The sequence below is a fragment of the Enterobacter sp. Y17 genome, from assembly GCF_019730495.1.
GTDB lineage: Bacteria > Pseudomonadota > Gammaproteobacteria > Enterobacterales > Enterobacteriaceae > Enterobacter > Enterobacter asburiae_B.
The window spans coordinates 1-57,671 of sequence record NZ_JAASKP010000002.1 but is presented as its reverse complement, the minus strand read 5'-3'; the positions used below and the strand labels follow the sequence as shown (position 1 = coordinate 57,671).

Sequence of the window (57,671 nt, the reverse complement as noted above, 5' to 3'; positions counted from 1 at the left end):
CGCCGCATTGAAAAACGTCTCCAGGACGATAAAGAGTTCTACGTTTGTAGCCTCTCTAACCTGGTGAACATCTATAAGGGTCTGTGTATGCCGGCTGACCTGCCGCGCTTCTACCTGGACCTGGCGGACCTGCGTCTGGAATCGGCCATTTGCCTGTTCCACCAGCGCTTCTCCACCAACACCGTTCCACGCTGGCCGCTGGCTCAGCCGTTCCGCTACCTGGCGCACAACGGCGAGATCAACACCATCACCGGTAACCGCCAGTGGGCCCGCGCCCGTACCTATAAGTTCCAGACGCCGCTGATCCCCGATCTGCACGATGCCGCGCCGTTCGTGAACGAAACCGGCTCTGACTCCAGCTCCATGGATAACATGCTGGAACTGCTGCTGGCGGGCGGGATGGACATCGTGCGCGCCATGCGTCTGCTCGTGCCACCGGCCTGGCAGAACAACCCGGATATGGACCCTGAGCTGCGCGCGTTCTTCGACTTTAACTCCATGCACATGGAGCCGTGGGACGGCCCGGCGGGCATCGTCATGTCCGACGGCCGCTTCGCCGCCTGTAACCTGGACCGTAACGGTCTGCGTCCGGCGCGCTACGTTATCACCAAAGACAAGCTCATCACCTGCGCCTCTGAAGTCGGTATCTGGGATTACCAGCCTGACGAAGTGGTCGAGAAAGGCCGCGTCGGCCCGGGCGAGCTGATGGTGATCGACACCCGCGGCGGGCGCATTCTGCACTCTGCCGAAACCGATCACGACCTGAAAAGCCGCCATCCGTACAAAGAGTGGATGGAGAAAAACGTCCGTCGCCTCGTGCCGTTCGAAGATTTATCGGATGAAGAAGTGGGTCGCCGCGAACTGGACGACGATACGCTTGCAAGCTTCCAGAAACAGTTTAACTACAGCGCGGAAGAGCTGGACTCTGTTATTCGTGTACTGGGTGAAAACGGCCAGGAAGCGGTCGGCTCTATGGGGGACGATACCCCGTTTGCCGTGCTCTCCAGCCAGCCGCGCATCATTTACGATTACTTCCGTCAGCAGTTCGCGCAGGTGACCAACCCGCCGATCGACCCGCTGCGCGAAGCGCATGTGATGTCGCTGGCCACCAGCATCGGTCGCGAGATGAATGTCTTCTGCGAGGCCGAAGGCCAGGCGCACCGTCTGACCTTTAAATCACCGATCCTGCTGTACTCCGATTTCAAACAGCTCACCACCATGAAAGAGGAGCACTACCGCGCCGACACGCTCGATATTACCTTCGACGTGACCGAAGCGAGCCTCGAAGAGACGGTGAATGCGCTGTGTGACAAAGCCGAACAGATGGTGCGTAACGGTACCGTTCTGCTGGTGCTGTCCGACCGCAATATTGCGAAAAACCGTCTGCCGGTGCCTGCCCCGATGGCGGTTGGCGCTATCCAGACGCGTCTGGTCGACAAGAGCCTGCGCTGCGACGCCAACATCATTGTTGAAACCGCCAGCGCCCGCGACCCGCACCACTTTGCCGTGCTGTTAGGCTTCGGCGCGACGGCGATCTACCCGTATCTGGCCTACGAAACGCTGGCACGCCTGGTGGATACCCGCGCGATCGACAAAGATTACCGCGCGGTGATGCTGAACTACCGTAACGGCATCAACAAAGGCCTGTACAAGATCATGTCCAAAATGGGCATCTCGACCATTGCCTCCTACCGCTGTTCGAAGCTGTTTGAAGCGGTCGGCCTGCATGACGAGGTCGCCAACCTCTGCTTCCAGGGCGTGGTCAGCCGCATCGGCGGTGCCGGTTTTGCTGACTTCCAGCAGGATCTGGTGAACCTGTCCAAACGCGCCTGGCTGGCACGTAAGCCGCTGGATCAGGGCGGTCTGCTGAAATACGTTCATGGCGGCGAGTATCATGCCTATAACCCGGACGTGGTGCGCACGCTGCAGCAGGCGGTTCAGAGCGGTGAATACAGCGATTACCAGCAGTACGCTGAGCTGGTAAACAACCGTCCGGCGGCAACGCTGCGCGACCTCATTGCCCTCAATCCGGGCGATGAAGCGGTCAGCATTGACGACGTTGAGCCTGCATCGGAACTGTTCAAACGCTTCGATACCGCAGCGATGTCCATCGGCGCGCTGAGCCCGGAAGCCCACGAAGCGCTGGCGGAAGCCATGAACAGCATCGGCGGTAACTCCAACTCCGGCGAAGGCGGTGAAGATCCGGCGCGTTACGGCACCAACAAAGTGTCCCGTATCAAGCAGGTGGCATCCGGTCGCTTTGGCGTGACGCCTGCGTACCTGGTCAACGCCGACGTGATCCAGATTAAAGTCGCTCAGGGTGCTAAACCGGGCGAAGGCGGCCAGCTGCCGGGTGATAAAGTTACTCCGTACATCGCCAAACTGCGCTATTCCGTGCCGGGCGTGACGCTGATCTCCCCGCCGCCGCACCACGATATCTACTCTATCGAGGACCTGGCGCAGCTGATTTTCGACCTGAAGCAGGTCAACCCGAAGGCGATGATCTCCGTGAAGCTGGTTTCCGAACCGGGCGTCGGCACCATCGCGACCGGCGTGGCGAAAGCCTATGCGGATCTCATCACCATCGCCGGCTATGACGGCGGCACCGGCGCAAGCCCGCTCTCCTCCGTGAAATATGCGGGCTGCCCGTGGGAGCTTGGCCTGGTGGAAACCCAGCAGGCGCTGGTGGCTAACGGTCTGCGTCACAAGATACGCCTGCAGGTGGACGGCGGCCTGAAAACCGGCCTCGACATCATCAAAGCGGCGATCCTCGGCGCGGAAAGCTTCGGCTTCGGTACCGGCCCAATGGTTGCGCTCGGCTGTAAATACCTGCGTATTTGCCACCTGAACAACTGCGCAACCGGTGTGGCTACCCAGGACGAGAAGCTGCGTAAGAACCACTATCACGGTCTGCCGTTCAAAGTGACCAACTACTTTGACTTCATCGCCCGCGAAACCCGCGAGCTGATGGCGCAGCTGGGCGTGAAGCGTCTGGTGGACCTGATTGGCCGTACCGACCTGCTGAAAGAGCTGGAAGGATTCACGGCGAAGCAGCAGAAGCTTGAGCTGTCTAAGCTGCTGGAAACCGCGCAGCCGCACCCTGGCAAAGCGGTCTACTGCACCGAGAACAACCCGCCATTTGATAACGGCGTGCTGAACGCGCAGCTGTTGCAGCAGGCGAAACCGTACGTGGACGACAAGCAGAGCAAAACGTTCTGGTTTGATATCCGCAACACCGACCGCTCCGTGGGCGCCTCCCTTTCCGGCTACATCGCGCAGACGCACGGTGACCAGGGGCTGGCAGCGGATCCGATTACCGCGCACTTCAGCGGTACCGCGGGTCAGAGCTTCGGCGTATGGAACGCAGGCGGCGTTGAGCTGTACCTGACCGGCGATGCCAACGACTACGTCGGTAAAGGCATGGCGGGCGGTCTGCTGGCGGTGCGTCCTCCGGTTGGCTCAGCCTTCCGCAGCCATGAAGCCAGCATCATCGGTAACACCTGCCTGTACGGCGCGACCGGCGGTCGTCTGTTTGCAGCAGGCCGTGCGGGCGAGCGTTTTGCGGTGCGTAACTCCGGTGCTATCACCGTGGTGGAAGGCATTGGCGATAACGGTTGTGAATACATGACGGGCGGGATTGTTTGCGTTCTGGGTAAAACCGGCGTGAACTTCGGCGCGGGCATGACGGGCGGTTTTGCGTATGTCCTGGATGAAGACGGTGAGTTCCGCAAACGCGTGAACCCGGAGCTGGTGGAAGTGCTGGACGTTGATACGCTGGCTATCCATGAAGAACACCTGCGCGGTTTGATTACCGAACACGTGCAGCATACCGGTTCTTCGCGCGGCGAAGAGATCCTGGCGAACTGGCCAGCGTTCTCTGCGAAATTCGCGCTGGTTAAGCCGAAGTCCAGCGATGTTAAAGCCCTGTTGGGTCACCGTAGTCGTAGCGCAGCAGAGCTGCGCGTGCAGGCGCAGTAAGGAATTCAGATGAGCCAGAACGTATACCAGTTTATCGACCTGCAGCGTGTTGATCCGCCAAAGAAACCGCTGAAGATCCGCAAAATTGAATTTGTTGAAATCTACGAGCCGTTTTCAGAAGGCCAGGCCAAGGCACAGGCAGACCGCTGCCTGTCCTGCGGTAACCCTTACTGCGAATGGAAATGTCCGGTACACAACTACATCCCGAACTGGCTGAAGCTGGCTAACGAAGGACGTATTTTTGAAGCAGCCGAGCTGTCTCACCAGACCAACACCCTGCCGGAAGTGTGCGGCCGCGTGTGTCCTCAGGACCGTCTGTGCGAAGGCTCCTGTACGCTGAACGACGAGTTCGGCGCGGTGACCATCGGCAACATTGAGCGCTATATCAATGATAAAGCGTTCGAGATGGGCTGGCGTCCGGATATGACCGGCGTGAAGCAAACCGACAAGCGCGTGGCAATCATCGGCGCGGGCCCGGCGGGCCTGGCCTGTGCGGACGTGCTGACCCGCAACGGCGTGAAGGCGGTGGTCTTTGACCGCCATCCGGAAATCGGCGGTCTGCTGACCTTCGGTATCCCTGCCTTCAAGCTGGAAAAAGAGGTCATGACCCGTCGCCGTGAAATCTTCACCGGCATGGGCATTGAGTTCAAACTGAACGTGGAAGTGGGCCGCGACGTGCAGCTCGACGACCTGCTGAAGGATTACGACGCCGTGTTCCTTGGCGTGGGCACCTATCAGTCCATGCGCGGCGGTCTGGAGAACGAAGACGCGCCGGGCGTGTACGACGCGCTGCCGTTCCTGATTGCCAACACCAAGCAGATCATGGGCTACGGTGAAACCGCCGATGAGCCGTTCGTCAGCATGGAAGGCAAACGCGTGGTTGTACTGGGCGGCGGTGATACCGCGATGGACTGCGTGCGTACCTCCATTCGTCAGAATGCGGCACACGTGATCTGCGCCTACCGTCGTGACGAAGAGAACATGCCGGGCTCTAAACGCGAAGTGAAAAACGCGCGTGAAGAGGGCGTGGAGTTCCAGTTCAACATCCAGCCTCTGGGTATTGAAGTGAATGCCAACGGTAAAGTGAGCGGCGTGAAGATGGCGCGCACTGAGATGGGCGCACCGGATGCGAAAGGCCGTCGTCGCGCCGAGATCGTCGCCGGTTCTGAGCACGTGATCCCGGCCGATGCCGTGGTGATGGCGTTCGGCTTCCGTCCTCACAGCATGGAATGGCTGGCGAAGCACAGCGTTGAGCTGGATTCGCAGGGCCGCGTGATTGCGCCAGAAGGCAGCGACAACGCATTCCAGACCAGCAACCCGAAAATCTTCGCCGGTGGCGATATTGTTCGCGGTTCTGACCTGGTGGTAACGGCGATTGCCGAAGGTCGTAAAGCGGCTGACGGGATCCTGAACTACCTGGAAGTGTAAAAAAAAACAGGCCCGATTGGGCCTGTTTTTTATTTCACGACGCGAAGAGCCGGACGACCACCGCGCGGAGGCGGATCGTCATCAGGGTCATTGTCGTCGTGACGATCGGGTTTATCACCATCGATAAGTGACATCACCGTGTCGCTTTCGCGCTCATCGGATGCGTTGTCATCATTCAGGCTGGCAACATCTTCATCATACGCCGCTTCCGGCTCGAACATGGTACCCGCACCGTTTTCACGCGCGTAGATAGCCAGCACGGCTGCCAGAGGTACGGAAACCTGACGCGGCACGCCGCCGAAACGCGCGTTGAAGCGCACTTCATCGTTTGCCAGCTCCAGGTTACCCACCGCACGCGGCGCAATGTTCAGTACGATCTGCCCGTCACGCGCATATTCCATAGGAACCAGCACACCCGGCAACGTCACATCCACAACCAGGTGCGGCGTGAGCTGGTTATCCAGCAGCCATTCATAGAAGGCGCGCAGCAGATAAGGACGGCGTGGGGTAAGTTGTGACATTTCCACAGTCATTAGCCTCGGCCGAGACGCATTTCACGTTCCGGTTCAGTTAAGGATGCCAGGAAAGAGTCGCGTTCAAATACGCGAGTCATATAGCCCTTCAGCTCTTTCGCGCCAGGACCGCTGAACTCTACGCCCAGGGTTGGCAGACGCCACAGCAGTGGTGCCAGGTAGCAATCCACCAGGCTGAACTCATCGCTCAGGAAGAATGGTTTCTGACCAAACACAGGAGCGATCGCCAGCAGCTCTTCACGCAGTTGTTTACGTGCAGCGTCAGCTTCAGAAGCAGAACCGCTGGTAATCACGTTCATCAGCGAGTACCAGTCTTTTTCGATACGCTGCATGTACAGGCGGCTTTCACCACGCGCGACAGGGTAAACAGGCATCAGTGGCGGATGCGGGAAACGCTCATCCAGATATTCCATAATGATACGGGATTCCCACAGGGTCAGCTCGCGATCCACCAGCGTCGGTACGCTTTGGCTCGGGTTGAGATCGATCAGATCCTGAGGCGGGTTATCCTTTTCCACATGCTCGATCTCAAAACTGACACCCTTCTCGGCCAGCACGATACGAACCTGATGGCTATAAATGTCAGTAGGACCAGAAAACAGCGTCATTACCGAACGTTTGTTGGCAGCGACAGCCATGAAAACCTCCAGGTATATTCAGAATTTTTACTGCTACCAGCCCAACAGGGGCCAGCCAGATGTTGTATCGCCCATCCCAGAGAAAACACATTGTTCAAGAAACGAACAAAAATCGAGTATTCACCGATATTTGGGCAGAAAATTGGATGATAGTTTACCAGATTTTGATGGCTTTGTGGTGAGGGGATTCTGGAAATGTGGAAAAAGAGAAGATATATGCATGGATATTGTGGATAACCTGCGCATTATCCATAAAAAAACCCGCCGAAGCGGGTTTTTCGCCAATCGTTCTGCGTAAGCAGAATGGATTAACGTTTGGAGAACTGTGGACGACGACGTGCTTTACGCAGACCCACTTTCTTACGTTCAACCTGACGCGCGTCACGAGTAACGAAGCCAGCTTTACGCAGTTCAGAACGCAGGGATTCGTCGTACTCCATCAGAGCGCGGGTGATACCGTGACGGATCGCACCTGCCTGACCGGAGATACCACCACCTTTAACGGTGATGTACAGATCCAGTTTTTCTACCATATCAACCAGTTCCAGCGGCTGGCGAACTACCATGCGGGCAGTTTCGCGACCGAAGTATTGTTCCAGAGAACGCTGGTTGATTACGATTTTACCACTGCCCGGTTTGATGAAAACGCGAGCTGCGGAACTTTTGCGGCGACCAGTGCCGTAGTATTGATTTTCAGCCATTGCCTATAATCCCGATTAGATGTCAAGAACTTGCGGTTGCTGTGCCGCGTGGTTGTGCTCGTTGCCTGCGTAAACTTTCAGTTTACGGAACATAGCACGACCCAGCGGGCCTTTTGGCAGCATGCCTTTAACCGCGATTTCAATCACACGCTCAGGACGGCGGGCAATCATCTCTTCAAAGGTCGCTTCTTTGATACCACCGATGTGGCCGGTGTGGTGATAGTACACTTTGTCAGTACGCTTGTTGCCGGTTACAGCAACTTTATCAGCGTTCAGAACGATGATGTAATCACCGGTATCAACGTGCGGAGTGTATTCCGCTTTATGCTTACCGCGCAGGCGACGAGCCAGTTCAGTAGCCAGACGGCCCAGAGTTTTACCGGTCGCGTCAACAACATACCAGTCGCGCTGTACGGTTTCTGGTTTAGCTGTAAAAGTTTTCATTAAAAGCTTACCCAAATAAATAAGTTACACGTTGGTGAACACCCAAACGTTTAGTCAGTTGAGGCTCACACGACAAAGTCCGGCAAACCTACCCCTTCGAATAGCACATGCCGACACATAGAAAGTTTTGGGAAAAAAACCTTCTCGTAACGTGGGGTCGCAAGATTATAGAGAAGTTGAGGTCAAAGATCGACCCTTAAATGCGTTTTGGAATGGGTTTTTCGAGGGTGGGTATTGTACGGTCTGGTGCCCTCACCCCCAGCCCCTCTCCCACGGGAGAGGGGGGCATTTGTTACGGCATATGCTCCAGCTTCAGGTATTCTTCGCTCTGCATCTCCTGCAGGCGCGACAGGCAGCGCTGGAACTCAAACTTCAGCCGCTCGCCCTGGTAAATCTCATATAAAGGTACCTCGGCGCTGACCACCAGCTTGACGTGGCGCTCATAAAACTCGTCCACCAGCGCAATGAAGCGCCGTGCTTCGCTCTCCATCAGCCGCGTCATCACCGGTACGCCCAGCACCATCACGGTGTGGAACAGACGCGAAAGCGCAATGTAGTCGTGCTGGCTGCGGGCATCCACGCAGAGCGTCGTAAAGGAGACCGCCAGCGTTTGGTTTTCGACGCCAAGGGTGGGCAGCGGTCGATGGTTAATCTCGAGCTCCGGGGCGTGCTCGCGTTTTGCTCCCGCCAGCGCCAGCCAGAGTGTATCCATCTCGCGGGTGGTCTCTGCATTTAACGGCGAAAGCCACAGGTGCGCCTGGGTCAGCGTGCGCAGACGATAATCGACACCGGCATCGACGTTCATGATATCGCAGTGCTGCTTGATGGCATCGATGGCGGGCAGGAAGCGTGCGCGCTGCAGGCCGTTACGATAGAGTTCATCCGGCGGGATATTCGACGTAGCCACCAGCGTGATCCCGCGGGCAAATAGCGCCTTCATCAGGCCGCCTAGCAGCATGGCATCGGTGATGTCAGACACAAAAAATTCATCGAAGCAGAGCACGTCCGTTTCCGCCTTGAACCTGTCGGCCACAATCTCCAGCGGATCGCTTTTGCCCTGCAGTGCGGTCAGCTCTTCATGCACCCGCAGCATAAAACGATGGAAGTGCAGACGCTGTTTACGTGCGCCAGGCAGGCTTAGATAAAACAGGTCCATCAGCCAGGTTTTTCCGCGACCGACCCCGCCCCACATATATAGACCGCGCACCGGCGCGTGAGCCTGTGGCGCTTTTTTACCGAGCAACCGCCCAAACGCCGCCTTTAGCCCACCGTTCTGTTCGACTTCAGCGGGTTTTGCCGTGAGCTCCTGATAAATCATCTCCAGACGGTTTACCGCCTCACGTTGAACCTCATCAGGCTGATGAGTGCCCTCGTTAAGGGCCAGTTGATATCGCGATGCAGGGGACAGGTTTTGCATAATCTTATTGTTATTCCTTCAATTAACGCTCACCAGCAGACGTGACTGATGAAAAAAAGGCCGTTCTACACTACGCGATGATACGTCAGGATTCCACTTCTGCAGAAATAGCGGTTATAGTGGCATTATCAGGCACAGGCAGGAGCCGAGCCAACACCCTACGGAACAACAAGACAACGGGAGAAGTTCATGACCTGGGAATATGCGCTAATCGGTTTAGTCGTCGGCATCGTCATCGGTGCTGTGGCCATGCGTTTCGGTAATCGCAAATTGCGTCAGCAGCAGTCACTGCAGTACGAACTGGAAAAGAACAAAGCCGAGCTGGAAGAGTATCGTGAAGAGCTGGTCAGCCACTTTGCCCGTAGCGCCGAGCTGCTGGACAACATGGCAACCGACTATCGTCAGCTTTATCAACATATGGCAAAAAGCTCCAGCAGCCTGCTGCCGGAAATGACCGCGGAAACCAACCCGTTCCGCAACCGTCTGGCTGACTCTGAAGCCGGTAACGATCAGGCGCCCGTTCAGATGCCTCGCGACTATTCCGATGGCGCGTCCGGCCTGCTGCGCGGCGGTGTAAAACGCGATTAATCGCACAACCTGAATATATTTTACGGGCGCAGCGATTGCGCCCGTCCTTTCCTGATGACCCCAGCTATCATTTAGTTAAACACCTCATTGTTCAGCGGTTTAAAATTCAATAACATCAACGTGTTTTTAGGGCCGTTTTTCCTTTATTCCAGGTTACGAGAGTCAACATCGATGAAGAAAAAAAACCAGCTGTTGAGCGCTATCGCGTTAAGTGTCGGGTTATCTCTCTCGGCGTCCGTCCCTGTATTTGCCGCCATTCCCTCCCAGGTGCCTGGCCAGGCGGCCATTCCAAGCCTCGCGCCTATGCTGGAAAAAGTGTTGCCGGCGGTCGTCAGCGTTCAGGTTGAGGGCACCGCAGTACAAAGCCAACGCGTCCCTGAAGAACTGAAAAAATATTTTGGCGATGAGTCTACCGACCAGCAGGCTCAGCCTTTTGAAGGCCTGGGTTCTGGCGTCATTATTGATGCGGCAAAAGGCTATATCCTGACCAACAACCACGTCATCAGCCAGGCCGATAAGATCAGCGTCCAGCTGAACGATGGCCGTGAATTTGATGCCAAACTGATCGGCGGCGATGACCAGAGCGACATCGCGCTGCTGCAGGTGCAAAATCCGAGCAACCTGACCCAGATTGCCATCGCGGACTCAGACAAACTGCGCGTCGGCGATTTTGCCGTCGCCGTGGGCAACCCCTTTGGTTTAGGGCAGACCGCCACCTCCGGGATCGTCTCGGCGCTCGGGCGCAGCGGCCTCAATCTGGAAGGGCTGGAAAACTTTATCCAGACCGATGCCTCAATCAACCGGGGTAACTCCGGCGGAGCATTGCTCAACCTTAACGGCGAGCTGATTGGGATTAACACGGCGATTCTGGCCCCGGGCGGCGGCAGCATCGGGATCGGTTTTGCTATCCCCAGCAACATGGCCAAAACCCTGGCGCAGCAGCTGATCCAGTTCGGTGAAATCAAACGCGGACTGCTGGGTATTAAAGGTATGGAGATGAGCGCGGATATCGCAAAAGCGTTCAATATCAACGTACAGCGCGGGGCGTTTGTCAGTGAAGTGCTGCCAAACTCCGGCTCGGCAAAAGCGGGCGTGAAATCGGGAGATGTGATCGTCAGCCTGAACGACAAACCGCTGAACAGCTTTGCAGAACTGCGTTCGCGGATTGCCACAACGGAACCAGGCGCCAAAGTGAAGCTGGGCCTGATACGTGACGGTAAGCCGCTTGACGTTGAGGTGACGCTGGATAAGAGCACCTCTTCCTCGGCCAGCGCGGAGCTTATCGCCCCGGCGCTACAGGGGGCTACGTTGAGCGACGGGCAGCTGAAGGACGGTACGAAAGGCATCAGCATCGACACCGTCGAGAAGAGCAGCCCTGCCGCACAGGCCGGATTGCATCAGGATGACGTGATTATCGGTGTAAACCGCAACCGCGTGCAGTCTATTGCCGAACTGCGCAAGGTGCTGGAAAGCAAACCAGCGGTTATTGCCCTGCAGGTCATGCGTGGCAATGAGTCCATCTATATTCTGTTGCGCTAAGCATTTGCGACCCGGACATCACCGCTGCGTGTGATGTCCGGATAACTCATGTTATGCTGCAAATCGTTCCTTTTTTAACGACACGCGCATCATGCTTTTAAAGCTCTTACGTTCTACTGTCATCGGTTTGATTGTCGCTGGCCTGCTGCTGCTGGCGCTGCCGTCTTTACGTCAGTTCAATAAACTGTCGGCTCCCCAGTTCGATAGCACGGATGAAACGCCGGCCACCTATAACCAGGCCGTCCGCCGTGCCGCACCTGCCGTGGTTAACGTCTATAACCGTGGTCTGAATACCTCAGCCCATAACCAGCTGGAGATCCGTACCCTCGGCTCCGGCGTAATCATGGACGAGCGCGGCTACATTATTACCAACAAGCACGTGATTAACGATGCCGACCAGATCATCGTCGCCCTGCAGGATGGCCGCGTGTTTGAGGCGTTACTCGTTGGGTCTGACAGCCTGACCGACCTGGCTGTTCTGAAAATTAACGCCACGGGCGGTTTGCCGGTCATCCCGATCAACCGTAAACGTACCCCGCATATTGGTGACGTCGTACTGGCTATCGGTAACCCTTACAACCTGGGCCAGACCATCACCCAGGGGATTATCAGCGCGACCGGTCGTATCGGTTTGAACCCCTCCGGGCGGCAGAACTTCCTGCAAACCGATGCCTCCATCAACCACGGTAACTCCGGCGGGGCGCTGGTCAACTCGCTGGGCGAGCTGATGGGCATCAACACCCTCTCGTTCGATAAGAGTAACGACGGTGAGACGCCGGAAGGGATCGGCTTCGCCATTCCGTTCCAGCTGGCGACCAAAATCATGGATAAACTGATCCGCGACGGACGCGTGATCCGCGGCTATATCGGTATCGGCGGGCGCGAAATTGCACCGATGCATACCCAGGGCGGCGGTATCGATCAGATTCAGGGTATTGTGGTTAACGAGGTGGCACCGGGTGGTCCGGCGGCTAACGCAGGGATTCAGGTAAACGATGTCATTGTGTCGGTCAACGGCACGCCAGCGGTCTCTGCGCTGGAGACGATGGATCAGGTGGCAGAAATTCGCCCGGGTTCTATCATCCCTGTTGAGGTCATGCGCAACGATAAGAAACTGACGCTGCACGTGACGATTCAGGAATACCCGGCCACTAACTGACAGGCATAAAAAAACGGAGCGATAAGCTCCGTTTTTTTTACCGGGAGACGGTTCGTATTACTTGTTAACGAACTCTTCGCCCAGGGTGATATCTTTCTTCAGCGTATCCAGCATGCCTTCCATCGCGTGTTGTTCAAACGCGCTCAGCGTACCAATGGATTTACGCTCTTCGATACCGTTTTTACCCAGCAGCAGCGGCTGAGAGAAGAAGCGAGCGTGTTCGCCATCGCCTTCAACGTAAGCGCATTCAACAACGCCTTTCTCGCCCTGCAGAGCGCGAACCAGTGACAGACCAAAACGCGCAGCCGCCTGGCCCATAGACAGGGTTGCAGAACCGCCACCCGCCTTCGCTTCCACCACTTCGGTGCCCGCGTTCTGGATGCGTTTAGTCAGGTCAGCCACTTCCTGCTCGGTGAAGCTCACGCCTGGGATCTGCGACAGCAGAGGCAGGATGGTGACGCCAGAGTGACCGCCGATTACCGGTACTTCCACTTCTGTTGGCTGCTTGCCTTTCAGCTCAGCAACAAAGGTGTTGGAACGGATGATATCCAGCGTGGTTACGCCGAACAGTTTGTTTTTGTCGTAAACACCCGCTTTCTTCAGCACTTCTGCCGCGATAGCCACGGTGGTGTTCACCGGGTTAGTGATGATCCCGATGCATGCTTTCGGGCAGATTTCTGCAATCTGCTGCACCAGGTTTTTCACGATGCCCGCGTTGACGTTGAACAGGTCTGAACGATCCATGCCTGGCTTACGCGCCACGCCTGCAGAAATCAGCACCACGTCGGCACCCTGCAGCGCAGGACGTGCATCTTCACCGGAGAAGCCTTTGATTTTTACAGCAGTCGGGATGTGGCTCAGGTCAACCGCCACACCTGGGGTTACCGGAGCAATATCGTACAGGGAGAGTTCTGAGCCTGAAGGCAGTTGGGTTTTCAGTAGTAGGGCAAGCGCCTGGCCGATACCACCAGCAGCGCCGAGGACTGCGACTTTCATCCTAAACTCCTTATTATGGTTAACTTAAGTATCTGTAAATCCGTTGCGGCGACCATAATTCAGCAAGTAAATAATTACAATTTTCGTAGCTAAAGAATTTGAGGTCACGCGACTTTATCTCTCACCAGAAGACTATCTGACGACAGAGGGCAACGCATTAAGAGGTGGTTACAATACACCCTGCCCCGCCACCAAAACAACATCATTTTGATAACATTTAATTTACTTTTAAGCTTATTTGCGCGGCGTGACCCAGGCATGTTTTCTGATAACGAAATCTGATAAAATCACTCCCTTTCATAACATTATTTCAGCCTGGCGCTGAGTAGATAATTTGCATAAAAATTCATCCACATGCATAATAATGTTGTTTCTATCGTCATATTCCGGGTGACTTATGCGAAGCTCGTCTAAGCAAGAAGAATTAGTAAAGGCGTTTAAGGCGCTACTCAAAGAAGAGAAATTCAGTTCTCAGGGAGAAATTGTTCAGGCGCTGCAGGAACAAGGCTTCGATAACATCAACCAGTCGAAAGTCTCCCGCATGTTAACGAAATTTGGCGCGGTGCGTACGCGTAACGCCAAGATGGAGATGGTCTATTGCCTGCCGGCAGAACTTGGCGTGCCGACCACCTCCAGCCCGCTCAAAAACCTGGTTCTGGATATCGATCATAACGATGCCGTCGTGGTGATCCACACAAGCCCGGGTGCCGCGCAGCTCATTGCCCGCATGCTGGACTCGCTGGGTAAAACGGAAGGTATCCTCGGGACTATCGCCGGTGATGACACCATCTTTACCACACCGGCTAGCGGTTTCTCTGTGAAAGATCTCCACGAAGCCATTCTGGTACTGTTCGAACAGGAACTCTAATCCCCTCTCCCCGTAGCGCCGCTGCGGGGATCGTTCTGCTTCCGCTGCGTTCTCCCCTCTTTTCTACTGCCCTTCACTTTGACAAATAGTGCTTTTTACCACCTATTAACATTCATCTGGTGAATGCTAAATCAAAAAATCGCACAAAAAATCAAAAGCTGGTATCCATATGATTTTATTAGATATAACCAACTAAAATGAACAAAAAACGCCCAATATTATGCGATTTGGTTATAAAAAACAGACTGGTTAACACGTAATAACAATAGAAACCATTAGTCTGGTATTAATTTTTACCGTTATTAGTGTATACTTGATTTTGTGATGAGGGTCACGAAACAAGGCCCCACTAAAAAATTCGACGAGGTAAAAATCATGAAAATCAAATCAACTGTAGCGGCGCTCAGCGTCCTGTCCGTCCTGTCATTCGGTGCTTTCGCAGCTGACTCTATCAATGCTGACCAGGCGCAATCCCGTCAGGCCATCGGTACGGTTTCTGTCGGCGCGGTCGGCACATCGCCAATGGACATGCATGAGATGCTGAACAAAAAAGCGGAAGAACAGGGTGCGTCATCCTATCGCATCATCGAAGCGCGTTCCGGTGACCACTGGCACGCCACCGCTGAGCTGTACAAATAAGTTTTAGTAATAACTGAAGACGTAAATCTCCACTCAACGGCACCAGGCATAAAAATAGCGGTTCAACCCTTCTCGCCGTTGAGTAAAAACCCTATTCAGGAGTAAAGACTATGAAAACCAAATTGATCATCGCAACCCTCGGTCTGGCATCCGTTCTCTCTTTCGGCGCGAGCGCAGCCGTACAGCAGGTAAATGCCGACCAGGCACAAAATCTACAGCGTATGGGCAGCGTCTCCGTAACGTCTGTCACCGGCTCACCGATGGATATTCGTCACGAACTTGCCGCCAAAGCTGAAAAAGCAGGCGCCAGCAGCTATCGCGTCACCGAACTGAATCAGGGTGACCACTGGCATGCAACGGCAGAACTGTATAAATAAACCCTCGTCGTATCTCATCATACGACTTGCCCCTGGCCTTATGGTCAGGGGCTTTTTTCATTCAATGCCGCGCGTTAAAGCGCAGCTGCCCTTCAAGCTCTTCTTCCGCTTCATCGAACAGCAATATCAGCGCGCCAAAACGTCTTCGCAGCTTATCGGGCAAATGGATGAACTCAATTTCCAGCGGTAGCGGCAACTGACTGCCGGTGACCACGTCCCACAGCGTATCCAGATTCGTCACGCTTTCCCGTTCAAGATCAAACGCCCGGATAAATTCACGGTAGAAGTCTTCCTGACTGTCGATCTCGTCAAAATCAAACGTATAGGTTTTCATTGCCAGCCACCCAGTCCAGGCGAGCGGCAGATGCCGCCCTGTCTATTATAATCCCCCAATATGCAGGGTTTTAACTTCCAGATACTCTTCCAGCCCCAGCACGGAGCCCTCTCGTCCAAGACCTGACTCTTTTACGCCGCCAAAGGGCCCAAGCTCCGTGGAGACGGCGCACTCGTTGATGCCGATCATCCCGCTCTCGATGGCCTGTGAAACGCGGAAGACCCGTGAGAGATTCTGGGTGTAGAAGTAAGCCGCCAGCCCATAGGGCGTGTTGTTGGCGCGCTGGATGACTTCATCTTCCGAGGTGAAACGGAAGCACGCCGCCACCGGGCCAAACGTCTCTTCTTCTGCCAGCTTCATGCCTTCATGGCAGTCGCCCAGCACGGTTGGCATCCAGAAATTTCCGCCAAGCGGATGGGGCTTACCCCCAGCCAGTACGGTTGCGCCCCGGGCAACGGCGTCGTCGACATGCTCACGCACCTTGTTGACCGCCGAAGGTTCAATCAGCGGCCCGACGACCACCCCCTCTTCGAGACCATTACCCACCTTCAGCGCCTTCACCGCATCGGCAAGTTTATTCACAAATTTGTCGTAGACGGTTTCCTGAATATAAAAACGGTTCACGCTGACGCAGACCTGCCCGGCATTGCGGAACTTGTTGGCGATCGCGCCCTTAACCGCCGCGTCGATGTCCGCATCCTCAAAAACGATATACGGGGCATTTCCCCCCAGCTCCATCGAGACTTTTTTCATGGTTTCTGCGGCGTTACGCACCAGCGTTTTGCCGACGGAGGTTGAGCCGGTAAAGGAGATTTTACGCACGTCGCGGCTTGCCATGATCGCATCGCTGATTTCATGCGTATTCCCGGCGACGGTGTTGAGAACACCGTCGGGCACACCGGCCTGTTTCGCCAGCGTAAGCAGCGCAAATGCGCTGAGCGGCGTGTTATTGGCCGGTTTAATGACCCCGGTGCATCCTGCTGCCAGCGCCGGGCCTAACTTGCGGGTGAGCATGGCCATCGGGAAGTTCCACGGCGTAATCGCCGCGACCACACCAATAGGTTCACGGGTCGCCAGAATGCGTGAGCCGGGTTTTATCGGCGGAATAATTTCTCCGTTCGCGCGTTTGGCCTCTTCGGCAAACCACTGGATAAAGCTGGCGGCGTACTCGACTTCTCCCTCCGCTTCTTTCAGGGGTTTGCCCTGTTCGGTGGTCATCAACCGCCCGAGCCAGCTTTTATTCTCAATAATCAGTTCGTACCAGCGGTAGAGAATCGCCGAGCGTTCTTTCGCGGTTTTGGCACGCCATGCCGGGAAGGCCTGGGTAGCCGCTGCAATAGCGTCTTCGGTTTGCGCTTTACCCGCTTTTGCGACTTTAGCAATGACCTCGCCGGTCGCGGGATTCAGCACATCAAAGGTTGTATCCAGCGTTTTCCAGATTCCGTTGACCAGATAACCGGTCTGAAAAAGGATGTGGTCCTGAAGCGCCTGGGTCGTCATGTGTTCTCCCTTTCTGAAATGTAAGAACGTGCTGGAATAAGTATAGCCACAAAAAAACCGACGCTTTTGGCGTCGGTTTTTTTACTTCAGTCAGTTATCCGTGAGGGCATTCTGGTAGCGATGCAGCATAAACACCAGCCGTCCTACCGGCTCGGTCACCTGAGGCGGCGCCTCCCAGTGCTTGAGCTTTTCCTGATAGGTATCGAGCTCTTCAAGCAGCTGCGTAAAGTAGCGACGCCGTTTGTCATCGCTGCTGGCAGAAAGCACGTGATCGGCGGTACGACGCAGCTGGCGGTGGTATGCCGACAAATCGTCGTTGATCGGCACGGGCGCGTTACGCAAACGCTGGTGCGCAATGATCATGGTTAACGCCAGGCGGAACTTCGCGATATCGCCCGGGAACTTGTTCAGCAGCAAAAACAGCTGCTGGTAGAGCGCGGGCAGGTGGTTCTCTTTACGGCGCGCGGTATTGGTTGTCAAAGATGACACGGCAGCCGACACGAACTGGTTCAGCAGCACGCGGCCCGTTCTTGCCTGCGAGTTATCCCGCACCAGCAGTATCACCATCATGGCCAGGAAGCAGCCCACCAGCTGGCCTAACGCGCTGTCGAGGAACTGGCTGAAATGGAAGGTCATCGGGTTATCGAGAACGATGATGTTAATCGTACTCGCCAGCGCCCCCAGCGATCCAAGACGCCGCTTTTGCACTTCAATGCCGATAAAGAACGCCATTACCGCCAGGCTAATGCAGAGCAGCAGCATGCTCTGTTGCGTCGACGGGATGATGACCAGGAAATAGAGCGCGCCTATCGGCAACGCGGCAATCGTGCCGTAAAGGAAATCAATGGCGACCATACGCGGATTAGGCAGACGCATCGCCAGTGCGGTCACAACGGCAATCATCACCATCGCGCCGCTGCCGGACGTCCAGCCCGTCCACAGCCAGAACAGCGTGCCGAGCATGCAGGCAAGCGTCGTACGCCAGAAATTGACCATGGCGTGATGACGCTCGGCGGATTCCGCCTTGATCACCACTTCCCCCTGCAGCACCTCTTCTTCCGCCGCGCTGATTTTGGTGTTACCGATCACGCCGCGCTTCAGAAGCAGATAGCGCGTCGCGGCGCCGACCCAGGTGTAGATGGTTACCGGCGTGTCGCGCTCCCCGGTCCAGGCAATCACCCGGCGCATGCGCTTAAGCTGCTTATGCACGTCCTGTACGGTTTCCACCGGCTCGGCAAACAGTTCGCGGAACGTATCGGTGACCGCTTCCGGCCGGGTGTTCTGAATCAGATAGGTTTCACAGGCCTGGGTAATCAGCGTCAGAGAGACGGTGTTGAGGGCTTTCAGGCGTCGATTCGCGCGGGCCCAGCGCGACGACTCCATATTAAGGTTGCTGCGCATTCCTTCCAGCGCCTGCGTACGACGTACCAGCCCGCTCCAGGCTTTATCCACCTCTTCGCTGTCGCCATGCTTAATGCACAGCTGCATCAGCTGATACTGGGCAACAATCAGCGCGTCGAGCTCACGGTCGACTTCCTGCTTGATGGAGCGCGGAGAGAAAAGCAGGTCAGCGACGATCGCGCTGACAATGCCAATCACAATCTCGCTGCAGCGCTCAACCGCAAACTGCGGGGCGAGCAGCGGTTCGCTTTGGATAGTGATGACAATAATCAACGCGGTATAGCCCGCCAGTCCCCAGGCGTAGGAGTTCTCCACTTTCACCAGAGACGAGATCCAGGTGCAGAAACCCGCCCAGATACAGCACACCATCAGCATCAGCAGCGGGGTGCGGATCATCAAAATAATAATGGTCAGCGCCGCGAAACAGCCGATAAACGTCCCGATGATACGCAGCATCCCGCGATAGCGGATCGCGCCAGAATAGGGCTCCCCGCCCGCGGCAAAGGCAGGGCCCGCCGCGACAATCGCAGCCGTCAGCACTGCCCAGCGAGGGGTTTCAAGCTGGAAGTGAAAGCCAACAAACAGCGCCAGCACGATGGCGCACGCCAGCTTCACGGCGAAGCGAATGTGCTGGCTGGCGATGGAAAAGATACCCATGGCGATTAACCAAACTCGCGAAGGCGGTGGGCAATTTTACGGAAGAACGAGTCCTGGCTGGCATCCCGGTCCTTTTCACCGGTGATCACCACCGTCGCCGTGGTACCCGCAGGCCACAGATTTCCCTGCTGTTCATCAAGATGAATACGTACCGGCACGCGCTGGGCCAGACGCACCCACTCCAGGTTGGAATCGACCGTCGCCATCCCTTTGGCATCGTTAGAGCTGCTGGAGTTAGTCACCCCTGCGGCAACGCTGTCGACGGTGCCTTTAAAGACGCGGTTGCTGCCGAGCGGCGTGATTTCCGCCCGGTAACCCGGGCGCACGCCTTCCAGCTTGGTCTCTTCCATATAGGCGAGCACGTAGAAGGAGTTCTGTTTAACCAGCGCCACGGCAGTTGAGCCACGGGTAATGAATTCCCCGGCATAGACGTTGAGGTTGGTCACCCAGCCATCGGACGGCGCGCGGATCACGGTGCGCTCGAGATCGAGCTTCGCCAGATCGCGCGTTGCCTGCGCTTTCGCCAGCTGGTGCAGCACGGTTTGCAGCACGTTGTTGGACTGATCAATCTCTTCACGGGACATTGCCTGAACGCCCAGCTGATTACGGCGCCCTGCCTCGCGGCGTTTCTCCGCAGCCAGCGCCTGGTAATAGGCCACGTCCGCTTCCGCCTCTTCCAGCGCTTTCTGGTAACGAGGCTGGTCGATGGTGAACAGGACCTGATCTTTCTTCACCAGCTGGTTATCGTGGACGTTGACCGCTGTGATAAGACCAGCCACGTCAGGGGCTATTGCCACCACATCGGCGCTGAAGCGTGCATCACGCGTCCACGGTGATTCGGTGTAATAAACCCAGGCGCGGAAAATAGCGATGAAGGCGAGGATAACCAGCGCCATCGTGATGGCGGTGCGGGAGATTTTTCTTGTTAGCGTTTTCACATCAACCTCAGACAAACATGCGCGATATCAGATAAAACAGGCAGCAATACAGCGCGGTATTGAACAATGCAGGGTGCCAGACGAAATCGTAGATCCCGGTAGGGACCAGCACCTTGCGCACCAGCCAGAAGATCGCCAGTGATAAAAGAAGCTCGAAAAATATCGGTGGGAACGACAGACCGAACACCACGATAACGGGAAACAGACTCATGTTGACCTTGATAAGAGAGAGTGCAGGCTTCAGAATTTTTTAGCGCACGCCACCGCAGGAGAGCAAGAAACGCCGGGCGAGAATGGCGCAGCCGTTATGTAATTAATAATATATTAACGTAACTGTTATGCTGTTATCTATAATATGTGATCTAAATCACTTTTAAGCCAGAGTGAACAATGGAACGTTTAAAACGCATGTCGGTCTTCGCCAAAGTGGTTGAGCTGGGCTCTTTTACCGCCGCTGCACGCCAGCTTCAGATGAGCGTCTCATCCATCAGCCAGACGGTGTCCAAACTGGAAGATGAGCTTCAGGTCAAGCTGCTCAACCGCAGTACCCGCAGCATTGGGCTGACGGAAGCGGGTAAAATTTACTATCAGGGCTGTCGCCGCATGCTGCTTGAAGTGCAGGATGTTCACGAACAGCTCTATGCCTTCAACAACACCCCTATCGGCACGCTGCGCATCGGGTGTTCTTCAACTATGGCACAAAATGTTCTCGCTGCCATGACGGCGGATATGCTGAAAGAGTACCCCGGTCTTACCGTCAATCTGGTGACGGGTATCCCGGCACCGGATCTGATTGCCGACGGGCTGGACGTGGTGATCCGCGTCGGCGCGTTGCAGGATTCCAGCCTGTTCTCGCGACGGCTGGGCAGCATGCCGATGGTGGTCTGCGCCTCGAAAAGCTATCTGGCGCAGTACGGTGTTCCGGAGAAACCAGCCGATCTCACCAACCACTCGTGGCTGGAGTACAGCGTGCGGCCCGATAATGAATTTGAGCTGATCGCTCCGGAAGGGATCTCCACCAGGCTGCTGCCGGAAGGGCGGTTTGTCACCAACGATCCGATGACCATTTCACGCTGGCTGGTGGCCGGCGCCGGGATCGCCTACGTGCCGTTAATGTGGGTGATCAACGAGATCAACAGCGGCGTGCTGGAGATCCTCTTCCCGCGCTACCAGTCCGATCCGCGTCCTGTGTACGCCCTGTATACCGAAAAAGACAAACTTCCGCTCAAGGTGCAGGTGTGTATTAACTATCTGACCGAATATTTTGTGGACGTGGCGGAGCTGTTTCAGGGGATGCGGGGGAGAAGGAAAGAGTAGGCCTTTTTCCATAAGGACGCGGGAGAAAAGACAGCGTGGAGCAGCCCCCTCTCCCCTTTGGGGAGAGGGTCAGGAAATTACGCCGTGCCGCCCACCGTCAGGTTGTCCACCTTCAGCGTTGGCTGGCCCACGCCAACCGGCAGGCTCTGGCCCTCTTTACCGCAGACGCCCACGCCGTTATCCAGCTTCAGATCGTTACCGACCATGGAAATCTGCTGCATGGCTTCAATACCGGAGCCAATCAGCGTCGCACCCTTCACCGCTTTGGTCACTTTGCCTTTCTCGATCAGATACGCTTCTGACGTGGAGAAAACAAACTTACCGGAGGTAATGTCCACCTGGCCGCCGCCAAAGTTTGGCGCAAAGATACCGTAATCGACGGATTCGATAATCTCCTGCGGCGTGGATTTGCCCGGCAGCATGTACGTGTTGGTCATGCGCGGCATCGGCAGATGCGCGTAAGATTCACGGCGTCCGTTGCCCGTCGGCACGACGCCCATCAGGCGCGCGTTGAGTTTGTCCTGCATGTAGCCTTTCAGCACGCCGTTTTCGATCAGCACGTTGTACTGGCCTGGCGTACCTTCATCGTCGATAGCCACCGAGCCGCGACGATCGCGCATGGTGCCGTCATCCACAACGGTGCACAGCTCAGAGGAGACAAGCTGCCCGATTTGACCGCTGAACACGGACGTCCCGCGACGGTTAAAGTCGCCTTCCAGGCCGTGGCCTACGGCTTCGTGTAACAGTACGCCCGGCCAGCCGGCGCCCAGCACCACCGGGAATGAACCCGCCGGCGCCGCGACGGCATTCAGATTCACCAGCGCCATGCGCACGGCTTCTTTCGACCACGCGTCGGCGCGTGCTTCACCGTCAACGTCGCCCAGGAACCAGTCATAGCCGAAACGACCGCCGCCGCCGCTTGAGCCGCGCTCGCGTTTGCCGTCGTCATCGACCTGCACGCTGATGGAGAGACGCACCAGCGGGCGAACGTCTGCCGCAAGGGTACCGTCCGTTGCCGCAACCAGAATCAACTCATACACGCCGCTCAGGCTGGCAGAAACTTCCTGCACGCGTTTGTCCGCCGCGCGGGCGACTTTGTCCACGCGACGCAGGATATCCAGCTTCTCTTCACGGCTCATGCTCTGCAGCGGATCGATGCTGGTATAGAGCGCAGAGTGCTGCACTTCTCCCAGGGTTTTCACGCGACCATCACCGGTATCACGCACAATGGTACGCGCGGCCTGCGCGCTCTGCTCGAGTGCGGTAAGGCTAATCTGATCGGCATAGGCAAAACCGGTTTTCTCGCCGCTGACGGCACGGACGCCGACGCCCTGGTCAATGTTGTAGGAGCCATCTTTGATGATGCTGTCTTCTAAAACCCAGGATTCGTGATAGCTCGACTGGAAATAAAGGTCGCCGTAGTCGAGACGGCGTTCGGTCAGTTGACCAAGAATGGAGAACAGGTCCTGATGGCTCAGGCCGTTCGCTGCGAGCAAATGTTCACTTACCAGGTTCAGACTCATCGTATTGCTACTCGTTCGTTGCCGCCCGTGGCGGTATAAAGATCGTATTTATTGAGAGTGAGGCAATTACCTGCCCACGTCAAATCATTGCTGTGCATCTTTGCGCGGCTGGCGCAGCACCTCGTTAATCTGCGGTTTATCGACCGGACCGGTAATGCGGTAGCGCAGAATGGAGACCTTGCTCCACAGCGGCCCCAGCACTTTGCTGGCGGCAAACACCGCCGCACCGACAATCGGGTTCACCACAAAGGCCGCCGCCACGCCCACGCTCGCGGAAATTTCCGGCGCCACCACGGCTTCCATATCCAGCTCGCGACGCACGAGGTTAACGGAGCCTTTCATAGCGATATCCGCTTCCAGGCCATCCACCAGCGTGTCGTCCGTATGCAGAACACCGTCCTTGATCCACGCCATGCTGCGGATGGAATCGTAGTAGAAACCTTCGCTGAAGGTATCGCTGAAATCGAAGCGCAGCTTGCGCAGCAGCGCATCAAAACTCAGCAGGCGCAGGATCTGCCCGGCGCGCCCCGTGCTCACGTCGGCAATTTCACCTTTGCCGAAGCGGGTTTTCAGAATGCCGTTCAGCGAGGCCTCATCCGGCTTCCACGGAGCGTCACGCCAGTGAAGATCGTAATCGACGTCAAACGACGAGCCGCGCAGCGGCGTGCTGATTCCAAAGAAATTGGCTGCCGCATCCAGCTTGTTGCCTTTAATGTCGCCCTTCAGGGACGTTCGCTGCTCGCCCGGGTTATTCACCCATTCCCCTGCGGCCGTCATGCGGCCAAAACCGGTATCAACCAGGCCACCGGAGAGCGTAAGCGTGTTGGCCTGAATAGTGAAATCACCGTCAATACGGCCATATTTCTGCCCCCACAGCCAGCACTCCGCGCAGCGCAGCTGGAGATCGGGCCAGCCGCTAAAATCGACGCGGGAGACATTACTCAGCGGCGACGCCTCTGCCGGTTTATCTTTCCCGCTCGCGGCGCTTGCCGGGTTGTAGTAGAGGTAGCGGATCGCCGCCTGCCACGGCGCGTGATTGCGCATGGTCAGCGTACCGTTGATCTCTCTGCCCTGGGCCTCCACCTTCGTGCCGTTAGCGCCAGGCTGTGAAACCAGGCTCAGGTTGTTCCACTGCTGCCCGCCCAGCATCAGTGACGGCGTGCGTACGGTAATGGCTTGCGGGAACTGGGCGGTTTCATCAACGTTTTGCCCAACGCCTTTCTGGAACAACGCCAGCCACTCTGCACCGTCCATCGGCGGGAGATTCAGCTCAATGCCCGACTGCTCCGGCAGAGGCGGCGTGGAGCGGCTATCCGTTGTCCAGATGGCTTTGTCGAGGGTGAGCTTGCGGTTAAGCAGCCAGCGGCTGTTGAAGTGGTTTGTCCCGCCCGCGCTTCCGGTCAGCGCGAAGCTGTTCAGGTTGCCATCGACGTTCAGCTTTACCGGCAGCGGCTGTCCGGCCTGTTTATCCAGCGGCGCAGGCAGCTGGCTCTGAAGGTTTTTCAGATCGCCCGTGATGTCGACCTTATACTGGGCGCCCGCGTGATAAGGCAGGTCGATTGCCACTTTACCCTGCCAGGCGACTGCGCCCTGCACTGACGCCTCAATGGCTTTCGGCAGGACCTCCATGCGCGCTGGCTGCCAGTTACCGTCCAGATTGACGGCTACCTGATAAGCCTTTTCACCCTCGGTGGTCGTGAAGTCGATATTAACGGGCTGATTAAACCAGCTGGCCGTAAGCGGCTCGCTCTTAAGGTTTCCGTTGTCAAAGCTGAACTGCCCGCTGAGATTTTTCAGCGTGCTCTCAAGGGGTTTGATGAACAGGCTGTTGTTCTTAAGGCGGACGTCACCTTTAGCGGTGGTCATCTCGCCGTCCAGCGGGATATCAAGATGTAAGCGAGCATTCACATCGCCATCAAGCTGTAGCTGCTGGAGCGTCGCCGCCAGCGAATCTTTCAGGGGCGTCTCCTCAAAGTACGGCCCCACCGCTTTGCCCGGGCCGTTGATGTCAGCATCAATCAGCAGCTTCTCTTTGGAGTAATCCGGGATGTTGGCCGTCAGGTTGCTGGCCGTCACGCCGCCCAGCGCCACGCTGTCGGACTTCATCCATAGCCCGTCATTGAGGAAGTTGAGCTCGATATCCAGATCTTTCAGCGCGGGCCAGCCGGGCTGGAACGCAAATGTCGCGTTATGCAGCGGCACCAGCACCTGGAACTGGCCTTCATTATGTTTGTACGGGAAAAGATGCGGGTTACCGCCGTACACCAGCGTGGCATTGTCCGCCTGACCGCCCTGAATCGCGCCGCTGAGATAGTCCACCAGGGCTTTTCCCATCAGGTTTTCCGGGAAGTAGCGCCAGGCCTGAGAGCCGTCATCGGTGCTGATCCCGGCCAGAATGCCCAGCCACGGCTCGTCACCTACAGGCTGCAGATAGCGGAAATCGCCGCGCGCGTGCACCGCTTTGGCTTTCACATCGATATGGCGACCATCAAGCTGGAAGCCCTTGTCGTTACGGAGCCAGTTAAGCACCGCGCTGCCCTGTTCGATTTCCAGCGGCGCGCGGAAGACCGTCTCGTAAGGCATTTTGGCATCGTGCATATCAACCGTTAGCCTGCCGTTTTCCACGCTGCCTTCCAGCTTGCCGCTAAAGTGCTCCGCCCCCGGCAGCAGCTTCCACTGCTTCCAGGCAAGATCTTTCCACGTTGCCTGGAAGCGGGTTTTTTCCGTCGCCTGGAGCGGAATATCCAGCGCCAGAGCGTCTATTTTCCCGCTCGGCTGCGTTGCCAGCCAGATCTCGCCCAGGTCCGGAGAGAGCTTTGCCGCCATCGAGCGCAGGCCCTCAATGGCCGCCAAATCGAGGTTGCTGGCGCGGATGCGCAGCTCGTCGCTGCGTTTACTGGCCGTGCCGCCGACGTCCTGCTCCGGCATCCAGGCCAGCGTCAGCGCACCGCGCGGCCACGGCTTGCCGTCCATGGTGATGCGCGTATCCGGAATGGCAAACTGCCAGCCCTCTTTCTCCTGCGTCACGTGCGCGGTGAGGTTATCGACGGAAAGCTGATGCTGCTGTTTTTCGCCTTTCCAGCTGGCGCCCCCCTGCTTGAGCCAGATATCGCCGCTGGCGAATTCGCCTTTGGTCAGGGTCAGCCAGCCTTCAAGGCTGAAACGGGCAGTCTCCAGCTGCATATTTTGCTGGAGCCAGTCGCCCAGCCATGGCTTCACGTCCACATCGTCGGCCTGCAGCCAGACTTTGCCGTTGTTTAACAGGCCGTCATCGTCCCGCAGATCCATGCGCACCTGCATCACGCCGTGCTGGCCGTTCAGGCTTGAGAGATTGACCTGCCCCTCAGCGCGGTGACGTTCTTTACCGTTGAGCCAGGTCAGCTGAGGGATCGCCAGTTCGGCGCGCTGGCCGGAAAGGGTAATGAAGCTCACTTCGCTGTCGCGCAGATCGAAGTGATCGAACTGACGGAGGAAAAGATCGCTGAAGCGGTTGGCTTCCAGACCCTGCCCGCTATCGCCGCCGGACAGAGGCGTATTGGTCAGGAACTGGAGTTGATAAAAGGTGAGATCGCGAAACTGCCAGCGCAGATGCAGCAGGCTTTGCCAGACGTCCAGCGCCAGGGTCACGCGTTTGATTTTCAGGTGGCCGCCATCTTTGAGGCTGGCGTTGATATCCCGAACATCGAGCGTCGGGCCAAAATTCTGCCAGTTAGCGCTAATCTGGCTTACGTTCACCGGCACGCCGGTGGTGGATTCGATTTTAGCCAGCAGCTGCGGACGCCAGCTGTCCAGATGCGGTAATACGAGGCGTAGCCCGCTCACGAGCAACGCGACAATCACGACCAGCGTTGCCCCTGTAAGCAATAAAATCCCCGGCAATCGCCTCACGCATCTCTCCTTGTCAGCTTTCGTCACGCAGCGTACTGCGTCTTACATCATCACGACGTCAAACTGCTCCTGGTTATAGAGCGGTTCAATTTGTACTTTTACCTGTTTGCCGACAAAGATTTCCACTTCCGCCAGCGCGTGCGACTCTTCACCTTTCAGCGCTTCAGCCACCGCAGGGGAAGCATAGACCAGAAAACGATCGGAGTCGTAGGCATGATGAACACGGACGATTTCGCGCATAATTTCATAGCAGACGGTCTCAACCGTCTTTACCGTTCCGCGCCCATGGCAGGTTGGGCATTCATTACACAGCACATGCTCAACGCTCTCGCGGGTACGCTTACGCGTCATTTCCACCAGCCCCAGCTGCGAGAAGCCGTTAATGCTGGTTTTCACGCGGTCTTTGCTCAGCGCCTGCTCAAGCGAGTGCAGCACGCGGCGACGATGGTCTTCATTACTCATATCGATGAAGTCGATGATGATAATGCCGCCCAGATTGCGCAGACGAAGCTGGCGCGCAATCGCCTGCGTGGCTTCGATGTTGGTGTTGAAGATGGTGTCATCGAGGTTGCGATGGCCGACAAACGCGCCGGTGTTGATATCGACGGTGGTCATCGCTTCGGTCTGATCGATGATCAGATAGCCGCCGGACTTCAGCTCGACCTTACGCTCCAGCGCGCGCTGGATCTCGTTTTCGACATCATAGAGATCGAAAATCGGCTGACGCCCTGAATAATGTTCCAGCAGGCCAGGCATCTCCGGGATGTACTCAGCGGTAAATTCCAGCAGGGCTTCATAGGTCAGGCGTGAGTCCACGCGAATGCGGTCGAGCTGGGCATCGGCAAAGTCGCGCAGAACGCGCTGAGCAAGGGCCAGCTCACCGTAGAGCTGGTAGCGGGTCTGGTTGCGTTTTTTACGCTCCATCACCTTGGTCCAGACGCGCTTCAGGTAAGCCGCATCCGACGCCAGGTCTTCTTCGCTGATCCCTTCCGCAGCGGTACGGATGATAAACCCGCCCTGTTCATCGCAGTAGGCGCTGACCACTTTCTTCAGACGCTCGCGCTCGGTTTCGCTCTCAATACGCTGCGAAACGCCCACGTGCGACGCGCCGGGCATAAAGACCAGATAGCGGGAAGGTAAGGTGATGTCGGTGGTCAGACGGGCGCCTTTGGTACCGAGGGGATCTTTCACCACCTGCACCATCAGATCCTGTCCCTGACGCACCAGTTCAGAAATATCGCGCACGGCAAACTGTTTTTGCTCTTCGCCCGCGACGCACTCGGTGTGCGGCATGATATCGGAGGCATGTAAAAACGCCGCCTTATCCAGTCCAATATCTACAAAAGCCGCCTGCATACCCGGTAGTACACGACTGACACGACCTTTGTAGATATTGCCTACTATTCCGCGCCGCGCTTCACGCTCAATATGAATTTCCTGAAGAATGCCACCATCAATATAGGCCACACGGGTTTCCGATGGCGTTACGTTTACCAACAATTCAGCCGTCATAATTATCCCTTCCCTCACGCAGTGAGTTAAAATTGCTCAGCAACTCATACGTTTCCACCAGCGGTAAGCCGACTACGGCGTGATAGCTGCCATTAATCTTCCTGACAAAACAGCCACCCAGCCCCTGAATACCGTATGCACCTGCTTTATCCATTGGTTCACCGCTGGCAATATAAGCGGCGATGTCGTCGTCGGTAAGTACTCTGAACGTCACTTCGGTCACTACCAGGCAATCCAGCACGTGCTGGCGGTCAGCCAGCGCGACGGCCGTCATCACCTGATGCGTTTGTCCGGACATTTTGTGCAGCATGCGCGCCGCATGATCGGCGTCGCGCGGTTTCTCAAGCACTTCACCGTTCAGAATAACGATGGTATCTGCTCCCAGCACGGGAAGATCGCGTGGCACACTGGCCACGCCCGCCTGCGCTTTCTCGCGCGCCAGGCGAGACACGTACTGTTGAGCGCTTTCGCCCTCAGCACGTTTTTCTTCAATGCCGGTAACGATGCGTTCAAAAGAGACGCCTAGCTGCGTCAGGAGTTCCTGACGGCGCGGGGAGCCGGAAGCGAGATACAAAGACGTCATAGAAACCTTTTATTGCACAGCAAACTGCTGGCGAACCTTACGCATCAGCAGGAATAACCAAGGCCAGAGCACACCGTTTACTACACTACTCCAGAACACTTCCGGTCGGAAAGAGACGTTGATCACTAAAAACTCTGCCCAGAAAACAACGATATCCGCAGAGAGCGACAATAGCATCACTACCAGGGCCTGTTGCCAGAGCGCAAGGTTACGAAAGAGCTGGAATTTGAGTGCGACGAGGTACGCAATAATGCTCATGGACAAGGCGCGCACGCCAAGCGTAGAGCCGCTAATGAGATCCAGTATGGCACCCATCACGAAACCTGTGCCGACATTTACGCGATGCGGCAGGGCAAGGATCCAGTAGAGTAAAATGAGTAATACCCAGTTTGGCCGGAAAACGAGAATGTCATCCGGCCAGGGCATCACTTGCAGTAACAGTGCAATGAGAAACGAGAGCCAGATGACCCAGCGTCCCTGGCTACGATAGCTTGCCACTACTGCCCTCCCGAAGAGAGTTTAGGCGGTGGCAGCGCATCCGGCAGCGGCTGCGTTAACCCGGTTGCCGGCGCCGGTACTGGTGCAGGCGGCCCCATGGAATCCGCAGGCGGGAGAACCTGCGGCATCATCTGCATCAGGCGCTCGTTCGCCACGCGATGCACCTCTTCAGGCGTCATCGGATTAGAACCGTTACGATCGGCGCCCCACAGCAGCAGCAGATAGCGCAGACGCTGCAAACCGGCGGTTGGACGGGCCTGAATCACGGTATAGGCACGCTGGGTGTCCAGCTTGACCGAAGAGACCACCGCAACCGGATAACCTTCAGGGAAGCGTCCACCCAGGCCGGACGTCACCAGCACGTCGCCCACGCGGATATCCGTGTTAGCCGGCAGGTGTTCCAGCTGCAGGTCGTCCGTACAGCCGTTACCGGCCGCAATCACGCGGATGTCGTTGCGCAGAACCTGGATCGGCAGCGCATGCGTGGCATCGCAAATCAGCAGCACGCGGCTGGTCAGTTTAGCCACGGCAACAACCTGGCCCACAACGCCTTTATCGCTGATAACAGGCTGACCTTCATACACCCCGTTCACGCTCCCTTTGTCGATCACAACCTGATCGCTGTAGGGGTCGTTCACGGTGGAGATCACCTGCGTGACCATTTTCTGCTCATCCTGACGCAGCGGCGAGCCGAGCAGTTCACGCAGACGCGCGTTCTCCTGCTTGTATTGCCCCAGCATCAGCAGTTCGCTGTTTTTCAGCAGCAGTTCCTGACGTAATGCCCGGTTTTCGAGTTCGAGTTGGTCGCGCGAAGACAGCGTTTGAGAAACGGAGTCGAGCAGTTCACGGGGACCATTTGAAACAAAGTAGAAAGGACTGACGGCGGTATCCATGTACGTTCTGATCTGGCTGAACGTACCGAGGCGGCTATCGGCAATAATGACCCCAAGCGCAACCAGAACCGCCAAAATGAGGCGAAACTGTAGCGATGGGCCACGGCTAAAAATTGGCTTCATAGGCTATGCGTATTCTCGCGTCAGAGAGAAAGGGTAGCAAATTGCTACCCTCTCAAACTCGACTACTCTTCGCTGAACAAATCGCCGCCGTGCATGTCGATCATTTCCAGCGCCTTGCCACCACCACGGGCGACGCAAGTCAGTGGATCTTCTGCAACTACGACAGGAATACCTGTCTCTTCCATTAACAGGCGGTCGAGGTTACGCAGCAGCGCACCACCACCGGTCAGAACCATACCGCGCTCGGAGATATCGGACGCCAGCTCTGGTGGACACTGTTCCAGCGCAACCATTACCGCGCTCACGATGCCCGTCAGTGGTTCCTGCAGAGCTTCCAGAATTTCGTTGGAGTTCAGGGTGAAACCGCGTGGAACACCTTCAGCCAGGTTACGGCCACGTACTTCGATCTCACGCACTTCATCGCCCGGATACGCAGAGCCGATTTCGTGTTTGATACGCTCTGCGGTGGCTTCACCGATCAGAGAGCCGTAGTTACGGCGCACATAATTAATGATGGCTTCATCGAAGCGGTCACCACCGATACGTACGGAAGAGGAGTACACCACGCCGTTCAGAGAGATAACGGCCACTTCAGTGGTACCACCACCGATATCCACAACCATAGAACCGGTAGCTTCGGAAACAGGCAGGCCAGCACCGATGGCCGCAGCCATTGGCTCTTCAATCAGGAACACTTCACGTGCACCTGCACCCTGGGCAGATTCACGGATTGCGCGACGCTCTACCTGGGTTGCACCAACCGGCACACACACCAGAACACGCGGGCTTGGACGCATGAAGCTGTTGCTGTGAACCTGCTTGATGAAGTGCTGAAGCATTTTTTCAGTCACGAAGAAGTCGGCGATAACGCCGTCTTTCATTGGGCGAATGGCGGCGATGTTGCCAGGGGTACGACCCAGCATCTGCTTCGCGTCATGACCCACTGCAGCCACGCTTTTCGGCGAGCCTGCACGATCCTGACGAATGGCCACAACGGAAGGCTCATTCAATACGATGCCTTGTCCTTTTACATAAATAAGGGTATTCGCGGTACCCAGGTCAATGGACAGGTCATTGGAAAACATGCCACGAAATTTTTTCAACATACTAAGGGATAATCCTGAAAGCTGGGGCGGAAAACAAAATCCGCTTACTTTACCAACCACACGCAGCAGCGACAAGGCGCAAAAATCATCTGCAACGGTGAAAATTTGTGCAGTACGTTTCCTGATGTTACAAAATCATCCCCTGATTCCCTCAGGGCTGAGTAAACAGTAGCGTTCCCCACTGACGTTTGTAACCCGTTACAGGTCGTTCACTGGCTTTTTGCTCGACATACTCAAAGCTACAGGCGCGATATTCTACGTGAAAACAGCGTAAACGGCAGGTCAAACAGAGTATCTTTGCAAATATTTTTTCACGTTGGTGTCAAGCGGTTGAGAGGCAGCAAAAAAATCCCCCTGACCGCCCATCACGCCGCGCGCTGTTAACATCTGCCATTCGCTTCTGGAGCGCACGCCCGTGGCGAATACTTGTGTTCGCGTACCCTTGCACGCTTCTACCAGACTCTGTACCAGCAGCTGGTTTTCCGTACGCTTCTCAATATTCCTTACCAGCCCCGGATGTAGCTTTAATAACTCCACATCCAGCTCCTTGATCCAGTTGGTGCTGACCAGCGTTAAACCTGCCTGCGTCACAGCGATACGAGCACCGAGCGCATTGATCAAACGTACCACCGGACGTAACCGGCTGATGTGTTGACCTACATCGGCCTCAGCAAGTTCAAAAATAATGTGTTTACGTTGCGATTTTTCGCATTGCATTAACGTATCACGTAGCCAGCGCTGAAAACGTGGGCGTATTAACGACTCCACGGTGACCTGTAACGCCAGGTTTTCTTCAGGCCAGAAGGATAAAAACGGAATCAGCCGGGTAATTTGCTGGCGGTCATACTCTTCGGACAGGCCAAATTGCAGCACCATCGGCAGATATTCCGCAGAGATGACCTCTTCGGTACCGTCAAAAATACGACACATCAGTTCACGGTGATGAACGTTGCCGTTTTTCATGACCGCGGGTTTTTGATAAATACGTGGCCCGCCGCGGCTGAGCATTTGCTCAATCAGCGTGCGCCAGCGCACGTTGCCGCGCCCTTTTTCCGGCAGCGAGTCATCGTAAACCGCCCATCCGTTGGCCCCCTGTAACACGGCGTTGCGGGTAGCGGCTTCCGCGTGCTCCATCACCTGTTCAGTCGATTGTCCGCCACGCCAGGCGCAGATCCCCATGTGGACCATATCGTCCCTGTCGAGCATTTTGCTCTGCGGCAGCGCATCTACCGCCTTCAGCAGCTGGCTGGCGATGCTTTCGGATTCCTTCAGCGTACGGTGAGGCAACAGCACGGCAAAGTCGCTGCGGTGATAGCGGGCCAGCAGCGCGCCCGGGTAGCGCATAATAAAGGTGGAGAGCAGGTTGATCAGCGTAAAGAGGTTTTCTTCCGCGGCACGCTGTCCCCAGGTGTCGCGCAGGAGATCGAAATCGGGCAGACGAATCATCATCACCACCCCGTGTGTCCCCACTTTTTCTGAATCGTCGAGCAGCGTGGCGAGCTGATTATCAAAGAAAAGACGGTTGTTAAGGCCAGTTTTATTATCCTGCGCCGCATAAGAGCGGATCAGCGTATCCATACGGCTGCGCTGATCGCTGGCAAACTGGATTTCGGAGAGCAGGGTATCGAGCGCGCTGCTGGCGCGTGACGGCCACTCGTGAACAGAGCCACGCACCTGCGGGCCGCGTTCACCGTTCAGGATACGTACGGATCGCATCTCCAGCAGCTCCTGACCAGAGAGCTGGCGGCGCAGCCAGCGGACCGCGAGAAAGATCAGCAGGACGATAAACGCAACGGCGATGGTGAGCGGCGCGGTGGTCATCATGGAACGGAAATAGCTGGCCATCGGATCGAGGTAGACCATGTGTATGGTCATCCCCGGATTTTTAAGGGAATGCACCGTCACTTCCCGATACTGGCTTACCACGCCCGCGGGGCGATAGCTTCCCGGTCGTTCATGGCTTAAAACAAGATGCTTTCCCTGCAGAATGTCGATCTGAACGATATCAACAGGTACCATCAACTCATCAAGCTCACGGGAGAGCGCCGGTAGGGGCGTCGTCAGCAGACGCGTATCAATCACCGAGGCAACAGACTGTACCCGGTTGACCAGCTTGTCCTGAATGGCGGTGTAAAAACTCAGGGAACAGCCCAGAAGCGTGACAAAAATGGTAAGCCCCGTCAGCAAGGTGATAAAAGCTGAGAACTTCGTCGTTAATCGCATCCTTGAGATTACTCCGTGGGTTGATGGGGTAGCGAGTAAGCGCTAACTTGCATTTCAAATGCGGCATACTACCAAATCGGGCGTATCTGGCAATTTATTGCGTTAAATCGGCACTGCGTTTCCCTGAGCGAGTATAGTCTTCAGAAATTATTTTCCAATCATCTGAGTCGTGAGGACCCCGTATGCAGGCTTTGATCTTAGAACAGCAGGACGGCAAAACGCTTGCCTCAGTGCAGGCGGTTGAAGAGAGTCGCCTGCCGGAAGGCGACGTAACCGTCGACATCGACTGGTCCAGTTTAAATTATAAAGATGCGCTGGCTATAACCGGTAAGGGTAAAATCATCCGAAATTTCCCTATGGTGCCGGGGATCGATTTCGCTGGGCGGGTTCATACCAGCGAGGATCCGCGCTTCCATCCGGGCCAGCATGTGCTGCTCACAGGCTGGGGCGTGGGTGAAAATCACTGGGGCGGGCTGGCAACGCAGGCGCGCGTGAAGGGCGACTGGCTGGTGCCTGTGCCGAAAGGCATGGATGGCCGCAAGGCGATGATCGTCGGCACGGCAGGCTTTACCGCCATGCTGTGCGTGATGGCGCTGGAAGATGCAGGTATCCGCCCTGAGTCAGGGGAAATTGTCGTCACCGGCGCCAGCGGCGGCGTGGGCAGCACGGCAGTCACGCTGCTCCACAAGCTGGGCTATCAGGTCGCTGCGGTTTCCGGCCGAGAAAGCACCCATGACTATCTGCGCCAGCTCGGTGCCAGCCGCATTCTCAGCCGTGACGAATTTGCCGAAACCCGTCCGCTGGAAAAACAGGTTTGGGCAGGGGCGGTGGATACCGTCGGTGATAAGGTGCTGGCAAAAGTCCTGGCGCAGATGAACTACGGCGGCTGCGTGGCAGCCTGCGGTCTGGCGGGCGGATTTGCCCTGCCAACCACCGTGATGCCATTTATTCTGCGTAACGTACGCCTGCAGGGCGTGGATTCCGTGATGACCCCGCCGGCCCGTCGTCATGAAGCCTGGGAACGGCTGGTGCGCGATCTGCCGGAATCTTTCTATACCCAGAGCGCAACGGAGATAACCCTCAGCCAGGCGCCGGAATACGCCAGTAAGATCATGGACAACCAATTCCACGGCCGCGCGCTGGTGAAAATCGCCTAATCTTCAAATTTTCGTGACATATTCGCGCGAATCCCTCTCCTCCGTCATGCTTAGAAAAACGCATGACGGAGGATGCCATGAAAAACCGAAAACTGACGGAAGCCGACGTAACGTCTGAGTCTGTCTTTATGTTACAGCGCCGCCAGATCCTGAAAATGCTTGGCATCAGCGCCACAGCCCTGACGCTCTCTCCGGCGGCACACGCCGACCTGCTCGACTGGTTTAAAGGCAACGATCGGCCAAAGGCCCCATCCGGCGCCCCGCTCACCTTTACGAAACCGGCCGAATGGCAAAACAAGCTGACGCTCACGCCGGAAGATAAAGTTACCGGCTACAACAACTTCTACGAATTTGGTCTCGATAAGGCCGATCCTGCCGCCAACGCGGGGAGCCTCAAAACCGATCCGTGGACGCTGAAAATTGATGGCGAAGTGGCGAAACCCCTGACGCTGGATCACCACGATCTTACTACCCGTTTCCCGCTCGAAGAGCGTATCTATCGCATGCGCTGCGTGGAGGCGTGGTCGATGGTGGTGCCCTGGATTGGCTTCCCGCTGCATAAACTGCTGGCAATGGTTGAGCCCACCAGCAACGCAAAATATGTCGCTTTCCAGACGCGCTATGCGCCGGACGAGATGCCCGGGCAGAAAGATCGGTTCATCGGCGGCGGGCTTGAGTATCCGTATGTGGAAGGGCTACGTCTCGACGAAGCTATGCACCCCCTCACCCTGCTGACCGTTGGCGTTTATGGCAAAGCGCTTCCGCCGCAGAACGGTGCCCCCATCCGTTTAACCGTACCGTGGAAATATGGCTTCAAAGGGATTAAGTCTATCGTCAGCATTAAGCTTACCCGCGAACGTCCGCCAACCACCTGGAATCTGGCGGCTCCGGACGAATACGGTTTCTTCGCCAACGTGAACCCGCACGTGGATCATCCGCGCTGGTCGCAGGCAACCGAGCGGTTTATCGGTTCCGGCGGTGCGCTGGACGTAAAGCGCCAGCCGACGCTGCTATTTAACGGCTATGCGGATGAAGTGGCCTCGCTTTACCGTGGCCTCAACTTACGGGAGAACTTCTGAGTGCGTTTAACGGCAAAACAGATTACCTGGCTGAAAGTGCTGCTGCACCTGGCCGGGCTGCTTCCTTTTATATGGCTGTTCTGGGCCGCCAGCCAGGGGCTCTTTAGCGCAGATCCTGCAAAGGATATCCAGCATTTTACCGGTCGGATGGCTCTGAAATTTTTGCTGGCCACCTTGCTCGTCTCGCCGCTGGCGCGCTACGCTAAACAGCCCTTATTGATTCGCACCCGTCGGCTATTAGGGCTATGGTGTTTTGCCTGGGCGACGCTGCACCTCACCAGCTACGCCCTGCTGGAACTGGGAATTAACAATCTGGCGCTGCTTGGCCGCGAACTGGTGACACGTCCTTATCTGACGCTGGGTATCGTGAGCTGGGTGGTTTTACTGGCGTTAGCGCTGACATCCACGCAATATGCGCAGCGAAAACTGGGCAGGCGCTGGCAGCTGCTGCACAACTTCGTCTATCTTGTCGCGATCCTCGCTCCCATTCATTACCTGTGGTCGGTGAAGATCCTCTCGCCGCAGCCAATCCTTTATGCACTGGCGGCCGTGGCGCTTTTAGCATGGCGTTACAAGAAGTTCCGCCAGTGGTTGCGATAGTTCGCGAAACTGTGCGTTTTCCCGCAGATTACCCGTCAACCGCAAATCTTTTTCGGATAGCGGTTGATAATCTTCCCTGATAAGACCAGTATTTAGCTGCTAAATGCTACGAAATCGTTATAATGTGCGACCTTGGTTCGCCTGACAGCGGTTTTAAGCCTCTGAAAAGGTGACATTTGCGTTTCGAAGGTATATTTTGTTTTTTACCCGAAAATCGCAGGAGATAGCGGCATTATGACTGATAAGTTCCATATCTTAGTTTTGAACGGACCGAACCTGAACATGCTCGGCACCCGTGAGCCAGAGAAGTACGGCACGCTAACATTGAGTGAAATTGTTAACCGTCTGGGAACGGAAGCAGCGGCACTGAATGTGGATTTGGATCATTTTCAGTCGAATGCGGAGTACGCACTCATCGACCGTATTCATCAGGCTAAAGACAATGTGGACTATATCCTGATCAATCCGGCCGCGTTTACGCACACCAGTGTTGCTATCCGCGACGCACTGCTCGCGGTGAGTATCCCGTTTATCGAGATCCACCTGAGTAATGTGCACGCCCGAGAGCCGTTCCGTCACCATTCGTATCTGTCGGATATCGCTGCTGGCGTTATCTGTGGACTGGGCGCAGACGGCTATTCATACGCTTTACAGACAGCGGTAAAACGCTTGTCACAATCACACTAAACAAGAGTACGGAACCCACTCATGGATATTCGTAAGATTAAAAAACTGATCGAGCTGGTTGAAGAATCAGGCATCTCCGAACTGGAAATTTCTGAAGGCGAAGAGTCTGTACGCATCAGCCGTGCAGCCCCAGCCGCTAGCTTCCCGGTAATGCAGCAAGCGTATGCTGCGCCAGTGCAGCAGCCTGCGCTCTCCGCAGCCGTTGCGCCAGCAGCTGAAGCCGCACCTGCCGCTGCAGCAGAAATCAGTGGTCACATCGTACGTTCCCCAATGGTTGGTACTTTCTACCGCACCCCGAGCCCGGACGCGAAGGCGTTCATCGAAGTGGGTCAGAAAGTCAACGTAGGCGATACCCTGTGCATCGTTGAAGCGATGAAAATGATGAACCAGATCGAAGCAGACAAATCAGGTACTGTGAAAGCGATTCTGGTCGAAAGTGGTCAGCCGGTTGAATTTGACGAGCCGCTGGTCGTCATCGAGTAACGAGGCGTACATGCTGGATAAAATTGTTATCGCCAACCGCGGCGAGATCGCACTGCGTATTCTTCGTGCCTGTAAAGAACTGGGCATCAAGACCGTCGCTGTGCACTCAAGCGCGGATCGCGATTTAAAACACGTATTGCTGGCGGATGAGACGGTCTGTATTGGCCCGGCTCCGTCCGTAAAAAGCTATCTGAACATCCCGGCTATCATCAGCGCCGCTGAAATCACCGGCGCGGTGGCAATTCATCCGGGTTACGGCTTCCTCTCTGAGAACGCCAACTTTGCTGAGCAGGTTGAACGCTCTGGCTTCATCTTCATCGGCCCGAAAGCCGACACCATCCGCCTGATGGGCGACAAAGTGTCTGCAATCACCGCGATGAAAAAAGCCGGTGTTCCAACCGTACCAGGCTCTGACGGCCCTCTGACCGACGACATGGATGCTAACCGTGCTCATGCTAAACGCATTGGCTATCCGGTTATCATCAAGGCGTCCGGCGGCGGCGGCGGTCGCGGTATGCGCGTTGTGCGCAGCGATGCTGAACTGGCGCAGTCCATCTCCATGACCAAAGCAGAAGCGAAAGCCGCTTTCAGCAATGACATGGTGTACATGGAAAAATACCTGGAAAACCCACGCCACATCGAAATTCAGGTGCTGGCTGACGGTCAGGGTAACGCGATCTATCTGGCAGAACGTGACTGCTCCATGCAGCGTCGTCACCAGAAAGTGGTCGAAGAAGCACCAGCACCGGGCATTACCCCGGAACTGCGTCGCTACATCGGCGAGCGTTGCTCCAAAGCGTGTGTCGATATCGGCTATCGCGGTGCAGGTACCTTTGAGTTCCTGTTCGAAAACGGCGAGTTCTATTTCATCGAAATGAACACCCGTATTCAGGTTGAACACCCGGTTACCGAAATGATCACCGGCGTTGACCTGATCAAAGAACAGCTGCGTATCGCTGCAGGCCAGCCGCTGTCCATCAAGCAGGAAGAAGTTGTGGTGAAAGGCCATGCGGTAGAGTGCCGTATCAACGCCGAAGACCCGAACACCTTCCTGCCAAGCCCGGGTAAAATCACGCGTTTCCACGCGCCGGGTGGCTTTGGTGTGCGCTGGGAGTCTCATATCTACGCCGGTTACACCGTACCGCCGTACTATGACTCAATGATCGGCAAGCTTATCTGCTACGGCGAAAACCGTGACGTGGCGATTGCCCGCATGAAAAACGCCCTGCAGGAGCTGATCATCGACGGTATCAAAACCAACGTAGATCTGCAGATGCGTATCATGAGCGACGAGCACTTCCAGAATGGTGGAACTAATATCCACTATCTGGAGAAAAAACTCGGTCTGAACGAGAAGTAAGAGACCTGTGTTGCTAAAAGGCCGGATTATCCGGCCTTTTTTATTTCTGGGGATCGCCAGGCCCCATCATGTACAATCCCCGCTTTCTTCATCCACAAGGGACAAAAAATGGACAAACGTTTTGTTCAGGCCCATAAAGAAGCGCGCTGGGCGCTGTGGCTGACCCTTCTCTATCTCGCTGCATGGTTAGTAACTGCTTACTTACCTGACTCCGCTATTGGCATCACCGGCCTGCCGCACTGGTTCGAAATGGCGTGTCTGCTGGTACCGCTGGTTTTCATCCTGCTGTGCTGGGCAATGGTGAAATTCATTTATCGCGATATTCCGCTGGAGGACGATGATGCAGCTTGAAGTCATTCTGCCGCTTATCGCTTACTTGTTAGTGGTGTTTGGTTTATCCGTTTACGCCATGCGTAAAAGAACGACGGGCACCTTCCTGAACGAGTATTTTCTTGGCAGCCGCTCGATGGGCGGCGTCGTGCTGGCCATGACGCTGACCGCGACCTACATCAGCGCCAGTTCGTTTATCGGCGGACCCGGAGCAGCCTATAAATACGGGTTAGGCTGGGTGCTGCTGGCGATGATCCAGCTTCCTGCCGTCTGGCTCTCGCTGGGCATACTGGGTAAAAAATTTGCCATTCTGGCGCGCCGTTATAATGCCGTGACGCTCAACGATATGCTGTTTGCCCGCTATCAGAGCCGTTTACTGGTGTGGCTGGCCAGCTTAAGCCTGCTGGTGGCCTTTATTGGCGCAATGACGGTGCAGTTTATCGGCGGGGCACGCCTGCTGGAAACGGCGGCGGGTATTCCCTACGAGACAGGCTTGATCATCTTTGGAGTCAGCATTGCGCTGTATACCGCGTTTGGCGGATTCCGCGCCAGCGTGCTGAACGATACGATGCAGGGCATGGTTATGCTTATCGGCACTATTGTCCTGCTGGTCGGCATCGTCCACGCCGCGGGCGGCCTGAGCCATGCGGTTGAAACGCTCGAGACGATCGATCCAAAACTGGTTTCGCCGCAGGGCGCGGATGACATCCTTTCGCCAACCTTTATGACCTCGTTCTGGGTGTTGGTGTGCTTTGGGGTGATTGGCCTGCCGCATACCGCCGTGCGCTGTATCTCTTACAAAGACAGCAAAGCCGTGCACAGAGGTATCATTATCGGCACTATCGTTGTCGCAATCCTGATGTTTGGTATGCACCTGGCGGGCGCGTTAGGTCGGGCAGTTATTCCTGACCTTACCGTACCCGATCTGGTTATCCCAACCCTGATGGTTAAAGTACTGCCGCCATTTGCCGCCGGGATCTTCCTCGCCGCACCGATGGCCGCCATTATGTCGACCATCAACGCTCAGCTGCTGCAAAGTTCCGCTACGATCATAAAAGATCTCTATCTGAACCTGCGTCCTGAGCAGGCAGAGAATGAACGGCGCCTGAAGCGCATGTCGGCCGTTATTACTCTGGCGTTAGGGGCATTGCTGCTGTTAGCCGCGTGGCGCCCGCCGGAGATGATCATCTGGCTGAACCTGCTGGCATTTGGTGGGCTTGAAGCCGTATTCCTGTGGCCGCTGGTGTTAGGGCTCTACTGGGAGCGCGCGAATGCCGCCGGTGCGCTGAGCGCGATGATTGTCGGCGGCGTGCTTTACGCCGTCCTCGCAACGTTTAAGATTCAGTACCTGGGCTTCCATCCGATTGTGCCTTCGTTACTGCTAAGTTTACTGGCGTTTGTGGTGGGGAACCGTTTCGGTCAGCCCGTCCCACAACCCGCTATGATTTCTACTGATAAATAAAGAGTTTTGCCATGCCGTGGATCCAACTAAAACTGAACACAACCGGCGCTAACGCCGAAGAGCTGAGCGATGCGCTGATGGAGGCCGGTTCGGTCTCTATCACCTTCCAGGACACGCATGACACGCCGGTCTTTGAGCCGCTGCCGGGCGAAACCCGCCTGTGGGGTGATACCGACGTTATTGGCCTGTTTGATGCCGAAACCGATATGAAAGAGGTTGTCGCGATTCTGGAGAATCATCCTCTGCTGGGCGCAGGTTTCGTGCATAAAATCGAACAGCTGGAAGATAAAGACTGGGAACGCGAGTGGATGGATAACTTCCACCCGATGCAGTTCGGCAAACGTCTGTGGATCTGTCCGAGCTGGCGCGATGTCCCTGATGAAAGCGCAGTGAACGTGATGCTCGACCCGGGCCTGGCGTTTGGTACCGGTACTCACCCAACCACGTCTCTGTGCCTGCAGTGGCTGGATGGTCTGGATCTGGACGGTAAGACAGTGATCGACTTCGGCTGCGGATCCGGGATCCTCGCGATTGCAGCCCTGAAGCTGGGCGCGGCAAAAGCCATCGGGATCGATATCGATCCGCAGGCGATTCAGGCCAGCCGCGATAATGCCGAGCGTAACGGCGTCTCCGATCGTCTGGAGCTGTATCTGCCGGATGCTCAGCCAGAAGCCATGAAAGCCGATGTGGTGGTCGCAAACATTCTGGCGGGCCCACTGCGCGAACTGGCTCCGTTAATCAGCGTGCTGCCCGTTGAGGGTGGTCTGCTGGGGCTTTCCGGTATCCTGGCAAGCCAGGCCGACAGCGTGTGTGAAGCTTACGCCGATCTCTTTGCTCTCGACCCGGTGGTGGAAAAAGAAGAGTGGTGCCGCATCACCGGCCGTAAAAAATAAGAATCTGGCGTGGTCATCTGACCACGCCTCTCACCCTCTGATAATCCTCTCTCCCCCGTTCATTCTTCGGTAAAATAACCCTACAAATCATGTTGATTTGTATTACAAAAATTCACCGGAAGAATATGATGACACACGTTACAGGCAAGGCAGCGCTGCTGGCGCTGAGCATGATTTCGGCTTCAGCATTTGCATCACACTGGAGCTATGAAGGGGAAGGTTCACCGCAACACTGGGGCGAGATGGACGAGGAATATAAGACCTGTCAAAGCGGTATGAACCAGTCTCCTGTTAATATTGATTCGACCACTAACGCCCATCTCTCCCCGCTACAAACCCACTACGTTGATGGCCCTGTTACACTGACGAACAATGGCCATACCATTCAGGCAGGTGAACAGGCGAACACCCGCGATACCCTTACTCTCGATAAGCAAACCTGGACGTTACAGCAGTTCCATTTCCACGCGCCGAGCGAAAACACCGTACATGGCAAGAGATACGCGATGGAAATGCATCTGGTTCATAAAAATGCCAGTGGGGAACTGACGGTGGTGGCGGTCATGTTTGATAAAGGGGCCGCAAACCCGGAGCTTGAAAAACTGTGGCGCGTTATGCCTCAGCAGGCCGAGCAGAACGTCTCCATCAAACAGGATCTCAACCTGAACAAACTGCTGCCAAAAAATAAAACGTACTGGCGCTTTAGCGGTTCACTGACCACTCCACCGTGTTCAGAAGGCGTTACCTGGATTGTACTTAAACAGCCCCTGACGGTTTCTGCAGAACAACTTGCCAGATTCACCCGGACAATGCATCACGATAATAACCGTCCGGTACAGTCGCTGCATGGGCGCGTCGTGGTCGAATAACAGGCATTTTTCGCATGACGATCATGTTCTAAAATGCGACGCAGATCGCAAAGAAGAAGGGAAATCTGCTGTTAAAAACAGCAGATTATCCCGCTTCAGCGACGCATTTATTCAGAAATGATGAGAAGTTACGGGAAATTGTAAGCGCCCATAAAATAACCATTACCATATAACTTAATGATTTAAATAATGAATAATTTTTAACGGGAAGATTGGGCGGCGATTCCTTGATCTACAACAGTGGATTGTTCAAAGTTTGGCCTTTCATCTCGTGCAAAAAATGCGTAATATACGCCGCCTTGCAGTCACAGTATGGTCATTTCTTAACTCATGCGCATCGGACACCACCAGCTTAGAAATCGCCTGATCGCAGCCCCAATGGCAGGTATTACAGACCGGCCGTTCAGGACGCTGTGCTACGAGATGGGAGCCGGTTTAACCGTATCCGAGATGATGTCGTCTAACCCGCAGGTTTGGGAAAGCGATAAATCCCGCCTTCGGATGGTGCACGTTGATGAACCAGGTATTCGCACCGTGCAAATTGCCGGAAGCGTGCCTGAAGAGATGGCAGATGCCGCGCGGATTAACGTGGAAAGTGGTGCCCAGATTATTGATATCAATATGGGGTGCCCGGCCAAAAAGGTGAATCGCAAGCTTGCAGGTTCAGCCCTTCTGCAATACCCCGACCAGGTGAAAGCTATCCTGACGGCGGTTGTCAGCGCGGTGGACGTTCCTGTTACGTTGAAGATTCGCACGGGTTGGTCGCCGGAACACCGTAACTGTGTAGAGATTGCCCAACTGGCCGAAGACTGTGGCATTCAGGCCCTGACCATCCATGGACGCACTCGCGCCTGTTTGTTCAACGGTGAAGCTGAATACGACAGCATTCGGGCAGTTAAGCAGAAAGTTTCCATTCCGATTATCGCGAATGGCGACATAACTGACCCGCTTAAAGCCAGGGCTGTACTCGACTATACGGGAGCTGATGCTCTGATGATAGGACGTGCAGCTCAGGGAAGACCCTGGATCTTCCGGGAAATCCAGCATTATCTGGACACTGGGGAGCTGCTTGCCCCGCTGCCTCTGGCAGAGGTTAAGCGCTTGCTTTGTTCGCATGTTCGGGAACTGCATGACCACTACGGTCAGGCAAAAGGGTACCGAATTGCGCGTAAACACGTCTCCTGGTATCTCCAGGAGCACGCTCCAGATGACCAGTTTCGGCGCACATTCAACGCCATAGAGGATGCCAGCGTACAGCTGGAGGCGTTGGAGGCATACTTCGAAAATCTTGCGTAATGAAATAAAGAGCTGACAGAACTATGTTCGAACAACGCGTAAATTCTGACGTACTGACCGTTTCTACCGTTAACTCTCAGGACCAGGTAACTCAAAAGCCCCTGCGTGACTCGGTTAAACAGGCACTGAAGAACTATTTTGCTCAACTGAACGGTCAGGATGTTAATGACCTGTATGAGCTGGTACTGGCTGAAGTTGAACAGCCACTGTTGGACATGGTGATGCAATACACCCGCGGTAACCAAACCCGCGCTGCGCTGATGATGGGTATCAACCGTGGTACTCTGCGTAAGAAACTGAAAAAATACGGCATGAACTGATACTAATCAGTTAAATGCTTGTTTAAAAAGGCGCTCTTCGGCATGGGGAAGCGCCTTTTTTATTACCTGCGCTTCTCCGTCAACGCATTGTAAACCTTCGCCTCTCCTGCTTTTCAACCCCGGTTTTTCGTGTATATTTCCCCCACCTTAGTGGCGATCTTCCTGCGGAATGACACAATGATTCGTAAATACTGGTGGCTGGTTGTTTTTGCAATCTCCGTTCTCATTTTCGATGCACTCCTGATGCAGTGGATTGAACTGATGAGCACCGAAACCGATAAGTGTCGCAATATGAACTCCGTCAATCCGCTGAAACTCGTGAACTGCTCAGAGCTCGACTAACCGCCCGATTGCGCAAATCACCCCGTTATTACCCACTAAAAACGGGGATTTAAATCCCTTTGAGCCATTACCTGACGGTGATAATGTCTCGCCCTTCTCAACCGCTCTAGCGTAACCCCACACTCGAGTAGAACCGTCCATGCTGGTCAGCCAATACAACCCTATCCTTGTCGTCCTCTCCTTTGTTGTTGCCATTCTTGCTGCGTATACCGCGCTGAACATGGCTGCACGCGTCGCCGGGAGTCAGGGCGTCGCTGCCCGCGTCTGGCTGGCTGGCGGCGGTATTGCTATGGGGATTGGCGTGTGGGCCATGCATTTTATCGGCATGCTGGCGATGGACCTCTCCATGAGCATGAGCTACAACGCCACCCTGACGGTGCTATCCATGGTCATCGCCGTGGGTTCGTCGCTGTTTGCGCTATGGCTTGTGAGCTGCGAGCAACTACGCCTGCGCCGACTGCTGCCCGGCGCGCTGGTAATGGGAAGCGGTATTGTGGCCATGCATTACACCGGCATGGCGGCGCTGGAGGTGATGCCCGGGATAATCTGGGACAAGGTCTGGGTGGCCATTTCGGTCGTGATTGCGCTTGCCGCTTCGCTCGCGGCATTATGGCTGACCTTCCGCCTGCGTCGCGAAGCCGCGCAGGTCGTGCTGATGCGCATGGGTGCCGCCATCACGATGGGAATTGCCATTGCCGGCATGCACTATGCCGGGATGAAAGCGGCGCAGTTTCCGATGTCCACAATGGTTCACCATGAGGGTATCAACGGGAGCTGGCTGGCGGTGCTGGTCAGCGTCGTCGCGCTCTCTATTCTTGGGATCACCCTGCTGGTGTCGATGCTGGATGCCCGCCTTCAGGCACGCACCGCCCTCCTGGCCTCGTCGCTGGCAGAAGCTAACCGGGAACTCGCTCAGCTGGCGCTACACGATACCCTGACGCGTCTGCCCAACCGTATCCTGCTGGAAGACAGGCTCGATCAGGCCATCAGCAAAGCCGATCGTGAGGGGAATCACTTTGCCCTGATGTTCATGGATCTTGACGGCTTTAAAGCTATCAATGATGCCTACGGCCATGATGTCGGTGACAGGCTGCTGGTCGCCGTTACGCAGCGTCTGCTGCTTCTCCTGAAAGGCCAGTTCACCCTTGCACGCATCGGCGGTGATGAATTTGTTCTGCTGGCAGAGGGAGAAGGTCCGGACGACGCGGCATCGCTGGCGAATTCGCTGGTGCGCGCGATCGATAGCCCCTTCAATCTCAGCCCCTATGAACTGGTGGTGACCCTCAGCATTGGTATCGCGCTGTACCCTCACGACGGCAAAACCGAGCGTGAGCTGATGTTTAACGCCGACGCGGCGATGTATCACACGAAGCATATGGGCCGTAACGGTTACCACTTCTTCCAGCCCTCCATGAACACCCTGGCGCAGACCCATCTCCAGTTATTGAACGATTTGTGGATGGCGATCGATCGCAATGAGCTGCGCCTGCTGTATCAGCCAAAATTTCACGCCCCGGCGGGCCCGGTCCTCGGATTCGAGGCGCTGTTGCGCTGGCAGCATCCTAAGCAAGGGTTACTGACGCCGGACCTTTTTCTGCCGCTGGCGGAAAAAACGGGGCTGATCGTCCCGATTGGCAACTGGGTGATTAATGAAGCCTGTCGCCAGCTGCGGGAATGGCATCTTCAGGGACATCAAAGCTGGTCAATGGCGGTAAACCTGTCGACACTGCAGTTTGAACAACCTTCGCTGGTTAAAACGGTTCTCGACTGCCTGGCACTTCACCAGGTGCCACCGGAAATGTTGATCCTCGAAGTGACGGAAACCACGGCGATGAGCAACCCGGATGAAAGCGTACGCGTGCTGACAGAGCTGACGGATGCGGGCGTGAAAGCCTCCATTGATGATTTTGGCACCGGATATTCGAGCCTGCTGTATCTCAAGCGCTTACCGGCCTGCGAATTGAAAATCGACAGGGCGTTTGTGCAAGAGCTCAGCGGCGAGAGCGAGGATGCCACTATTGTCTCTGCGATTGTGGCTCTCGCTAAAACACTTAACCTGAAAGTTGTGGCTGAAGGTGTGGAAACCGAAGCGCAGCAAGCCTTTTTAACCGAGCTGGGCTGTAACACCCTTCAGGGTTATCTATTAGGTAAACCCGTCAGCGCGCAGACCATAGAAGCACTTTGTGCCCGAGGGGAAATGTTACCTGGCGCTGAACAGTAAGCACCATCCGGCGACACGCGAATAACCGGGAGTGTCGCCAGTATGCTATCGACCAGAGCGGGAGCCTGCTGATAAAGATTAAAACTGTCGTTATTCATTAACCAGTTTTTAATTATTCCGCTAAAAAAAGCGTGGAATACAATCATGGTGAGATCAACATTCACCTGTGGCGAAATGATGTTTCGCGAAATACAGGTCTCCAGCGTGGCGCGTAGCGTGTCATCGTTGAATCCGATACGCTTTCTAATTTCACGTTCAGAAATCATATCGCTGCTAAATTCACACTTATGATACAGAATTTGTAAAAGCGCACATTGCCGGGGTTCATGGGCAATATACTGCAGCGCAGTAATAAATTGCTCACGAAGTTTTAACAATGGATCGTCACTATCGGAAAGGGAAAGCCTGTCGTGAATAATCTCGCGAAGCGGTAATTGCTGTTCCCAGATGGCATTAAATATTTCAGATTTACTGGTGAAGTGCCAGTAGATCGCGCCGCGCGTCACCTTAGCAGCATCAGCGATATCCGTCAGCGTCGTGCTGGCTACGCCCCGCGTCGCAAACTGTTCGATAGCCGCCTCAATCAGCTGCTGCCGGGTTTGTTGAGCCTCTTCTTTCTTTTTACGCGCCATAGGCAACTACTCGTTACTCACAAGGTTTAAAAGTAATATTGCGTTCATGCAAACGTAAGTATTCACTAAAATCCGTTTTAATTTTGCACAAAAAAAGTCACCCCTCTTGATTTATAATCATTATAAATATATCGCTCCAATTAAATTGGCGTAGTGAATAATTAAAAACATTAAACTCATTTACCTGATTAACATGCCTGAAGTATATCCCTGAATGGACCCGGTCTGATTCTGATTTTTTCTACAAGCATGGTCATTCGCACTTATAAATTAAAAAACATTAAATACCCTCATTATTATACGCAGCTACATTTTATTTTTATCCCTCTGCCCCTGCTACCGATTCGCGGCATATATCGGTGAATGGGTATTTAAAGGAACAGTAATGACGAATCATTTCAGACGTTTGCCCTTATCCGGTTTCATTGTCTGCGCGGTACTGCTCACTGGATGCGATGGTCAGGAAAATCAACAGCAACACCAGCAGGCGCCTCAGGTCAGCGTGCATATTGTGAAAAGCGCGCCTCTGGCGGTCACCACTGAACTCCCGGGCAGAACAGATGCATTTCGCGTTGCGGAGGTTCGTCCTCAGGTTAGCGGCATTATCCTGCGCCGTAACTTCGCGGAGGGTAGCGATGTAAAAGCGGGCGAGTCACTTTACCAGATTGATCCTGCGCCCTATCAGGCAGCCTATGACAGCGCGAAAGGCGAACTGGCGAAGGCTCAGGCGGCGGCCAATATTGCGCACCTGACGGTGAAACGTTATCTCCCGCTGGTAGGCACCCAGTATGTCAGTAAGCAGGAGTATGACCAGGCCGTGGCGACGGCTCAGCAGGCAGATGCCAGCGTGGTTGCCGCAAAAGCGGGTGTTGAAAGCGCACGTATCAACCTTGCCTACACCAAAGTGACCTCTCCGGTTGATGGTCGTATCGGAAAATCCAGCGTGACCGAAGGGGCGCTGGTGACGAACGGGCAAGCCGCAGCGCTGGCAACGGTCCAGCTGCTCGATCCGATTTATGTTGATGTCACCCAGTCCAGTAATGATTTTATGCGCCTGAAACAGACGAGCCTGCAAAAAGGTGATATCGCCAGCAACGTTGAGCTGCTGATGGAGAACGGGCAGCCCTACCCGCTAAAAGGCACATTGCAGTTCTCTGACGTCACGGTCGATGAAAGTACCGGCTCGATCACCCTGCGCGCCATTTTCCGGAACCCTCATCATCTGTTGTTACCCGGCATGTTCGTTCGCGCCCGCATTGATGAAGGCACCCAGCCGGATGCGATTCTGGTACCACAGCAAGGCGTGACCCGTACACCGCGAGGCGATGCAACCGTGCTGGTGGTGAACGATAAAAACCAGGTTGAGCCGCGAACCGTCGTGGCCCCTCAGGCAATTGGCGATCGCTGGCTGGTGACGGAAGGGCTGAAAAACGGTGACCGCGTGATAGTCAGCGGGCTACAGAAAGTCAGACCCGGGGTAACCGTCGTCACCACGCCTGATATCACCACGACGCCAGCCGGTTAAGGGACGACGACATGGCTAATTTCTTTATTCAGAGACCGGTTTTCGCCTGGGTACTTGCCATCATTTTGATGATTGCAGGCGGGCTGGCCATTCTCAAACTTCCCGTCGCACAGTATCCGACCATTGCTCCTCCCGCCGTGGCGATATCCGCGACTTACCCGGGAGCGGACGCTCAAACGGTGCAGGATACCGTGACCCAGGTTATCGAACAGAACATGAACGGTATCGATAAGCTGATGTATATGTCCTCCACCAGCGATTCGGCGGGTAACGTCACCATCACCCTGACCTTCGAGTCAGGAACCGATCCGGACATCGCCCAGGTACAGGTGCAGAACAAGCTGCAGCTCGCCATGCCGCTGCTGCCGCAAGAGGTTCAGCAGCAAGGGATTGGCGTGGAGAAATCCAGCAGCAGCTTCCTGCTGGTCGCCGGCTTTGTTTCAGACAACAAAAATCTCACGCAGAATGACATCTCTGACTATGTCGCTTCGAACGTCAAAGATGCCATCAGCCGAACGTCTGGCGTCGGTGACGTTCAGCTGTTTGGCGCTCAGTATGCGATGCGCATCTGGCTCGACAGCAACGCGATGAACAAATACCAGCTGACGCCGCAGGATATTATCAACCAGCTGAAAACGCAGAACGACCAGATAGCGGCAGGCCAGCTGGGCGGAACGCCGTCCATTCCCGGGCAGCAGCTGAATGCCTCGATCATCGCGCAAACCCGCCTGAAATCACCGGAGGAGTTTGGCCGCGTGACGCTCAAGGTGAATCAGGACGGCTCGATGGTTCATCTGAAGGACGTGGCTCGTATTGAGCTGGGTGGCGAAAACTACAACATGGTCACTAAAATCAACGGGCAGGCGGCAACCGGTCTGGGGATTAAGCTGGCAACCGGGGCAAATGCGCTGGACACCGCGGCAGCCATTAAGAGCAAGCTGGCGCAACTGCAGCAGTTCTTCCCGCAGGGGCTGAAAGTTGTCTATCCCTATGACACCACCCCTTTTGTGAAAATCTCCATTCACGAAGTGGTGAAGACCCTGTTTGAAGCAATCATTCTCGTCTTCCTGGTCATGTACCTGTTCCTGCAAAACCTGCGGGCGACGCTCATCCCGACTATCGCGGTGCCGGTCGTTCTGCTGGGTACCTTTGCGGTTCTGGCGGCATTCGGTTTCTCCATCAACACCCTGACGATGTTCGGTATGGTGCTGGCGATAGGTCTGCTGGTCGATGACGCTATCGTGGTCGTTGAGAACGTTGAACGCGTCATGGTCGAAGACAAACTGCCGCCGAAAGAGGCCACGCAGAAGTCGATGGAGCAGATCCAGGGTGCACTGGTGGGGATCGCCATGGTGCTCTCGGCGGTCTTTATTCCGATGGCCTTTTTTGGCGGCTCAACGGGGGCGATCTATCGCCAGTTCTCGCTGACTATCGTTTCCGCGATGGCGTTGTCCGTACTGGTTGCGCTAATCCTGACGCCCGCACTCTGCGCAACGTTGCTTAAGCCCGTATCCGGCGACCATCATGAGAAGAAAGGCGGCTTCTTCGGCTGGTTTAATGCGCTCTTTGATAAAAGCGTGGAGCACTACAGCAACAGCGTGAGCGGTATTTTGCGTAAGACAGGGCGCTATCTGGCGGTATACGTCATTATCGTCGGAGGGATGGCGGTGCTCTTCCTGCGCTTGCCTACCTCCTTCCTGCCCGAAGAGGATCAGGGGGTGTTTATGACGATGGTTCAACTCCCGGCGGGTGCAACCCAGACGCGTACTCAGCAGGTCCTCGATCAGGTTCAGGACTACTATCTGAACAACGAAAAGGCGAACGTGGAATCCGTCTTTACCGTAAACGGCTTTAGCTTTAGCGGCCAGGGTCAGAACGCCGGTATCGCCTTCGTCAGCCTGAAGCCCTGGGAGGAGCGCCCGGGGGCGGAAAACGGCGTCGAAGCCATTGTGGGTCGCGCGACAAAAGCCTTCAGTCAAATTACAGATGGCCTCGTGTTCCCGTTTAACCTGCCTGCAATTATCGAACTGGGTACCGCCACGGGCTTCGATTTTGAATTGATCGATCAGGCCAACCTGGGGCATACCCAGCTGACGCAGGCGCGTAACCAACTGCTCAGCATGGTGCATGAGCACACTGACCTGCTGGTTCGCGTGCGCCCTAACGGTCTTGAAGATACGCCTCAGTTCAAGCTGGATGTCGATCAGGAGAAAGCGCAGGCGCTGGGCGTCAACCTTTCTGACGTCAACCAGACGATTTCGACGGCCTTAGGTGGCACCTATGTGAATGACTTTATCGATCATGGCCGAGTGAAAAAGGTCTACGTACAGGCCGACGCAAAATTCCGTATGTTGCCGGGAGATATTAACAACCTTTACGTGCGCAGCGCGAATGGGGAAATGGTCCCGTTTTCAGCCTTCAGCAACGCTCGCTGGGTGTATGGTTCACCTCGTCTGGAACGCTATAACGGGATGCCCGCTATGGAGATACTGGGTGAATCAGCCCCGGGTAAAAGTACCGGTGAGGCCATGGCTATGATGGAAAGTCTCGCGGCAAAACTGCCTTCCGGCATCGGCTATGACTGGACGGGGATGTCTTATCAGGAGCGGCTCTCGGGTAACCAGGCGCCTGCCCTGTACGCCATTTCACTGATCGTGGTGTTCCTGTGCCTGGCTGCGCTGTATGAAAGCTGGTCCATTCCGTTCTCCGTTATGCTGGTTGTGCCGCTTGGGGTCATTGGGGCTCTTCTCGCAGCGTCGTTGCGCGGGTTAAACAATGACGTCTATTTCCAGGTCGGCCTGCTGACGACGATTGGTTTATCGGCGAAAAACGCCATCCTGATCGTCGAATTTGCTAAAGACCTGATGGATAAAGAAGGCAAAGGCATTATTGAAGCCACGCTGGAAGCTTCCAGGATGCGCCTTCGACCGATCCTGATGACGTCTCTGGCCTTTATTCTTGGCGTCATGCCGCTGGTGATCAGCACCGGGGCCGGGAGCGGCGCGCAAAACGCCGTCGGTACGGGCGTTATGGGGGGAATGCTTTCCGCAACGCTTCTGGCGATTTTCTTCGTGCCCGTTTTCTTTGTGGTTGTTCGGCGACGGTTTACGCACCATAAAGGTTAATGTTTCCCTGAAAAGGCACCTCTGGTGCCTTTTTATTTTTAACTTAAACAACCAATTAGGTTTTACATAAAGGAAGCATTAAGAATATGATGATTTGCATTAAGTAAAAACAGTCTCTTGCAACTCCATAATGTCTCCATTAATTCCTCCTGAAACCGACTTTTCTCCACGATTTTTACAAACTACATAATTTGAGATTATTCCTCGTGTAACGAGGACTTACCCCGGTGGTAAAATAACCTCCAGTTCGTTAATAGCCCTCCTGGCTTTATAGCGGATGAGAAATAATACTGAGGTAACATCATGAAAAGATTCATTTCCGTTGCACTTCTCGCTGCGCTGCTTGCTGGTTGCGCGCACGATTCTCCATGTGTACCGGTTTACGACGACCAGGGCCGACTGGTTCATACCAATACCTGTATGAAAGGCACCACCCAGGATAACTGGGAGACTGCGGGTGCTATCGCCGGCGGTGCTGCCGCAGTAGCGGGTTTAACACTGGGTATTGTTGCCCTCACGAAGTAACATCTGTTGAGAAAGCGCGGCTCTGGCCGCGCTTTTGCTTTTAATGAGTGCAATATTTTCAAATAAGTAAAAAAATAGCCCTGTAAATATTCACTAAATTAATCTAAGCCTGAAGTCAGTCACAACTTTTTCGCATATTCATTCAAATTACTTATTCTATCGTGATGATTTTCACACATTAAGATTATTGAATACCCTGCCAATATTCACGCTGAAAACTATCTCTTCTTTTTCCTGACCCAACTCGCAACTTTTGCTCCGATTTGTGGCACAGGTTGTAATTTCGCACCGTTCTGGGGCGCTCATTTTATTTAAGCCTGTCTACACTCAGCATTAAGCGTTCACTCGTCTCTTATTTTGTCGAACGCAAAACTGGCATTACGTTTGCTTTATAAACGTTGGCCAAAGCCACAGACAGGTAAAGCGTTTAAAAACGCCTCTATAACGATAAATTTCGCCACACAGGATGCATTATGAAAAAGACGATGATAGCCAGCCTGGCCGCTGCAGGCATGTTGTTTGCCGTAGCCGGTCAAGCCCATGCGGGAACGACACTGGATGCCGTTAAAAAGAAAGGTTTTGTTCAATGTGGTATCAGTGACGGTTTGCCTGGCTTCTCTTATGCCGATGCGAACGGCAAATTTACCGGTATTGATGTGGATGTCTGCCGTGGCGTTGCAGCCGCCGTTTTTGGCGATGACAGCAAAGTAAAATACACCCCGCTGACGGCGAAAGAACGCTTTACGGCGCTGCAGTCCGGCGAGGTCGACATGCTCTCCCGTAATACCACCTGGACTTCCTCCCGTGATGCCGGCATGGGGATGTCATTTACGGGCGTGACCTATTATGACGGCATCGGCTTCCTGACCCACAATAAAGCGGGCCTGAAAAGCGCTAAGGAACTGGATGGCGCCACCGTTTGTATCCAGGCGGGCACCGATACCGAGCTGAACGTCGCGGATTATTTCAAAGCAAACAACATGAAATACACCCCGGTGACATTCGACCGCTCGGATGAATCGGCCAAAGCGCTGGAATCCGGCCGTTGCGACACGCTGGCCTCTGACCAGTCACAGCTGTATGCCTTACGCATTAAGCTGAGCAACCCGGCAGAGTGGATTGTCCTGCCTGAAGTCATCTCCAAAGAGCCTCTCGGCCCCGTCGTTCGTCGTGGCGATGAAGACTGGTTCTCCATCGTTCGCTGGACGCTGTTTGCTATGCTGAACGCAGAAGAGATGGGCATCAACTCTAAAAACGTTGATGAAAAAGCCGCTAAGCCATCCAACCCGGATATGGCACACCTGCTCGGTAAAGAAGGTGATTTCGGCAAGGATCTGAAGCTGGATAACAAGTGGGCTTACAACATCATCAAACAGGTGGGCAACTACTCTGAGATCTTTGAGCGCAACGTGGGATCGGAAAGCCCGCTGAAGATCAAACGCGGCCAGAACAATCTCTGGAACAACGGCGGTATTCAGTACGCACCACCAGTACGTTAAGTCATAGCTGTAACGGGCACTGCTCCGGCAGTGCCCACTCCAGAGTCATGGTTACTGAGGTTTCTTTATGTCCCATCGCCGCTCAGCCGTAAAAGGATCGCTATCCTTTTCTCATCCCGCGGTCCGCGCCTGGCTATTCCAGATTATTGCTATTGTTGCGGTTGTTCTCATCGCCGTGTATCTCATCCATAACACCATCACCAACCTGAATAACCGCGGCATTACTTCCGGTTTCGCGTTTTTAGATCGCAGCGCGGGGTTCGGTATTGTTCAGCACCTTATTGATTACCAGGAAGGTGACACGTACGGACGCGTGTTCGTGGTCGGTTTACTGAATACGCTGTTGGTATCGGCGCTTTGTATCGTCTTCGCGTCGATACTGGGCTTCTTTATTGGCCTGGCGCGTCTTTCTGAAAACTGGCTTCTGCGGAAACTGTCGACTGTTTACATCGAGACGTTCCGCAATATCCCCCCGCTCCTGCAGATCTTCTTCTGGTATTTCGCCGTACTGCGTAACCTTCCCGGTCCCCGCCAGGCCGTCGACGCGTTTGAGCTGTTTTTCCTCAGTAACCGTGGGTTGTCCATTCCTTCTCCTCAACCGGGTGAAGGACTGTACGCTTTTATCGGCGCGATTGTGATAGCGCTTGCGCTCTCTGCGGGGGTATTCCGTTTTAACCGCAAGCATCAGATCAAAACCGGTCAGCTTCGTAGAACCTGGCCCACGGCAGTTGTTCTGATCGTTAGCCTGCCGCTAATTGCACACTGGCTGTTTGGGGCCGCTTTGCACTGGGATATTCCACATCTGCGTGGCTTTAACTTTCAGGGCGGGATGGTATTAATTCCCGAGCTGGCGGCCCTGACGCTGGCGCTTTCGATTTATACGTCCGCGTTTATCGCAGAGATTATCCGTGCAGGGATCCAGGCCGTTCCTTATGGACAGCATGAGGCGGCACGCTCGCTGGGATTACCCCATACCGTGACGCTTCGCCAGGTCATCATTCCGCAGGCTTTACGGGTCATCATTCCACCCCTGACCAGCCAGTATCTCAATATTGTCAAAAACTCGTCGCTGGCCGCTGCGATTGGTTATCCGGATATGGTGTCACTCTTCGCCGGAACCGTGCTTAACCAGACCGGACAAGCCATTGAAACCATCGCCATCACGATGTCTGTCTATCTGATCATCAGCCTGGTGATTTCACTGCTGATGAACCTTTATAACCGCCGTATAGCACTGGTCGAGCGCTAAGGATCTATGATGACAAAAGCGATACTGTCGCACTCCTCGCGCCCTGCCAACTCGACAGGTGGACGTTTCATTCTCTGGGCGCGTAAGAATCTTTTCTCCAGCTGGAGCAACAGCCTGCTGACGATTGTCTGCCTGTGGCTCATGTGGGAATTGATTCCTCCCCTGCTGAACTGGGCGTTTTTACAGGCCAACTGGGTCGGTTCAACCCGAGCTGACTGCACAAAAGCCGGCGCCTGCTGGGTGTTTATTCATGAGCGCTTCGGCCAGTTCATGTATGGATTGTATCCGCACGAACAGCGCTGGCGGATAAATCTGGCGCTGGTTGTCGGCCTGCTCTCTGTCGCGGCTATGTTCTGGAAAAAGCTGCCACATCGAGGACGCTATATTGCCGGCTGGGCCGTGGTTTATCCGATTATTGTCTGGGTACTGTTGTATGGCGGTTTCCTGGGACTGGAACGCGTTGAAACACGCCAGTGGGGCGGGCTGACGCTGACGCTGATTATCGCTTCAGTGGGGATAGCCGGTGCTTTACCGTGGGGGATTTTACTGGCCCTGGGACGGCGTTCAAAAATGCCGATCGTCCGCGTGCTCTCCGTTATCTTCATTGAGTTCTGGCGCGGCGTACCGCTTATCACCGTTCTGTTTATGTCATCAGTCATGCTGCCGCTGTTTATGGCAGAGGGAACAACCATCGACAAGCTGATCCGTGCCCTGGTGGGGGTGATTCTCTTCCAGTCCGCCTATGTCGCTGAAGTTGTACGTGGTGGTCTGCAAGCGTTGCCTAAGGGCCAGTACGAAGCGGCGGAATCACTGGCTCTCGGTTACTGGAAAACGCAGGGACTGGTCATTCTTCCACAAGCACTCAAGCTGGTCATTCCGGGTCTGGTCAACACGATCATTGCCCTCTTCAAGGATACCAGCCTGGTGATCATTATCGGATTGTTCGATCTCTTTAGCAGCGTGCAACAGGCAACCGTTGACCCTGTCTGGCTGGGTATGTCCACCGAAGGATATGTCTTTGCTGCCCTGATCTACTGGATCTTTTGTTTTAGCATGTCGCGCTACAGCCAGCATCTGGAAAAGCGCTTTAACACCGGGCGTACACCGCACTGAGGAAATTATGAGCCAAATAACTATGACACCCGCCGACGCGATGATTACGCTGGAAAATGTGAATAAATGGTACGGACAATTTCATGTCCTGAGGGACATTAATCTTAAGGTAAAGCAGGGAGAACGCATCGTCCTTTGCGGCCCTTCGGGCTCCGGAAAATCCACAACCATTCGCTGTATTAATCATCTTGAAGAACATCAGCAAGGACGCATTGTGGTTGATGGTATCGAGCTGAATGAAGATATCCGCAATATCGAACGCGTACGTCAGGAAGTAGGAATGGTATTTCAGCACTTTAATCTGTTTCCGCACCTGACCGTTCTGCAGAACTGTACGCTTGCGCCGATTTGGGTACGAAAGATGCCGAAAAAGGAAGCGGAGGCGTTGGCAATGCACTACCTGGAACGCGTACGTATCGCAGAGCATGCCAATAAGTTCCCTGGCCAGATATCGGGTGGCCAACAGCAGCGTGTGGCTATCGCCCGTTCGCTGTGTATGAAGCCGAAAATTATGCTGTTTGATGAACCGACATCTGCCCTCGATCCAGAAATGGTGAAAGAGGTTCTGGACACCATGATTGGGCTGGCACAATCCGGCATGACCATGCTGTGTGTGACGCATGAGATGGGGTTTGCGCGAACCGTGGCCGACCGGGTGATCTTTATGGACCGCGGTGAGATTGTCGAACAGGCGCCGCCGGATGAGTTCTTTGCCCATCCGAAGTCAGAACGTACGCGAGCATTCCTGTCACAGGTAATTCATTAGTTGTTTGCTCTGCCGGGTGGAGGCTTCGCCTTACCCGGCCTACCTTTTTTCGCGCATAAACGCAAAAAGGCCATCCTTTCGGATGGCCTTTTCACTTATTTGATGCCTGGCAGTTCCCTACTCTCACATGGGGAGACCCCACACTACCATCGGCGCTACGGCGTTTCACTTCTGAGTTCGGCATGGGGTCAGGTGGGACCACCGCGCTAAAGCCGCCAGGCAAATTCTTTTACTTCTTGCCGAACTTTAACCTAAGTATAAAGTGGTGCTGATACCCAGAGTCGAACTGGGGACCTCACCCTTACCAAGGGTGCGCTCTACCAACTGAGCCATATCA

50 protein-coding genes and 1 rRNA gene (1 of these 51 running past the window's edge) are annotated in these 57,671 nt (G+C 55.2%); 30 read left to right on the top strand and 21 right to left on the bottom strand.

The features are described from left to right. Both gltB and gltD read left to right on the top strand, forming a co-directional pair. A protein-coding gene (gene gltB / locus HCH49_RS14520) for a glutamate synthase large subunit (protein ID WP_221702919.1) crosses the window boundary here: on the top strand, nucleotides 1-3,978 show its 3' portion. 483 nt of this gene lie to the left of the window's left edge; only the last 3,978 of its 4,461 coding nucleotides appear in the window; its start codon lies beyond the left edge, outside the window; it ends in the stop codon at nucleotides 3,976-3,978. A gap of 9 nt (nucleotides 3,979-3,987) precedes the next feature. Beyond that, on the top strand, nucleotides 3,988-5,406 hold the full coding sequence (gltD, locus tag HCH49_RS14515) for a glutamate synthase subunit GltD (RefSeq protein ID WP_023309377.1): 1,419 nt from the start codon (nucleotides 3,988-3,990) through the stop codon (nucleotides 5,404-5,406). A 29-nt stretch (nucleotides 5,407-5,435) separates the two neighbouring features. On the opposite strand, the gene sspB is transcribed toward gltD, so the two are convergent. The 5 genes from sspB to zapE all read right to left on the bottom strand — a co-directional run bounded on the left by sspB (nucleotide 5,436) and on the right by zapE (nucleotide 9,139). After that, complete coding sequence (gene sspB, locus HCH49_RS14510; RefSeq protein WP_029740078.1) at nucleotides 5,436-5,933, bottom strand: ClpXP protease specificity-enhancing factor; 498 nt, start codon at nucleotides 5,931-5,933, stop codon at nucleotides 5,436-5,438. Nucleotides 5,934-5,938: 5 nt separating this feature from the next. Continuing rightward, nucleotides 5,939-6,577, bottom strand: a complete 639-nt coding sequence (gene sspA / locus HCH49_RS14505) for a stringent starvation protein SspA (protein ID WP_014885418.1) — start codon at nucleotides 6,575-6,577, stop codon at nucleotides 5,939-5,941. A 308-nt stretch (nucleotides 6,578-6,885) separates the two neighbouring features. Beyond that, complete coding sequence (gene rpsI, locus HCH49_RS14500) at nucleotides 6,886-7,278, bottom strand: 30S ribosomal protein S9 (protein WP_003860436.1); 393 nt, start codon at nucleotides 7,276-7,278, stop codon at nucleotides 6,886-6,888. 15 nt (nucleotides 7,279-7,293) lie between these two features. Then, complete coding sequence (gene rplM, locus HCH49_RS14495; RefSeq protein ID WP_006178824.1) at nucleotides 7,294-7,722, bottom strand: 50S ribosomal protein L13; 429 nt, start codon at nucleotides 7,720-7,722, stop codon at nucleotides 7,294-7,296. A gap of 292 nt (nucleotides 7,723-8,014) precedes the next feature. Then, nucleotides 8,015-9,139 (bottom strand): cell division protein ZapE, encoded by a 1,125-nt coding sequence (gene zapE / locus HCH49_RS14490; protein ID WP_221702918.1) that lies wholly within the window; start codon nucleotides 9,137-9,139, stop codon nucleotides 8,015-8,017. Nucleotides 9,140-9,328: 189 nt separating this feature from the next. On the opposite strand from zapE, the gene zapG reads away from it, so the two are divergent. The 3 genes from zapG to degS all read left to right on the top strand — a co-directional run bounded on the left by zapG (nucleotide 9,329) and on the right by degS (nucleotide 12,425). Then, nucleotides 9,329-9,727: a Z-ring associated protein ZapG gene (zapG, locus tag HCH49_RS14485; RefSeq protein WP_008502832.1), complete on the top strand. Its 399-nt coding sequence runs from the start codon at nucleotides 9,329-9,331 to the stop codon at nucleotides 9,725-9,727. Nucleotides 9,728-9,898: 171 nt separating this feature from the next. Continuing rightward, entirely contained in the window at nucleotides 9,899-11,266 is a 1,368-nt protein-coding gene (gene degQ / locus HCH49_RS14480; protein WP_064673377.1) for a serine endoprotease DegQ, read from the top strand. A 91-nt stretch (nucleotides 11,267-11,357) separates the two neighbouring features. Further along, complete coding sequence (gene degS, locus HCH49_RS14475) at nucleotides 11,358-12,425, top strand: outer membrane-stress sensor serine endopeptidase DegS (RefSeq protein ID WP_023309386.1); 1,068 nt, start codon at nucleotides 11,358-11,360, stop codon at nucleotides 12,423-12,425. A 57-nt stretch (nucleotides 12,426-12,482) separates the two neighbouring features. Here the strand turns inward: degS and mdh are convergent, their stop codons facing one another. After that, nucleotides 12,483-13,421 (bottom strand): malate dehydrogenase, encoded by a 939-nt coding sequence (mdh, locus tag HCH49_RS14470; RefSeq protein ID WP_023309387.1) that lies wholly within the window; start codon nucleotides 13,419-13,421, stop codon nucleotides 12,483-12,485. Between the two features lie 397 nt (nucleotides 13,422-13,818). Between mdh and argR the strand changes: the two genes are divergently transcribed. The 3 genes from argR to yhcN (HCH49_RS14455) all read left to right on the top strand — a co-directional run bounded on the left by argR (nucleotide 13,819) and on the right by yhcN (HCH49_RS14455) (nucleotide 15,305). Next, the gene (gene argR, locus HCH49_RS14465; protein ID WP_023309388.1) at nucleotides 13,819-14,289 is read left to right on the top strand and encodes a transcriptional regulator ArgR; all 471 of its coding nucleotides are present in this window, start codon (nucleotides 13,819-13,821) and stop codon (nucleotides 14,287-14,289) included. A 375-nt stretch (nucleotides 14,290-14,664) separates the two neighbouring features. Then, entirely contained in the window at nucleotides 14,665-14,928 is a 264-nt protein-coding gene (gene yhcN, locus HCH49_RS14460) for a peroxide/acid stress response protein YhcN (RefSeq protein WP_023309389.1), read from the top strand. A gap of 110 nt (nucleotides 14,929-15,038) precedes the next feature. Then, entirely contained in the window at nucleotides 15,039-15,305 is a 267-nt protein-coding gene (gene yhcN, locus HCH49_RS14455) for a peroxide/acid stress response protein YhcN (protein WP_032659672.1), read from the top strand. A 61-nt stretch (nucleotides 15,306-15,366) separates the two neighbouring features. On the opposite strand, the gene HCH49_RS14450 is transcribed toward yhcN (HCH49_RS14455), so the two are convergent. The 5 genes from HCH49_RS14450 to aaeX all read right to left on the bottom strand — a co-directional run bounded on the left by HCH49_RS14450 (nucleotide 15,367) and on the right by aaeX (nucleotide 20,346). Beyond that, nucleotides 15,367-15,639 carry a barstar family protein gene (locus HCH49_RS14450; protein ID WP_023309391.1) on the bottom strand — a complete coding sequence of 91 codons (273 nt, stop codon included), beginning with the start codon at nucleotides 15,637-15,639 and terminating at the stop codon, nucleotides 15,367-15,369. 45 nt (nucleotides 15,640-15,684) lie between these two features. Next, entirely contained in the window at nucleotides 15,685-17,139 is a 1,455-nt protein-coding gene (locus HCH49_RS14445; RefSeq protein WP_087823135.1) for an NAD-dependent succinate-semialdehyde dehydrogenase, read from the bottom strand. A gap of 90 nt (nucleotides 17,140-17,229) precedes the next feature. Next, nucleotides 17,230-19,197 (bottom strand): p-hydroxybenzoic acid efflux pump subunit AaeB, encoded by a 1,968-nt coding sequence (aaeB, locus tag HCH49_RS14440; RefSeq protein WP_033146764.1) that lies wholly within the window; start codon nucleotides 19,195-19,197, stop codon nucleotides 17,230-17,232. A gap of 5 nt (nucleotides 19,198-19,202) precedes the next feature. Next, entirely contained in the window at nucleotides 19,203-20,135 is a 933-nt protein-coding gene (gene aaeA / locus HCH49_RS14435) for a p-hydroxybenzoic acid efflux pump subunit AaeA (RefSeq protein WP_023309394.1), read from the bottom strand. Between the two features lie 7 nt (nucleotides 20,136-20,142). Further along, on the bottom strand, nucleotides 20,143-20,346 hold the full coding sequence (aaeX, locus tag HCH49_RS14430; protein WP_003860416.1) for a p-hydroxybenzoic acid efflux pump operon protein AaeX: 204 nt from the start codon (nucleotides 20,344-20,346) through the stop codon (nucleotides 20,143-20,145). A gap of 179 nt (nucleotides 20,347-20,525) precedes the next feature. Between aaeX and aaeR the strand changes: the two genes are divergently transcribed. Continuing rightward, nucleotides 20,526-21,452 carry an HTH-type transcriptional activator AaeR gene (aaeR, locus tag HCH49_RS14425; protein WP_023309395.1) on the top strand — a complete coding sequence of 309 codons (927 nt, stop codon included), beginning with the start codon at nucleotides 20,526-20,528 and terminating at the stop codon, nucleotides 21,450-21,452. A gap of 77 nt (nucleotides 21,453-21,529) precedes the next feature. Here the strand turns inward: aaeR and tldD are convergent, their stop codons facing one another. The 8 genes from tldD to csrD form a co-directional block, all read right to left on the bottom strand. Beyond that, nucleotides 21,530-22,975 (bottom strand): metalloprotease TldD, encoded by a 1,446-nt coding sequence (tldD, locus tag HCH49_RS14420; RefSeq protein WP_221702917.1) that lies wholly within the window; start codon nucleotides 22,973-22,975, stop codon nucleotides 21,530-21,532. 84 nt (nucleotides 22,976-23,059) lie between these two features. Then, nucleotides 23,060-26,863 (bottom strand): AsmA2 domain-containing protein YhdP, encoded by a 3,804-nt coding sequence (yhdP, locus tag HCH49_RS14415; protein WP_221702916.1) that lies wholly within the window; start codon nucleotides 26,861-26,863, stop codon nucleotides 23,060-23,062. Nucleotides 26,864-26,905: 42 nt separating this feature from the next. Continuing rightward, a complete protein-coding gene (gene rng, locus HCH49_RS14410; RefSeq protein WP_010436156.1) occupies nucleotides 26,906-28,375 on the bottom strand; it encodes a ribonuclease G in 1,470 nt (489 codons plus the stop codon). Further along, nucleotides 28,365-28,958 carry a nucleoside triphosphate pyrophosphatase gene (locus HCH49_RS14405; RefSeq protein WP_023309398.1) on the bottom strand — a complete coding sequence of 198 codons (594 nt, stop codon included), beginning with the start codon at nucleotides 28,956-28,958 and terminating at the stop codon, nucleotides 28,365-28,367. The genes rng and HCH49_RS14405 overlap by 11 nt, the downstream gene beginning before the upstream one ends. Before the next feature lie 9 nt (nucleotides 28,959-28,967). Further along, on the bottom strand, nucleotides 28,968-29,456 hold the full coding sequence (gene mreD, locus HCH49_RS14400; RefSeq protein ID WP_221702915.1) for a rod shape-determining protein MreD: 489 nt from the start codon (nucleotides 29,454-29,456) through the stop codon (nucleotides 28,968-28,970). Then, entirely contained in the window at nucleotides 29,456-30,472 is a 1,017-nt protein-coding gene (gene mreC / locus HCH49_RS14395) for a rod shape-determining protein MreC (RefSeq protein WP_221702914.1), read from the bottom strand. The genes mreD and mreC overlap by 1 nt, the downstream gene beginning before the upstream one ends. A 62-nt stretch (nucleotides 30,473-30,534) precedes the next feature. Next, nucleotides 30,535-31,578 (bottom strand): rod shape-determining protein MreB, encoded by a 1,044-nt coding sequence (gene mreB, locus HCH49_RS14390; RefSeq protein WP_000913396.1) that lies wholly within the window; start codon nucleotides 31,576-31,578, stop codon nucleotides 30,535-30,537. Between the two features lie 282 nt (nucleotides 31,579-31,860). After that, a complete protein-coding gene (gene csrD, locus HCH49_RS14385) occupies nucleotides 31,861-33,801 on the bottom strand; it encodes an RNase E specificity factor CsrD (RefSeq protein ID WP_221702913.1) in 1,941 nt (646 codons plus the stop codon). 182 nt (nucleotides 33,802-33,983) lie between these two features. Between csrD and HCH49_RS14380 the strand changes: the two genes are divergently transcribed. The 14 genes from HCH49_RS14380 (at nucleotide 33,984) to HCH49_RS14315 (ending at nucleotide 46,900) form a co-directional block, all read left to right on the top strand. Next, entirely contained in the window at nucleotides 33,984-34,958 is a 975-nt protein-coding gene (locus tag HCH49_RS14380; RefSeq protein WP_032659658.1) for an MDR family oxidoreductase, read from the top strand. 77 nt (nucleotides 34,959-35,035) lie between these two features. Continuing rightward, nucleotides 35,036-36,037 (top strand): protein-methionine-sulfoxide reductase catalytic subunit MsrP, encoded by a 1,002-nt coding sequence (msrP, locus tag HCH49_RS14375; RefSeq protein ID WP_029741739.1) that lies wholly within the window; start codon nucleotides 35,036-35,038, stop codon nucleotides 36,035-36,037. Beyond that, nucleotides 36,038-36,637, top strand: a complete 600-nt coding sequence (msrQ, locus tag HCH49_RS14370; RefSeq protein ID WP_032659655.1) for a protein-methionine-sulfoxide reductase heme-binding subunit MsrQ — start codon at nucleotides 36,038-36,040, stop codon at nucleotides 36,635-36,637. 234 nt (nucleotides 36,638-36,871) lie between these two features. Continuing rightward, nucleotides 36,872-37,324 (top strand): type II 3-dehydroquinate dehydratase, encoded by a 453-nt coding sequence (aroQ, locus tag HCH49_RS14365; RefSeq protein ID WP_221702912.1) that lies wholly within the window; start codon nucleotides 36,872-36,874, stop codon nucleotides 37,322-37,324. A gap of 21 nt (nucleotides 37,325-37,345) precedes the next feature. Next, nucleotides 37,346-37,807: an acetyl-CoA carboxylase biotin carboxyl carrier protein gene (accB, locus tag HCH49_RS14360; RefSeq protein WP_010436174.1), complete on the top strand. Its 462-nt coding sequence runs from the start codon at nucleotides 37,346-37,348 to the stop codon at nucleotides 37,805-37,807. A 10-nt stretch (nucleotides 37,808-37,817) separates the two neighbouring features. Then, nucleotides 37,818-39,167, top strand: a complete 1,350-nt coding sequence (gene accC / locus HCH49_RS14355) for an acetyl-CoA carboxylase biotin carboxylase subunit (RefSeq protein WP_023333644.1) — start codon at nucleotides 37,818-37,820, stop codon at nucleotides 39,165-39,167. Between the two features lie 108 nt (nucleotides 39,168-39,275). Then, nucleotides 39,276-39,518, top strand: a complete 243-nt coding sequence (locus HCH49_RS14350) for a YhdT family protein (RefSeq protein WP_006178860.1) — start codon at nucleotides 39,276-39,278, stop codon at nucleotides 39,516-39,518. Continuing rightward, nucleotides 39,508-40,959, top strand: coding sequence for a sodium/pantothenate symporter (gene panF / locus HCH49_RS14345; protein WP_063440905.1), 1,452 nt, complete (start codon nucleotides 39,508-39,510; stop codon nucleotides 40,957-40,959). Before HCH49_RS14350 ends, panF begins: the two co-directional genes overlap by 11 nt. Before the next feature lie 11 nt (nucleotides 40,960-40,970). Continuing rightward, nucleotides 40,971-41,852, top strand: a complete 882-nt coding sequence (gene prmA, locus HCH49_RS14340) for a 50S ribosomal protein L11 methyltransferase (protein WP_039260393.1) — start codon at nucleotides 40,971-40,973, stop codon at nucleotides 41,850-41,852. Between the two features lie 128 nt (nucleotides 41,853-41,980). Further along, on the top strand, nucleotides 41,981-42,721 hold the full coding sequence (locus tag HCH49_RS14335) for a carbonic anhydrase (RefSeq protein WP_221702994.1): 741 nt from the start codon (nucleotides 41,981-41,983) through the stop codon (nucleotides 42,719-42,721). Between the two features lie 330 nt (nucleotides 42,722-43,051). Continuing rightward, entirely contained in the window at nucleotides 43,052-44,017 is a 966-nt protein-coding gene (gene dusB, locus HCH49_RS14330) for a tRNA dihydrouridine synthase DusB (RefSeq protein WP_023309409.1), read from the top strand. A 23-nt stretch (nucleotides 44,018-44,040) separates the two neighbouring features. Further along, complete coding sequence (gene fis / locus HCH49_RS14325; protein WP_000462905.1) at nucleotides 44,041-44,337, top strand: DNA-binding transcriptional regulator Fis; 297 nt, start codon at nucleotides 44,041-44,043, stop codon at nucleotides 44,335-44,337. Between the two features lie 177 nt (nucleotides 44,338-44,514). Beyond that, on the top strand, nucleotides 44,515-44,679 hold the full coding sequence (locus HCH49_RS14320) for a DUF2556 family protein (RefSeq protein ID WP_008502862.1): 165 nt from the start codon (nucleotides 44,515-44,517) through the stop codon (nucleotides 44,677-44,679). 139 nt (nucleotides 44,680-44,818) lie between these two features. Continuing rightward, nucleotides 44,819-46,900, top strand: a complete 2,082-nt coding sequence (locus tag HCH49_RS14315) for a bifunctional diguanylate cyclase/phosphodiesterase (protein ID WP_221702911.1) — start codon at nucleotides 44,819-44,821, stop codon at nucleotides 46,898-46,900. Here the strand turns inward: HCH49_RS14315 and envR are convergent. Then, nucleotides 46,816-47,532, bottom strand: a complete 717-nt coding sequence (gene envR, locus HCH49_RS14310; protein WP_221702910.1) for an acrEF/envCD operon transcriptional regulator — start codon at nucleotides 47,530-47,532, stop codon at nucleotides 46,816-46,818. The two genes, HCH49_RS14315 and envR, sit on opposite strands and share 85 nt — an antisense overlap. Nucleotides 47,533-47,917: 385 nt before the next feature. Here envR and HCH49_RS14305 point away from each other — a divergent pair, with 385 nt between their 5' ends. The 7 genes from HCH49_RS14305 to HCH49_RS14275 all read left to right on the top strand — a co-directional run bounded on the left by HCH49_RS14305 (nucleotide 47,918) and on the right by HCH49_RS14275 (nucleotide 57,334). Beyond that, the gene (locus tag HCH49_RS14305) at nucleotides 47,918-49,057 is read left to right on the top strand and encodes an efflux RND transporter periplasmic adaptor subunit (RefSeq protein ID WP_221702909.1); all 1,140 of its coding nucleotides are present in this window, start codon (nucleotides 47,918-47,920) and stop codon (nucleotides 49,055-49,057) included. Between the two features lie 11 nt (nucleotides 49,058-49,068). Then, complete coding sequence (locus HCH49_RS14300) at nucleotides 49,069-52,182, top strand: efflux RND transporter permease subunit (RefSeq protein ID WP_221702908.1); 3,114 nt, start codon at nucleotides 49,069-49,071, stop codon at nucleotides 52,180-52,182. Between the two features lie 303 nt (nucleotides 52,183-52,485). After that, nucleotides 52,486-52,707: a lipoprotein gene (locus HCH49_RS14295; protein ID WP_008502867.1), complete on the top strand. Its 222-nt coding sequence runs from the start codon at nucleotides 52,486-52,488 to the stop codon at nucleotides 52,705-52,707. 473 nt (nucleotides 52,708-53,180) lie between these two features. Next, entirely contained in the window at nucleotides 53,181-54,206 is a 1,026-nt protein-coding gene (locus HCH49_RS14290) for an amino acid ABC transporter substrate-binding protein (RefSeq protein WP_023333654.1), read from the top strand. 67 nt (nucleotides 54,207-54,273) lie between these two features. Next, nucleotides 54,274-55,455 (top strand): amino acid ABC transporter permease, encoded by a 1,182-nt coding sequence (locus HCH49_RS14285; RefSeq protein WP_032639774.1) that lies wholly within the window; start codon nucleotides 54,274-54,276, stop codon nucleotides 55,453-55,455. Nucleotides 55,456-55,464: 9 nt separating this feature from the next. Beyond that, nucleotides 55,465-56,568, top strand: a complete 1,104-nt coding sequence (locus HCH49_RS14280) for an amino acid ABC transporter permease (protein ID WP_069303358.1) — start codon at nucleotides 55,465-55,467, stop codon at nucleotides 56,566-56,568. A gap of 7 nt (nucleotides 56,569-56,575) precedes the next feature. Beyond that, a complete protein-coding gene (locus HCH49_RS14275; protein WP_023309440.1) occupies nucleotides 56,576-57,334 on the top strand; it encodes an amino acid ABC transporter ATP-binding protein in 759 nt (252 codons plus the stop codon). Nucleotides 57,335-57,438: 104 nt separating this feature from the next. On the opposite strand, the gene rrf is transcribed toward HCH49_RS14275, so the two are convergent. Beyond that, nucleotides 57,439-57,554 (bottom strand): 5S ribosomal RNA (gene rrf, locus HCH49_RS14270). Nucleotides 57,555-57,671 lie beyond the last annotated feature (117 nt).

Bases quoted from the DNA above. Each gene is read 5' to 3' on its own strand.
- gltD (WP_023309377.1), top strand. From the start codon at position 3,988: ATGAGCCAGAACGTATACCAGTTTATCGACCTGCAGCGTGTTGATCCG.
- sspA (WP_014885418.1), bottom strand. From the start codon at position 6,577: ATGGCTGTCGCTGCCAACAAACGTTCGGTAATGACGCTGTTTTCTGGT.
- rpsI (WP_003860436.1), bottom strand. From the start codon at position 7,278: ATGGCTGAAAATCAATACTACGGCACTGGTCGCCGCAAAAGTTCCGCA.
- rplM (WP_006178824.1), bottom strand. From the start codon at position 7,722: ATGAAAACTTTTACAGCTAAACCAGAAACCGTACAGCGCGACTGGTAT.
- zapE (WP_221702918.1), bottom strand. From the start codon at position 9,139: ATGCAAAACCTGTCCCCTGCATCGCGATATCAACTGGCCCTTAACGAG.
- zapG (WP_008502832.1), top strand. From the start codon at position 9,329: ATGACCTGGGAATATGCGCTAATCGGTTTAGTCGTCGGCATCGTCATC.
- degQ (WP_064673377.1), top strand. From the start codon at position 9,899: ATGAAGAAAAAAAACCAGCTGTTGAGCGCTATCGCGTTAAGTGTCGGG.
- degS (WP_023309386.1), top strand. From the start codon at position 11,358: ATGCTTTTAAAGCTCTTACGTTCTACTGTCATCGGTTTGATTGTCGCT.
- mdh (WP_023309387.1), bottom strand. From the start codon at position 13,421: ATGAAAGTCGCAGTCCTCGGCGCTGCTGGTGGTATCGGCCAGGCGCTT.
- argR (WP_023309388.1), top strand. From the start codon at position 13,819: ATGCGAAGCTCGTCTAAGCAAGAAGAATTAGTAAAGGCGTTTAAGGCG.
- yhcN (WP_023309389.1), top strand. From the start codon at position 14,665: ATGAAAATCAAATCAACTGTAGCGGCGCTCAGCGTCCTGTCCGTCCTG.
- yhcN (WP_032659672.1), top strand. From the start codon at position 15,039: ATGAAAACCAAATTGATCATCGCAACCCTCGGTCTGGCATCCGTTCTC.
- HCH49_RS14450 (WP_023309391.1), bottom strand. From the start codon at position 15,639: ATGAAAACCTATACGTTTGATTTTGACGAGATCGACAGTCAGGAAGAC.
- HCH49_RS14445 (WP_087823135.1), bottom strand. From the start codon at position 17,139: ATGACGACCCAGGCGCTTCAGGACCACATCCTTTTTCAGACCGGTTAT.
- aaeB (WP_033146764.1), bottom strand. From the start codon at position 19,197: ATGGGTATCTTTTCCATCGCCAGCCAGCACATTCGCTTCGCCGTGAAG.
- aaeX (WP_003860416.1), bottom strand. From the start codon at position 20,346: ATGAGTCTGTTTCCCGTTATCGTGGTGTTCGGTCTGTCGTTCCCACCG.
- aaeR (WP_023309395.1), top strand. From the start codon at position 20,526: ATGGAACGTTTAAAACGCATGTCGGTCTTCGCCAAAGTGGTTGAGCTG.
- tldD (WP_221702917.1), bottom strand. From the start codon at position 22,975: ATGAGTCTGAACCTGGTAAGTGAACATTTGCTCGCAGCGAACGGCCTG.
- rng (WP_010436156.1), bottom strand. From the start codon at position 28,375: ATGACGGCTGAATTGTTGGTAAACGTAACGCCATCGGAAACCCGTGTG.
- HCH49_RS14405 (WP_023309398.1), bottom strand. From the start codon at position 28,958: ATGACGTCTTTGTATCTCGCTTCCGGCTCCCCGCGCCGTCAGGAACTC.
- mreC (WP_221702914.1), bottom strand. From the start codon at position 30,472: ATGAAGCCAATTTTTAGCCGTGGCCCATCGCTACAGTTTCGCCTCATT.
- mreB (WP_000913396.1), bottom strand. From the start codon at position 31,578: ATGTTGAAAAAATTTCGTGGCATGTTTTCCAATGACCTGTCCATTGAC.
- csrD (WP_221702913.1), bottom strand. From the start codon at position 33,801: ATGCGATTAACGACGAAGTTCTCAGCTTTTATCACCTTGCTGACGGGG.
- HCH49_RS14380 (WP_032659658.1), top strand. From the start codon at position 33,984: ATGCAGGCTTTGATCTTAGAACAGCAGGACGGCAAAACGCTTGCCTCA.
- msrP (WP_029741739.1), top strand. From the start codon at position 35,036: ATGAAAAACCGAAAACTGACGGAAGCCGACGTAACGTCTGAGTCTGTC.
- aroQ (WP_221702912.1), top strand. From the start codon at position 36,872: ATGACTGATAAGTTCCATATCTTAGTTTTGAACGGACCGAACCTGAAC.
- accB (WP_010436174.1), top strand. From the start codon at position 37,346: ATGGATATTCGTAAGATTAAAAAACTGATCGAGCTGGTTGAAGAATCA.
- accC (WP_023333644.1), top strand. From the start codon at position 37,818: ATGCTGGATAAAATTGTTATCGCCAACCGCGGCGAGATCGCACTGCGT.
- HCH49_RS14350 (WP_006178860.1), top strand. From the start codon at position 39,276: ATGGACAAACGTTTTGTTCAGGCCCATAAAGAAGCGCGCTGGGCGCTG.
- panF (WP_063440905.1), top strand. From the start codon at position 39,508: ATGCAGCTTGAAGTCATTCTGCCGCTTATCGCTTACTTGTTAGTGGTG.
- prmA (WP_039260393.1), top strand. From the start codon at position 40,971: ATGCCGTGGATCCAACTAAAACTGAACACAACCGGCGCTAACGCCGAA.
- HCH49_RS14335 (WP_221702994.1), top strand. From the start codon at position 41,981: ATGACACACGTTACAGGCAAGGCAGCGCTGCTGGCGCTGAGCATGATT.
- dusB (WP_023309409.1), top strand. From the start codon at position 43,052: ATGCGCATCGGACACCACCAGCTTAGAAATCGCCTGATCGCAGCCCCA.
- fis (WP_000462905.1), top strand. From the start codon at position 44,041: ATGTTCGAACAACGCGTAAATTCTGACGTACTGACCGTTTCTACCGTT.
- HCH49_RS14320 (WP_008502862.1), top strand. From the start codon at position 44,515: ATGATTCGTAAATACTGGTGGCTGGTTGTTTTTGCAATCTCCGTTCTC.
- HCH49_RS14315 (WP_221702911.1), top strand. From the start codon at position 44,819: ATGCTGGTCAGCCAATACAACCCTATCCTTGTCGTCCTCTCCTTTGTT.
- envR (WP_221702910.1), bottom strand. From the start codon at position 47,532: ATGGCGCGTAAAAAGAAAGAAGAGGCTCAACAAACCCGGCAGCAGCTG.
- HCH49_RS14305 (WP_221702909.1), top strand. From the start codon at position 47,918: ATGACGAATCATTTCAGACGTTTGCCCTTATCCGGTTTCATTGTCTGC.
- HCH49_RS14300 (WP_221702908.1), top strand. From the start codon at position 49,069: ATGGCTAATTTCTTTATTCAGAGACCGGTTTTCGCCTGGGTACTTGCC.
- HCH49_RS14295 (WP_008502867.1), top strand. From the start codon at position 52,486: ATGAAAAGATTCATTTCCGTTGCACTTCTCGCTGCGCTGCTTGCTGGT.
- HCH49_RS14290 (WP_023333654.1), top strand. From the start codon at position 53,181: ATGAAAAAGACGATGATAGCCAGCCTGGCCGCTGCAGGCATGTTGTTT.
- HCH49_RS14285 (WP_032639774.1), top strand. From the start codon at position 54,274: ATGTCCCATCGCCGCTCAGCCGTAAAAGGATCGCTATCCTTTTCTCAT.
- HCH49_RS14280 (WP_069303358.1), top strand. From the start codon at position 55,465: ATGACAAAAGCGATACTGTCGCACTCCTCGCGCCCTGCCAACTCGACA.
- HCH49_RS14275 (WP_023309440.1), top strand. From the start codon at position 56,576: ATGAGCCAAATAACTATGACACCCGCCGACGCGATGATTACGCTGGAA.